The 54,692-nt window shown below is 61.6% G+C and carries 64 protein-coding genes and 4 tRNA genes (1 of these 68 running past the window's edge); 57 read left to right on the top strand and 11 right to left on the bottom strand.

What is annotated here, in order from left to right; translation table 11 throughout:
- Together rapA and RS027_RS08610 are read right to left on the bottom strand one after the other, a co-directional pair.
- On the bottom strand, window positions 1-2,615 hold the 5' portion of the coding sequence (gene rapA, locus RS027_RS08615; RefSeq protein WP_311956118.1) for an RNA polymerase-associated protein RapA. The gene continues 334 nt to the left of window position 1, outside the view; 2,615 of the gene's 2,949 nt are visible here — the first part of the coding sequence; the start codon lies at window positions 2,613-2,615; its stop codon lies beyond the left edge, outside the window.
- A gap of 136 nt (window positions 2,616-2,751) precedes the next feature.
- Window positions 2,752-3,405 carry a TlpA family protein disulfide reductase gene (locus RS027_RS08610; protein WP_311956115.1) on the bottom strand — a complete coding sequence of 218 codons (654 nt, stop codon included), beginning with the start codon at window positions 3,403-3,405 and terminating at the stop codon, window positions 2,752-2,754.
- Window positions 3,406-3,485: 80 nt separating this feature from the next.
- On the opposite strand from RS027_RS08610, the gene RS027_RS08605 reads away from it, so the two are divergent.
- Window positions 3,486-3,716 carry a hypothetical protein gene (locus RS027_RS08605; RefSeq protein ID WP_311956112.1) on the top strand — a complete coding sequence of 77 codons (231 nt, stop codon included), beginning with the start codon at window positions 3,486-3,488 and terminating at the stop codon, window positions 3,714-3,716.
- A gap of 63 nt (window positions 3,717-3,779) precedes the next feature.
- Here the strand turns inward: RS027_RS08605 and typA are convergent, their stop codons facing one another.
- Window positions 3,780-5,609 carry a translational GTPase TypA gene (gene typA, locus RS027_RS08600; protein WP_311956109.1) on the bottom strand — a complete coding sequence of 610 codons (1,830 nt, stop codon included), beginning with the start codon at window positions 5,607-5,609 and terminating at the stop codon, window positions 3,780-3,782.
- Between the two features lie 176 nt (window positions 5,610-5,785).
- Between typA and RS027_RS08595 the strand changes: the two genes are divergently transcribed.
- The 49 genes from RS027_RS08595 (at window position 5,786) to RS027_RS08355 (ending at window position 42,931) form a co-directional block, all read left to right on the top strand.
- On the top strand, window positions 5,786-6,769 hold the full coding sequence (locus tag RS027_RS08595) for a biotin--[acetyl-CoA-carboxylase] ligase (protein WP_311956107.1): 984 nt from the start codon (window positions 5,786-5,788) through the stop codon (window positions 6,767-6,769).
- Entirely contained in the window at window positions 6,766-7,605 is an 840-nt protein-coding gene (locus tag RS027_RS08590; RefSeq protein ID WP_311956105.1) for a type III pantothenate kinase, read from the top strand. Before RS027_RS08595 ends, RS027_RS08590 begins: the two co-directional genes overlap by 4 nt.
- Window positions 7,606-7,715: 110 nt before the next feature.
- Window positions 7,716-7,799, top strand: a tRNA-Tyr gene (locus tag RS027_RS08585).
- 89 nt (window positions 7,800-7,888) lie between these two features.
- Window positions 7,889-7,962, top strand: a tRNA-Gly gene (locus tag RS027_RS08580).
- 15 nt (window positions 7,963-7,977) lie between these two features.
- Window positions 7,978-8,052, top strand: a tRNA-Thr gene (locus tag RS027_RS08575).
- 159 nt (window positions 8,053-8,211) lie between these two features.
- Window positions 8,212-8,287: transfer RNA gene (locus RS027_RS08570), tRNA-Trp, on the top strand.
- A 72-nt stretch (window positions 8,288-8,359) separates the two neighbouring features.
- Window positions 8,360-8,743, top strand: a complete 384-nt coding sequence (gene secE / locus RS027_RS08565; protein ID WP_311956102.1) for a preprotein translocase subunit SecE — start codon at window positions 8,360-8,362, stop codon at window positions 8,741-8,743.
- 8 nt (window positions 8,744-8,751) lie between these two features.
- Window positions 8,752-9,285, top strand: coding sequence for a transcription termination/antitermination protein NusG (nusG, locus tag RS027_RS08560; RefSeq protein WP_311956099.1), 534 nt, complete (start codon window positions 8,752-8,754; stop codon window positions 9,283-9,285).
- Window positions 9,286-9,402: 117 nt separating this feature from the next.
- Window positions 9,403-9,834, top strand: a complete 432-nt coding sequence (gene rplK, locus RS027_RS08555; protein WP_311956096.1) for a 50S ribosomal protein L11 — start codon at window positions 9,403-9,405, stop codon at window positions 9,832-9,834.
- 2 nt (window positions 9,835-9,836) lie between these two features.
- Window positions 9,837-10,529 (top strand): 50S ribosomal protein L1, encoded by a 693-nt coding sequence (gene rplA, locus RS027_RS08550; protein ID WP_311956093.1) that lies wholly within the window; start codon window positions 9,837-9,839, stop codon window positions 10,527-10,529.
- A gap of 333 nt (window positions 10,530-10,862) precedes the next feature.
- Window positions 10,863-11,366 (top strand): 50S ribosomal protein L10, encoded by a 504-nt coding sequence (gene rplJ / locus RS027_RS08545; protein WP_311956091.1) that lies wholly within the window; start codon window positions 10,863-10,865, stop codon window positions 11,364-11,366.
- A 105-nt stretch (window positions 11,367-11,471) separates the two neighbouring features.
- Window positions 11,472-11,843 carry a 50S ribosomal protein L7/L12 gene (gene rplL, locus RS027_RS08540; protein ID WP_311956088.1) on the top strand — a complete coding sequence of 124 codons (372 nt, stop codon included), beginning with the start codon at window positions 11,472-11,474 and terminating at the stop codon, window positions 11,841-11,843.
- A gap of 328 nt (window positions 11,844-12,171) precedes the next feature.
- Window positions 12,172-16,251: a DNA-directed RNA polymerase subunit beta gene (gene rpoB, locus RS027_RS08535; RefSeq protein WP_311956086.1), complete on the top strand. Its 4,080-nt coding sequence runs from the start codon at window positions 12,172-12,174 to the stop codon at window positions 16,249-16,251.
- Window positions 16,252-16,260: 9 nt separating this feature from the next.
- Entirely contained in the window at window positions 16,261-20,475 is a 4,215-nt protein-coding gene (gene rpoC, locus RS027_RS08530) for a DNA-directed RNA polymerase subunit beta' (RefSeq protein WP_311956083.1), read from the top strand.
- A 156-nt stretch (window positions 20,476-20,631) separates the two neighbouring features.
- Entirely contained in the window at window positions 20,632-21,006 is a 375-nt protein-coding gene (gene rpsL / locus RS027_RS08525) for a 30S ribosomal protein S12 (RefSeq protein WP_311956080.1), read from the top strand.
- A 162-nt stretch (window positions 21,007-21,168) separates the two neighbouring features.
- On the top strand, window positions 21,169-21,639 hold the full coding sequence (rpsG, locus tag RS027_RS08520) for a 30S ribosomal protein S7 (RefSeq protein ID WP_311884218.1): 471 nt from the start codon (window positions 21,169-21,171) through the stop codon (window positions 21,637-21,639).
- Between the two features lie 135 nt (window positions 21,640-21,774).
- Window positions 21,775-23,898, top strand: a complete 2,124-nt coding sequence (gene fusA / locus RS027_RS08515; protein ID WP_311956077.1) for an elongation factor G — start codon at window positions 21,775-21,777, stop codon at window positions 23,896-23,898.
- Window positions 23,899-23,927: 29 nt separating this feature from the next.
- Window positions 23,928-25,121 carry an elongation factor Tu gene (gene tuf / locus RS027_RS08510; protein WP_311956074.1) on the top strand — a complete coding sequence of 398 codons (1,194 nt, stop codon included), beginning with the start codon at window positions 23,928-23,930 and terminating at the stop codon, window positions 25,119-25,121.
- 157 nt (window positions 25,122-25,278) lie between these two features.
- Window positions 25,279-25,590, top strand: coding sequence for a 30S ribosomal protein S10 (rpsJ, locus tag RS027_RS08505; protein ID WP_311884221.1), 312 nt, complete (start codon window positions 25,279-25,281; stop codon window positions 25,588-25,590).
- Between the two features lie 159 nt (window positions 25,591-25,749).
- A complete protein-coding gene (gene rplC, locus RS027_RS08500) occupies window positions 25,750-26,388 on the top strand; it encodes a 50S ribosomal protein L3 (RefSeq protein WP_311956070.1) in 639 nt (212 codons plus the stop codon).
- 14 nt (window positions 26,389-26,402) lie between these two features.
- Window positions 26,403-27,008: a 50S ribosomal protein L4 gene (gene rplD, locus RS027_RS08495; protein ID WP_311956067.1), complete on the top strand. Its 606-nt coding sequence runs from the start codon at window positions 26,403-26,405 to the stop codon at window positions 27,006-27,008.
- The gene (rplW, locus tag RS027_RS08490; RefSeq protein WP_311956065.1) at window positions 27,005-27,301 is read left to right on the top strand and encodes a 50S ribosomal protein L23; all 297 of its coding nucleotides are present in this window, start codon (window positions 27,005-27,007) and stop codon (window positions 27,299-27,301) included. The genes rplD and rplW overlap by 4 nt, the downstream gene beginning before the upstream one ends.
- A 17-nt stretch (window positions 27,302-27,318) precedes the next feature.
- Window positions 27,319-28,146, top strand: a complete 828-nt coding sequence (gene rplB, locus RS027_RS08485; protein WP_311956062.1) for a 50S ribosomal protein L2 — start codon at window positions 27,319-27,321, stop codon at window positions 28,144-28,146.
- Window positions 28,147-28,168: 22 nt separating this feature from the next.
- Window positions 28,169-28,444, top strand: coding sequence for a 30S ribosomal protein S19 (rpsS, locus tag RS027_RS08480; RefSeq protein ID WP_079552756.1), 276 nt, complete (start codon window positions 28,169-28,171; stop codon window positions 28,442-28,444).
- Window positions 28,445-28,461: 17 nt separating this feature from the next.
- Window positions 28,462-28,794, top strand: coding sequence for a 50S ribosomal protein L22 (gene rplV / locus RS027_RS08475; protein ID WP_311956058.1), 333 nt, complete (start codon window positions 28,462-28,464; stop codon window positions 28,792-28,794).
- An 11-nt stretch (window positions 28,795-28,805) separates the two neighbouring features.
- Complete coding sequence (gene rpsC, locus RS027_RS08470; protein ID WP_311956055.1) at window positions 28,806-29,504, top strand: 30S ribosomal protein S3; 699 nt, start codon at window positions 28,806-28,808, stop codon at window positions 29,502-29,504.
- 15 nt (window positions 29,505-29,519) lie between these two features.
- Window positions 29,520-29,933: a 50S ribosomal protein L16 gene (gene rplP / locus RS027_RS08465; protein WP_311956053.1), complete on the top strand. Its 414-nt coding sequence runs from the start codon at window positions 29,520-29,522 to the stop codon at window positions 29,931-29,933.
- Window positions 29,933-30,124, top strand: a complete 192-nt coding sequence (gene rpmC, locus RS027_RS08460) for a 50S ribosomal protein L29 (RefSeq protein WP_311884236.1) — start codon at window positions 29,933-29,935, stop codon at window positions 30,122-30,124. Before rplP ends, rpmC begins: the two co-directional genes overlap by 1 nt.
- Before the next feature lies 1 nt (window position 30,125).
- Window positions 30,126-30,386, top strand: coding sequence for a 30S ribosomal protein S17 (rpsQ, locus tag RS027_RS08455; RefSeq protein ID WP_311956123.1), 261 nt, complete (start codon window positions 30,126-30,128; stop codon window positions 30,384-30,386).
- Between the two features lie 50 nt (window positions 30,387-30,436).
- The gene (rplN, locus tag RS027_RS08450; protein WP_311956049.1) at window positions 30,437-30,808 is read left to right on the top strand and encodes a 50S ribosomal protein L14; all 372 of its coding nucleotides are present in this window, start codon (window positions 30,437-30,439) and stop codon (window positions 30,806-30,808) included.
- Between the two features lie 14 nt (window positions 30,809-30,822).
- Window positions 30,823-31,137, top strand: coding sequence for a 50S ribosomal protein L24 (gene rplX / locus RS027_RS08445; RefSeq protein ID WP_311956045.1), 315 nt, complete (start codon window positions 30,823-30,825; stop codon window positions 31,135-31,137).
- Between the two features lie 18 nt (window positions 31,138-31,155).
- Window positions 31,156-31,695, top strand: a complete 540-nt coding sequence (rplE, locus tag RS027_RS08440) for a 50S ribosomal protein L5 (RefSeq protein WP_311956043.1) — start codon at window positions 31,156-31,158, stop codon at window positions 31,693-31,695.
- Window positions 31,696-31,705: 10 nt separating this feature from the next.
- Window positions 31,706-32,011, top strand: a complete 306-nt coding sequence (gene rpsN / locus RS027_RS08435) for a 30S ribosomal protein S14 (protein WP_311956040.1) — start codon at window positions 31,706-31,708, stop codon at window positions 32,009-32,011.
- A gap of 33 nt (window positions 32,012-32,044) precedes the next feature.
- A complete protein-coding gene (gene rpsH / locus RS027_RS08430; RefSeq protein WP_311956037.1) occupies window positions 32,045-32,437 on the top strand; it encodes a 30S ribosomal protein S8 in 393 nt (130 codons plus the stop codon).
- A 9-nt stretch (window positions 32,438-32,446) separates the two neighbouring features.
- Window positions 32,447-32,977, top strand: a complete 531-nt coding sequence (gene rplF, locus RS027_RS08425; RefSeq protein ID WP_311956035.1) for a 50S ribosomal protein L6 — start codon at window positions 32,447-32,449, stop codon at window positions 32,975-32,977.
- Window positions 32,978-32,986: 9 nt separating this feature from the next.
- Entirely contained in the window at window positions 32,987-33,337 is a 351-nt protein-coding gene (rplR, locus tag RS027_RS08420) for a 50S ribosomal protein L18 (RefSeq protein ID WP_311956032.1), read from the top strand.
- An 11-nt stretch (window positions 33,338-33,348) separates the two neighbouring features.
- Window positions 33,349-33,849 carry a 30S ribosomal protein S5 gene (gene rpsE / locus RS027_RS08415; protein ID WP_311956028.1) on the top strand — a complete coding sequence of 167 codons (501 nt, stop codon included), beginning with the start codon at window positions 33,349-33,351 and terminating at the stop codon, window positions 33,847-33,849.
- 6 nt (window positions 33,850-33,855) lie between these two features.
- A complete protein-coding gene (gene rpmD, locus RS027_RS08410; RefSeq protein ID WP_311956026.1) occupies window positions 33,856-34,038 on the top strand; it encodes a 50S ribosomal protein L30 in 183 nt (60 codons plus the stop codon).
- Between the two features lie 3 nt (window positions 34,039-34,041).
- On the top strand, window positions 34,042-34,476 hold the full coding sequence (gene rplO, locus RS027_RS08405) for a 50S ribosomal protein L15 (protein ID WP_311956022.1): 435 nt from the start codon (window positions 34,042-34,044) through the stop codon (window positions 34,474-34,476).
- Window positions 34,477-35,808: a preprotein translocase subunit SecY gene (secY, locus tag RS027_RS08400; protein WP_311956016.1), complete on the top strand. Its 1,332-nt coding sequence runs from the start codon at window positions 34,477-34,479 to the stop codon at window positions 35,806-35,808. It abuts the gene before it with no gap.
- Between the two features lie 31 nt (window positions 35,809-35,839).
- Entirely contained in the window at window positions 35,840-35,953 is a 114-nt protein-coding gene (rpmJ, locus tag RS027_RS08395; protein WP_008959154.1) for a 50S ribosomal protein L36, read from the top strand.
- A gap of 134 nt (window positions 35,954-36,087) precedes the next feature.
- Window positions 36,088-36,444, top strand: a complete 357-nt coding sequence (gene rpsM / locus RS027_RS08390; RefSeq protein ID WP_311956013.1) for a 30S ribosomal protein S13 — start codon at window positions 36,088-36,090, stop codon at window positions 36,442-36,444.
- Window positions 36,445-36,483: 39 nt separating this feature from the next.
- Complete coding sequence (rpsK, locus tag RS027_RS08385; protein WP_311884263.1) at window positions 36,484-36,870, top strand: 30S ribosomal protein S11; 387 nt, start codon at window positions 36,484-36,486, stop codon at window positions 36,868-36,870.
- Window positions 36,871-36,882: 12 nt separating this feature from the next.
- Complete coding sequence (gene rpsD / locus RS027_RS08380; protein WP_311956011.1) at window positions 36,883-37,503, top strand: 30S ribosomal protein S4; 621 nt, start codon at window positions 36,883-36,885, stop codon at window positions 37,501-37,503.
- Between the two features lie 106 nt (window positions 37,504-37,609).
- A complete protein-coding gene (locus tag RS027_RS08375; RefSeq protein ID WP_311956008.1) occupies window positions 37,610-38,605 on the top strand; it encodes a DNA-directed RNA polymerase subunit alpha in 996 nt (331 codons plus the stop codon).
- 39 nt (window positions 38,606-38,644) lie between these two features.
- Entirely contained in the window at window positions 38,645-39,028 is a 384-nt protein-coding gene (rplQ, locus tag RS027_RS08370; protein WP_311956005.1) for a 50S ribosomal protein L17, read from the top strand.
- Between the two features lie 235 nt (window positions 39,029-39,263).
- Window positions 39,264-40,439 (top strand): RNA-guided endonuclease InsQ/TnpB family protein, encoded by a 1,176-nt coding sequence (locus tag RS027_RS08365; protein WP_311956002.1) that lies wholly within the window; start codon window positions 39,264-39,266, stop codon window positions 40,437-40,439.
- Window positions 40,440-40,692: 253 nt separating this feature from the next.
- Entirely contained in the window at window positions 40,693-42,009 is a 1,317-nt protein-coding gene (locus RS027_RS08360; protein WP_311955999.1) for a serine hydrolase, read from the top strand.
- A 49-nt stretch (window positions 42,010-42,058) separates the two neighbouring features.
- A complete protein-coding gene (locus RS027_RS08355) occupies window positions 42,059-42,931 on the top strand; it encodes a DMT family transporter (protein ID WP_311955996.1) in 873 nt (290 codons plus the stop codon).
- On the opposite strand, the gene thiE is transcribed toward RS027_RS08355, so the two are convergent.
- From thiE to RS027_RS08340, 3 genes are all read right to left on the bottom strand, one after another.
- On the bottom strand, window positions 42,928-43,584 hold the full coding sequence (gene thiE / locus RS027_RS08350; protein ID WP_311955993.1) for a thiamine phosphate synthase: 657 nt from the start codon (window positions 43,582-43,584) through the stop codon (window positions 42,928-42,930). The genes RS027_RS08355 and thiE overlap by 4 nt on opposite strands.
- Window positions 43,574-44,392 (bottom strand): hydroxyethylthiazole kinase, encoded by an 819-nt coding sequence (gene thiM / locus RS027_RS08345; protein WP_311955990.1) that lies wholly within the window; start codon window positions 44,390-44,392, stop codon window positions 43,574-43,576. The genes thiE and thiM overlap by 11 nt, the downstream gene beginning before the upstream one ends.
- Window positions 44,393-44,532: 140 nt before the next feature.
- Window positions 44,533-44,808 carry a hypothetical protein gene (locus RS027_RS08340; RefSeq protein ID WP_311955988.1) on the bottom strand — a complete coding sequence of 92 codons (276 nt, stop codon included), beginning with the start codon at window positions 44,806-44,808 and terminating at the stop codon, window positions 44,533-44,535.
- A gap of 177 nt (window positions 44,809-44,985) precedes the next feature.
- Here RS027_RS08340 and RS027_RS08335 point away from each other — a divergent pair, with 177 nt between their 5' ends.
- Genes RS027_RS08335 through RS027_RS08325 form a run of 3 tightly spaced genes read left to right on the top strand, consistent with a single transcriptional unit; the run spans window position 44,986 to window position 46,471 of the window.
- Window positions 44,986-45,510: a hypothetical protein gene (locus RS027_RS08335; protein ID WP_311955987.1), complete on the top strand. Its 525-nt coding sequence runs from the start codon at window positions 44,986-44,988 to the stop codon at window positions 45,508-45,510.
- Between the two features lie 53 nt (window positions 45,511-45,563).
- On the top strand, window positions 45,564-46,097 hold the full coding sequence (gloA, locus tag RS027_RS08330; RefSeq protein WP_311955986.1) for a lactoylglutathione lyase: 534 nt from the start codon (window positions 45,564-45,566) through the stop codon (window positions 46,095-46,097).
- 2 nt (window positions 46,098-46,099) lie between these two features.
- Window positions 46,100-46,471 carry a DUF6164 family protein gene (locus RS027_RS08325; RefSeq protein WP_311955985.1) on the top strand — a complete coding sequence of 124 codons (372 nt, stop codon included), beginning with the start codon at window positions 46,100-46,102 and terminating at the stop codon, window positions 46,469-46,471.
- Between the two features lie 18 nt (window positions 46,472-46,489).
- Here the strand turns inward: RS027_RS08325 and RS027_RS08320 are convergent, their stop codons facing one another.
- From RS027_RS08320 to RS027_RS08305, 4 genes are read right to left on the bottom strand one after another with little or no spacing between them, the layout of a single operon-like run.
- Window positions 46,490-47,437: a metal ABC transporter substrate-binding protein gene (locus tag RS027_RS08320; protein WP_311955982.1), complete on the bottom strand. Its 948-nt coding sequence runs from the start codon at window positions 47,435-47,437 to the stop codon at window positions 46,490-46,492.
- A 31-nt stretch (window positions 47,438-47,468) separates the two neighbouring features.
- Window positions 47,469-48,356 carry a metal ABC transporter permease gene (locus tag RS027_RS08315; protein ID WP_311955978.1) on the bottom strand — a complete coding sequence of 296 codons (888 nt, stop codon included), beginning with the start codon at window positions 48,354-48,356 and terminating at the stop codon, window positions 47,469-47,471.
- Entirely contained in the window at window positions 48,349-49,059 is a 711-nt protein-coding gene (locus RS027_RS08310; RefSeq protein ID WP_311955973.1) for a metal ABC transporter ATP-binding protein, read from the bottom strand. The genes RS027_RS08315 and RS027_RS08310 overlap by 8 nt, the downstream gene beginning before the upstream one ends.
- Window positions 49,059-49,226, bottom strand: coding sequence for a hypothetical protein (locus tag RS027_RS08305; RefSeq protein ID WP_311955969.1), 168 nt, complete (start codon window positions 49,224-49,226; stop codon window positions 49,059-49,061). The genes RS027_RS08310 and RS027_RS08305 overlap by 1 nt, the downstream gene beginning before the upstream one ends.
- Before the next feature lie 250 nt (window positions 49,227-49,476).
- Between RS027_RS08305 and RS027_RS08300 the strand changes: the two genes are divergently transcribed.
- Entirely contained in the window at window positions 49,477-49,863 is a 387-nt protein-coding gene (locus RS027_RS08300; RefSeq protein WP_311955967.1) for a CRISPR-associated endonuclease Cas3'', read from the top strand.
- Here RS027_RS08300 and RS027_RS08295 read toward each other — a convergent pair.
- A protein-coding gene (locus RS027_RS08295) for an IS630 family transposase (RefSeq protein WP_311955963.1) occupies window positions 49,819-50,836 on the bottom strand; the annotation gives its coding sequence in 2 pieces (ribosomal slippage) (window positions 49,819-50,445 and window positions 50,447-50,836; 1,017 coding nt in all). The two genes, RS027_RS08300 and RS027_RS08295, sit on opposite strands and share 45 nt — an antisense overlap.
- 80 nt (window positions 50,837-50,916) lie before the next feature.
- On the opposite strand from RS027_RS08295, the gene cas3 reads away from it, so the two are divergent.
- The 3 genes from cas3 to cas8c are packed head-to-tail and all read left to right on the top strand — an operon-like array spanning window position 50,917 to window position 54,642.
- Window positions 50,917-52,818, top strand: coding sequence for a CRISPR-associated helicase Cas3' (gene cas3 / locus RS027_RS08290; protein ID WP_311955960.1), 1,902 nt, complete (start codon window positions 50,917-50,919; stop codon window positions 52,816-52,818).
- A 34-nt stretch (window positions 52,819-52,852) separates the two neighbouring features.
- Window positions 52,853-53,521, top strand: coding sequence for a type I-C CRISPR-associated protein Cas5c (cas5c, locus tag RS027_RS08285; protein WP_311955958.1), 669 nt, complete (start codon window positions 52,853-52,855; stop codon window positions 53,519-53,521).
- Window positions 53,518-54,642, top strand: a complete 1,125-nt coding sequence (gene cas8c, locus RS027_RS08280) for a type I-C CRISPR-associated protein Cas8c/Csd1 (protein ID WP_376717589.1) — start codon at window positions 53,518-53,520, stop codon at window positions 54,640-54,642. The genes cas5c and cas8c overlap by 4 nt, the downstream gene beginning before the upstream one ends.
- The last annotated feature ends 50 nt before the right edge of the window (window positions 54,643-54,692 follow it).

The raw sequence follows: 54,692 nt of genomic DNA, 5'->3' as shown, positions 1-54,692 counted from the left end.
CCGGTGAAGGATATCCTGTCGCTGAGGTTAGCGCCGGATTCGTCGAGCAGCACGCGCACCGCGGTGGGCGGCAGAAAGCGGTTCAGGTGCAGGCGCCTGGGCGCCGGGCAGTGGGTACGAAAGACCAGCTCGGTCATTAGCCGCCCGCCGGGAATGGACGGGTGGCCGAGCAGCGCCAGAGCGGTGTTGCCCATGGTGCCGTCGACGATGCGGCCCATCATTTCGCGCAGCAGCGGGTGCTCCCAGGAAAGCCGCTGGACGTCGTCCCGGGCAAGCGCCCGGTCGCGCCGGTAGGTGGCGGTAAAGCCGTCCTCGCCCTTGGCCAGCCCCGGCAGGCCGTCGAGCATCTGGGGGCCGGGTTTGAGGTGCATCAGGCCGTTGCCCAGGTCTTTGCTGTCGACGCCGAAGATATCCAGCGCGCGGTCCACATAGCGCGGCAGGGCCTTGTCGTCGTCGAGTTCGCGCACACCCTCGATGATGCGTTCGGCGCGTGCCGGGCGGCAGGCGTTGAGCTCCAGCAGGCGGTTGCGCCCGGCGTCGCGCTCGGCGAGCTTGGCGGTAAACGTCGCCCGGGTGTCGGCGATGATCTCGTCGAGGGCGTCGTCGTCGAGAAGGGCGTCGGCTAGCGCATCGCCGAAGGCCTCGAACAGTTCGCTGCCCACGCCGTGGGGAGCGCTGAAGGCGTCCATGCCCTCGTCGTACCAGCGCATCAGCCGGACGCCGGGGCTGTCCTCGAACAGCGGGACGTGCAGCTCGATGGCGTGCTGCTGGCCGATGCGGTCGAGCCGGCCGATGCGCTGCTCCAGCTGGTCCGGATGCTGGGGCATGTCGAACATCACCAGATGACGGCAGAATTGGAAGTTGCGCCCCTCGGAGCCGATTTCCGAGCACACCAGCACCTGGCAGCCGTCTTCCTCGTCGGCGAAGGCCGCGGCGGCGCGGTCGCGCTCGATCAGCGACAGGTCTTCGTGAAACACCGGGGCGTGGTAGCCGCCGAGGCTGCGCAGGCCTTCGGCCAGGCCCTCGGCGGTTTCTCGGTGGTGGGCGATGACCAGCACTTTCTCGCCGGCAAAGCCGTCCTCGCCGTCGTCGCTCAGGTGCTCCAGAAGCCAGTTGACCCGGGGGTCGATGTGCCACCAGTCCTCGGCGTTGAGCGGGTCGCTTGAAAGCTCCCGGTACATGGCGTCGGGGTAGATCAGCACGTCCGGGTGATCCAGTCCGGTCTCGATCAGCAGCTCGTCGAGGTAGTCCTCGTCCCGGGCCAGGCGGCGCAGCACCCGGCGGTAGGCCGAAGGCAGCGCCAGGGTGGCGGTGTGCAGGCGGCGCTCGGGGAAGCCGCCGACGTGGCGCCGGCTGTTGCGGAACATCACCCGGCCGGTGCCGTGGCGGTCCAGAAGCGCCTCGCGCAGCTGGGCCCGGGCGCTTTCCCGCTGGTCCTGACCGGCTTCGGGGTTGGCCAGCATCGCGAGCAGCGCGCGGCTTTCGGCGTCGTCGATCACCGCTTCCACCCGGGCTTTGGCGTCGCCGTTGGCGCCCACGGCGTCCAGCGCTTCGATGGCGGCGGCCACCTCGGCGTAGTGCTGCTCTTCTTCGCGGAAGCGTTCCAGGTCGTGATAGCGCTCGGGGTCGAGCAGGCGCAGCCGGGCAAAGTGGCTGGCGAGCCCCATCTGCTCCGGCGTGGCGGTGAGCAGCAGCAGGGCATCGATCTCGGCGGCCAGCGCCTCCACGCACCGGTAGCCCGGGCCGCTGGCGCCTTCTTCGCTCCAGTCCAGGTGGTGGGCCTCGTCGACGATCAGTAGATCAAAGTGCGCGCTCTGCGCCTGCTGCTGGCGAGCGGGGTTGGCGAACAGCCAGTCCTGGCTTGCGAGTATGATCTGGCCGCTGTCGAAGGGGTTGCCCTCACCAAGAGCCTCGCTCTGGCTTTCGTCGAGCAGGGTGACGTCGAGGGCGAAGCGGCGCAGAAGCTCCACCAGCCACTGGTGAGAAAGGCTGTCGGGCACCAGGATCAGCGCGCGTTCGACCCGCCCGGCCAGCAGCAGGCGGTGGAGAATCAGCCCCGCTTCGATGGTCTTGCCCAGCCCCACTTCGTCGGCCAGCAGCACCCGGGGGGCGTGGCGGCGGGCGACTTCGTCGGCGATATAGAGCTGGTGTGGGATCAGGTCGATGCGCGGGCCGGCAAAGCCCAGCGCCGGGTGCTGTTCGGTGCGCTGGTAGTGGTGCAGGGTGCGAAAGCGCAGATCGAACCAGTCGTTGCGGTCTACCTGGCCGGTGAGCACCCGGTCCCGGGCCTGGTCGAACCGCATGGCGTCGGCGAGCTTGGTTTCGGGCAGTTCGCAGGGCTCGCCGTCGGCGTCCTTGCCCTGGTAGATAATCAGCCCCTGGTGCTCGCGGCTGGCGTCCACGGTCATCTGCCAGCCGTCGGCGGCGGTGACAAGGTCGCCGGCGCCGAACGCGACCCGGGTCAGCGGCGCCTGGCGGGTATTGTAGGTGCGGGTTTCCTGGCTGGCGCTGAACAGGACGGTGACGCTTCGGGCATCGCCGTTGAGTACGGTGCCAAGCCCGAGCTCGGCTTCGCCGTCGCTGATCCAGCGCTGGCCGGGGGAAAAATCGCTCATGGTGCCTCGGAGGATGCGGTCAATCGGGACAACGCTGCCGGCGGGGAAGGCGGCAGCGTCTCAAAGGCGAGGGATTCTAACGCAAAGCGCCGGGCGGATTAAGGTGCCGCACGGTTTATGCGTTGGTGCACGCCGATCAGCGACCCAGCCAGCGGGCGAGGGTGGCCTGGTTGAGCTCGCCGGCGCGGCGCTTCTGCACCCGGCCGCGGGCGTCGAGCAGCAGGGTAAGCGGCAGCCGCGTGGCGTCAAAGGCGGCCATCAGCCGCTGCTGCGGGTCGCGCAGGACGATATCGAACGCCGGCGCGCCCGGCGTTGTGTTATCCAGGTAGCGCACCGCGGGGAGCAGGTCTTCGCCCTGATTGATACTTGCCACGCGTACGTCGCGGCGCCCGCCGAGCTCAGCCAGCAGCGCCATGTCTCGGCGGCACGGCGGGCAGCCGGTGGCCCAGAGGTGGACGATGATCGGCGTGTCGCGCTCGGGGCCGGCGGCCCCGGGCAGCTCGGCAAGCGCTACGGCATTGCCGTCGAGGTCTTCCAGGGTAATGTCGGGCAGCGTCGTCGGCCCGCTATGGGTAGCGGGCGGCAGCAGGGCGGCAAACACCAGGCCCAGCCCGCCGGCGCTCAGCGTCAGCAGCGCCGTGTGCGCGAGCCCCTGCCATCGGCCGCCAGGCTTCGCCTCGGCGCAGCGCAGCGCGTAGCCCAGCACGCCGGCGAGCAGCGCCAGGGCGGCGGCGAGCGCGTAGAGGCATGGCAGCGGCATCAGTATGGGCCCCAAAGCGACGGCGTTCATGCGGCGTTGTCCGTAAAGTGCCCGGCAAGCGGGTACAATGGGCTGACTGTACCACGGGATAGCGACAATCGGAGGCGCTAATGGCACGGCCAACCTATGACCCCTTGCGGGCGCTGGCGATCGGCACCCAGGCGGCGGGGCTCATTGCCATCATCACGCTGGAGACCGTGCTCGGCGACGGCGCAAGGCCGTGGCAGGGGGTGACGCTTTTGCTGATGCTGGCCGCGGCGCTGAGCATTGCCGCGGTGCGGCTTTACCGGCACAAGCGGGCCCAGCGCGAGCGGGATCGGCGCCGGATGACGGATGAGTAAAAAAACGGCCCGCCGAAAAGGCGGGCCGGTTCATGCGCAGCGGGTGGCTCGTCGAGCGGTGCCTTACTTGCCCTTGTTGGCGCGCTTGCGCTCGTTCTCGGTGAGGTGCTTCTTGCGCAGGCGTAGATGGTTGGGCGTGATTTCCACCAGCTCGTCGTCGTCGAGGAACTCGATGGCCTGTTCCAGGGTAAAGCGCACCGGCGTTACCAGATCGAGGCTTTCGTCGGCGCCCGAGGAGCGCATGTTGTCGAGCTTCTTGGCCTTGGTGGGGTTGACGGTCATGTCGTCGGCGCGGTTGTTGATGCCGACCAGCATGCCTTCGTAAACCTCGGTGCCGTGCTCGACGATCAGCTTGCCGCGGTCCTGGAGGGCATAGAGCGCGTAGGCCAGCGCCTTGCCGGTGGCCATGGAGACCAGCACGCCGTTGCGCCGCTCGATGGCCGCGTCCGGGCGCAGCGGGCCGTAGTGGTCAAAGCGGCTGGTCAGAATGCCGGTGCCCGAGGTCAGGGTCATGAACTGGCCGCGAAAGCCGATCAGCCCGCGCGCGGGGATGGTGAAGTCCACCCGCACGCGGCCCTTGCCGTCGGGGTGCATGTTGGTCATCTCGCCCTTGCGGTAGCCGAGCTCCTCCATGATGGCGCCCTGGTGCTGCTCTTCGCAGTCGATGATGACTTCTTCGTAGGGCTCCTGCTGCTCGCCGTCGAACTCGCGGATGATGACTTCCGGGCGGCCCACGGCCACCTCGAAGCCTTCCCGGCGCATGGCTTCCAGCAGCACCGACAGGTGCAGCTCGCCGCGGCCGGAGACGGTGAATTTCTCCGGGGTTTCGCCTTCTTCCACGCGCAGGGCGACGTTGTGGATCAGCTCCTGCTCGAGGCGATCCTTGATGTTGCGGCTGGTGACGTACTTGCCGTCTTTGCCGGCAAACGGCGAGTCGTTGACCTGGAAGGTCATCGATACCGTGGGCTCGTCCACGGACAGCGCCGGCAGCGCCTCGGCGGCGGCCGGATCGCACAGCGTATCGGAAATGGCCAGGTTCTCGATGCCGGTGATGCAGATGATGTCGCCGGCGGTGGCTTCCTCGGTCTGTACCCGCTCAAGGCCCATGTGGGTCATGACCTGGCCGACCTTGCCCCGGCGCTCCTTGCCTTCCTTGCTGATCACGGTGATCTGCTGGTTGGGCTTGACGCTGCCGCGCACGATGCGCCCCAGGCCGATGACGCCGACGTAGCTTGAGTAGTCCAGCGCCGAGATCTGCATCTGGAAGGGGCCGTCGGTTTCTACCTTGGGCGGCTCGACGATATCGACGATGGACTGGAACATCGGCGTCATGTCATCGGCCAGCTCGTCGGGGTCGGGACCGGCAATGCCGTTGAGCGCCGAGCAGTAGATGATGGGGAAATCGAGCTGCTCCTCGCTGGCGCCGAGGTTGTCGAACAGATCAAATATCTGGTCGATGACCCAGTCCGGCCGCGCGCCGGGGCGGTCGATCTTGTTGACCACCACAATGGGCTTGAGCCCCTGGTCAAACGCCTTCTGGGTGACAAAGCGAGTCTGCGGCATGGGGCCGTCCACGGCGTCGACCAGCAGCAGCACCGAGTCCACCATGGACATGACCCGCTCGACCTCGCCGCCGAAGTCGGCGTGGCCGGGGGTGTCGACGATATTGATGTGGTAGTCGGTGCCGGCTCCATTCTGCCACTGGATGGCAGTGTTCTTGGCCAGAATGGTGATGCCGCGCTCTTTTTCCTGGTCGTTGGAATCCATTACCCGCTCCTGGCCTTCGGCCTTGCGGTCGAGAGTGCCGGACTGGCTCAGGAGTTTGTCGACCAGGGTGGTTTTGCCGTGGTCAACGTGGGCGATGATGGCGATATTGCGAAGATTCTCGATCACGAAGCGATCCTGCTTAAAAATATAGGCCGGTATTATACGGGCTGGGGGCGCATGGCGGCCAGCGTTGTATTCGACGACCGTATTTGCCGGCGCCGATGGCACGGGCCCGGGCGGGGAGCTTTTCGCCGCTGCACGGCATCCGGTAAGATAGCCGTTTTCCCCGGCAGGGCAGGGTCATGACCATCGGCAATCTGATGCGTTTGTTAAGCGACGGCGAGGTGCATTCCGGCGAACAGCTGGGCAAGGCTCTGGGGATTTCCCGGGCGGCCGTGTGGAAGCAGCTGAAAAAGCTCGAGACCGCCGGCGTCGAGGTGAGCGCGGTCAAGGGGCGCGGGTATCAGCTGGCCCAGCCGCTGACGCCGCTGGACGGCGCGCGCATTGTCGCGCACCTGCCGGCCGACGCCCGGCGCCGGCTCGCTCGGCTATTTGTCGAAGACACGCTGCCGTCGAGCAACGAGTACCTGCGCCGACGCTTTTCCCAGGGCGCCGGCCACGGCGAGGTATGCCTGGTAGAGCAGCAGTCCGCCGGTCGCGGCCGGCGCGGGCGCGCCTGGCTGACGCCCTGGGGGCAGAGCCTGATGCTCTCGGTGGGCTGGCGCTTTGACAGCGGCGTGGCCGCCCTGGAAGGGCTCAGTCTGGCGATCGGCGTCGTCGTTGCCGAGGTGCTCGAGCGCTACGGCGCCCGGCCGCAGCTCAAGTGGCCCAACGATATTCTGCTGGCAACGCCCGATGGTTCCCTTGCCAAGCTGGCCGGCATCCTGGTCGAGGTGACCGGCGACGCCGCCGGGCCCTGCGACGTGGTGCTCGGCGTGGGCATGAATCTGGCCCTGCCCGAGACCCTGCGCAAGGCCATCGGCCAGCCGGTGGCGGTGCTTGCCGACGCTTGCCCCGATATTGATCGCAACGCCCTGGCCGCCGACGTAGTGGCCGGGCTGCTGGCCATGCTGGCGACGTTTGAAAGCGAGGGCTTCGGCGCCTGGCGGGGTGAATGGAACCGGCGCCATGCCTACGCCGGTCACTCGGTCGACGTGCTGGTAGGCAATGCTCAAAGCGTTGCGGTGGCCGGGGAGGTAGATAGTGCCGGCAACCTCTGGGTGAGCGAGGGCGGCACGGAGCGGGCGCTTGCCGGCGGTGAAATCAGCGTGCGCGGCCGGCCATGATTCTCGATCTGGATATCGGCAACACGCTGTCCAAGTGGCGGCTAAAGGATACCGAAAGCAGCGAGATCCGCTCCCGCGGGGCGGTGTGGACCCGGGAAGAGTGGCGCCCGGGGGCCGACATTCCCGACCTCGACGTGGTGGAGGCGGTGCGCATCTCAAGCGTCGCCCGCCGGGAGGTGCTCAACGACACCGTGGCGCTGCTGCGCACCCGGGTGCCCCGCGTCTATGTCGGGCGCTCCACCCGGGAAGCGCTGGGCGTGACCAACGGCTACGACGAGCCCTGGCGGCTGGGCGTGGACCGTTGGCTGGGTGCGCTTGCCGGCTACCAGCTGGCCGGCGGCTGCTGCGCGGTGGACTGCGGCAGCGCTATTACCGTGGACTTCGTGCTGCCCGGCGGCGCCCACGCCGGCGGCTATATCGTCCCCGGGCTGCGGCTGATGAAGGAGAGCTTGAGGCTCGGCACCCGCAACGTCGCCATTGACTCCGAGGGCGAGGCCGATACCCTGCTGACGCCGGGGCGCTCCACCGTGGATGCGGTCAATCACGGCATCTATATGGCGGCCACCAGCGCGGTGCAGCGCATTTACAGCGAAGTGTGCGATCAGCACGGCGTGGCGCTGCCGATGCTGCTTACCGGCGGCGATGCCCGGGTGGTTTCCCGCGGGGTGCCCGTGCCCCATGCGGTATGGCCGGACATGGTCTACGGCGGGCTCGAGGCCTGTTTCCCGCTGACGCTTGCCGAGCGTGCCGGGCGGATGTCCGGGGCGCCCGGCGTGCCGGCAAGCCCGGCGCTGGAAAAAATCCGCGCAGGCCTTGCATTCTCCATGCTGCTTTGACAGAATGCAGCGCGTTCCAGGGCGGAAGGGTGTCGCCAAACGGCGCTGCTACCGAGCAGCAGCATGGCTTGACACGGCCTTGGAAGGCGGTAGAATGCGCCGCCAGTGATGGAGGGATACCCAAGTGGCCAAAGGGAGCAGACTGTAAATCTGCCGCGAAAGCTTCGAAGGTTCGAATCCTTCTCCCTCCACCAGCTTTGCATGACTGGCAGCCACAAGTTGCCAAGCGGGCAGCAGAAAGATGCCGCAGTGACGCAAGTGATTGAAGCGGGCGTAGTGCCAAGCGGGCATAGTTCAATGGTAGAACCTCAGCCTTCCAAGCTGATGATGCGGGTTCGATCCCCGCTGCCCGCTCCAGTTCATGTAACGTTTGCTCATGTAGCTCAGGGGTAGAGCACACCCTTGGTAAGGGTGAGGTCGACGGTTCAATTCCGTCCATGAGCTCCACATTGCAAAAAGGCGAGCCAGGCTCGCTTTTTTTGTCTCCGCCGCCGAGAGAGTGCTTGGCGGTGTGAGGGCGCAAGGGTTGTCAGGCGGAGGTTTCTTCGCTAACATGACGGCCGCTGTTGCATGGCATCGCAATGATCGCCTCAGCAGCGACGATACAGGCCAGTGGCTCAATTGGCAGAGCAGCGGTCTCCAAAACCGCAGGTTGGGGGTTCGAGTCCCTCCTGGCCTGCCAGCTTTCCCCAAGTTGGCGTGCCTTTCCCGATTTCCTTTATCGTTTGCCGCACTCCCGAGGAGTTTCGTTTTTATGAAGCCTAAGTCTGTAAAGCATGGCGCCGAGGTGCAGCAGTCGCGTCATGACGGGCTCAAATGGGCGGCGGTAGTCGCGCTGTTGGCAGTAGCGGTAGTGGCCAACACCTATTTTGCCGGCATCGGTCTTTTGTACCGCGTGCTGGGCGTTGTGGTTTTGTGCCTGCTTGCCGGCGCCGTGGCACTGACCACGACCAAAGGGCGCAGCCTGCTCACTCTGGCGCGCGAGTCCAAGAAAGAAATACAGCGCGTTGTCTGGCCCACACGGCCGGAGACCGTGCAGACAACCGCAATCGTGCTGGTCGCCGTCATGGTGGTCGGCCTGTTGCTGTGGTTAATTGACACGCTTCTCAGCTGGGCGATGTCCGGCGTGATCGGTTAGGAGTTTTCATGTCCAAGCGTTGGTACGTCGTTCACGCGTATTCCGGTTTTGAAAAGCATGTCCTGCGCTCGCTTGCCGAGCGCGTGAAGCTTTATCAGGTCGAGGATCTTTTTGGCGAGATCCTCGTGCCTACCGAAGAAGTCGTCGAGATGCGTGACGGCAAGCGCCGCAAAAGCGAGCGCAAGTTCTATCCCGGCTATGTGCTGGTCGAGATGGAAATGACCGACGATACCTGGCATTTGGTCAACGAAACGCCCCGCGTCATGGGCTTTATCGGCGGCACCAAGGAAAAGCCCGCGCCGATCACCACCAGCGAAGCCGAGGCGATTCTTCGCCGGGTAAAAGACGGCACCGACAAGCCGCGGCCCAAGACCATGTTCGAGCCCGGCCAGTCGGTGCGCGTTACCGACGGCCCCTTCGCCGATTTCAACGGCGTGGTCGAAGAGGTCAACTACGAGAAGAGCCGCCTGCAGGTCAGCGTGCTGATCTTTGGCCGCGCCACGCCGGTCGAGCTCGAGTTCGCTCAGGTCGAGAAAGAGTAGGTCGGGCAGAAAAGGCCGGGAAAGCCGGCCGGAAAACGATTTTCATGCGGGCCGCCTGTGTTGCGGCCCGTTGTTACCGGGGAGCCGCAAGGCGCTATCACCCAACTGGAGTAGAAAATGGCCAAGAAAGTACAGGCTTACATCAAACTGCAGGTTGCTGCAGGTAAAGCCAACCCGAGTCCGCCGGTGGGCCCCGCGCTGGGTCAGCACGGCGTCAATATCATGGAGTTCTGCAAGGCGTTCAACGCCGAGACCCAGGATATCGAGCCCGGTCTGCCCACGCCCGTGGTCATTACCGTGTACTCCGACCGCAGCTTTACGTTCGTCACCAAAACCGCGCCTGCCGCCGTGCTGCTGAAGAAAGCCGCCGGCGTTCAGTCAGGTTCCGGCGAGCCGAACAAGGCCAAGGTTGGCAGCGTTACCCGCGAGCAGCTCGAAGAGATTGCCCAGACCAAGGAGCCGGACCTGACGGCTGCCGATCTCGACGCCGCCGTGCGCACCATTGCCGGTAGCGCCCGCAGCATGGGCCTCAACGTGGAGGGTCTGTAATCATGGCGAAGCTAACCAAGCGCGCGCAGCAGATTCGCGAAAAAGTTGACTCCAACAAGACGTATTCTCTTGAGGAGGCGGTTGCGCTGCTCGCCGAGCTGTCCACCGTCAACTTCAAGGAATCCCTCGACGTTGCCGTTAACCTGGGCGTTGACCCGCGTAAATCCGACCAGGTCGTGCGCGGCGCCACCGTCATGCCCAATGGCACCGGAAAGGACGTGCGCGTTGCCGTCTTTACCCAGGGCGCCAACGAGCAGGCGGCGAAGGACGCCGGTGCCGACATCGTCGGCATGGACGACCTGGCTGCCCAGGTCAAGGACGGCCAGCTCGACTTTGACGTGGTGATCGCCTCGCCGGACGCCATGCGCGTCGTCGGCCAGCTGGGCCAGATCCTCGGTCCGCGCGGCCTGATGCCCAACCCCAAGGTCGGCACGGTAACGCCTGACGTCGCCACCGCGGTCAAGAACGCCAAGGCGGGCCAGGTGCGCTTCCGTACCGACAAGAACGGCATCATCCACACGACGCTTGGCAAGGCGGACTTTGAGGCCGATGCGATCAAGGGCAACCTCGACGCGCTGATCTCGGACCTGAAAAAGCTCAAGCCGAGCACGTCCAAGGGTATCTATTTCAAGAAGATGACGCTATCCACTACCATGGGCCCGGGCCTGACCGTCGACCATACGTCGCTGGTTTAACTCCCGTCAGAGCGAATTTTCAGCAAGACTTTGCGGTCTCCGTGCCAGGCGCGGTGCACCGTCAAAGACCGCAGGTGCCGCGGCCTGCCCTAGCAGGATAAGCGGCTTAATGGCAAAGGCCTGCGTAGATGGTGTTGCCGCCAGTCAGTAAAACGTCAAGCGATTGTTGTGGAAACCTTGTTGTGGAAACCTTGTTGTGAAAAACAGGTTTTGAAAAACAAGGAGTCGCGTTGCGCTTTCTGGTGAGCACCATCCCAAGGCTTCCCGCCCCCGGGTGGGAAGAGATGGTAACTCGGAAGCCCCCGGGGTTTCCGGCACGAAGGAGTGATCACTGTGCCACTAGCACTTGAAGGCAAGAAAGCGATTGTTGCCGAAGTCAGTGAAGCGGCCAAGGACGCACTCTCCGTCGTTGTTGCCGATTCTCGCGGCGTCCCGGTCAGCAAGATGACCGACCTGCGCAAGCAGGCGCGCGAGAATGGCGTCCAGATCCGTGTTGTGCGCAACACCCTGGCACGCCGCGCCCTGACAGGCACTCAGTGGGAGTGCCTGAACGAGGCTTTTGTAGGTCCGACCCTGCTGGCGTTTTCCAACGAACACCCCGGCGCCGCTGCGCGTCTGTTCAAGGATTTCATCAGGACGGCCCCGGACTTCGAAGTCAAGGCGCTGGCCTACGAAGGTGAGTACATCCCGGCCGCCGAGATTGACCGCCTGGCAAGCCTGCCGACCTACGACGAGGCTATCGCCAAGTTGATGTCGGTGATGAAAGAAGCCTCCGCCGGCAAGCTGGTTCGTACGCTGGATGCCCTGCGCGCCCAGAAGGATGAAGAGGCGGCGTAAGCCCCTTTTCGCCGCGGTACCGGGATAAACCCCGGGCGGCACGAACCCGGAAAAACTTTTGGGTTTCGCCTGCGCGAGACTCCCGCAACGTTTAGGAATGAAACAATGGCACTGAGCAAAGACGATATCATCAACGCCGTCGCCGACATGTCCGTCATGGAAGTCGCCGAGCTGATCGAAGCGATGGAAGAGAAGTTCGGCGTGACCGCGGCGGCGGCCGTCGTCGCAGGCCCGGGCGGCGGTGAAGCCGAAGCCGAAGAAGAGCAGACTGAATTTGACCTGGTGCTGACCGGCGCCGGCGACAAGAAGGTCAACGTGATCAAGGCCGTTCGCGAGATCACAGGCCTCGGCCTGAAGGAAGCCAAGGGTGCCGTTGACGGCGCACCGGCGACCATCAAGGAAGCGATGTCCAAGGAAGACGCTGAAGAAGCGAAGACCAAGCTGGAAGACGCTGGCGCTGCTGTCGAGCTCAAGTAATCTTGATGCCGGCGGCTTTGCGCGCTGCGTAAGCTTCCGCGGCTGGCGGCGGGATATTCCCGCTGCCGGCCTTTTTCTGTTGCTGACATGCTGCCATAATAGGACGTTTCGCTGCTGATTGGCTTGGCCTGTACCGCTATCGGTCCCGCGCCTGCGGCGTAAACGGCACTGACGGCAAAAAACAGCAGCAGATGCGTTAAAAACGCGACGACATGAAGATTTTTGACGGCGAGCTACCCGACCAGGAGCTTGCTGTCTGCGTCTGAAACGCCCGCGGGGCAGATGACCACGCATCGGCCACCCATGGTGAACAAGCTGGGGAATACAGATGGCTTACTCATACACTGAGAAAAAACGCATCCGCAAGGATTTCGGCAAACTGCCCCAAGTGATGGATGTGCCCTACTTGCTGGCCATCCAGCTTGATTCCTACTACGACTTTCTCCAGCAAGATCGTTCGCCCGACGAGCGTCACGAAGTCGGCTTGCACGCGGCTTTCAAGTCCGTGTTTCCGATCGAGAGCTTCTCCGGTAACGCGGCACTTGAGTATGTCAGCTACCGTTTCGGCACGCCGGCGTTCGATGTCAAGGAGTGTCAGCTGCGCGGCGTGACCTATTCCGCCCCGCTGCGCGTCAAGGTTCGCTTGATCATCTATGATCGCGATTCCTCGAACAAGGCAATCAAGGATATCAAGGAGCAGGAAGTCTACATGGGGGAAATCCCCCTGATGACCGAAAACGGTACCTTTGTGATCAACGGTACCGAGCGCGTCATCGTCTCCCAGCTCCACCGCTCCCCGGGCGTGTTCTTCGACCACGACAAGGGCAAGAGCCACTCCTCGGGCAAGCTTTTGTACTCCGCCCGGGTGATTCCGTACCGCGGCTCCTGGCTCGACTTCGAGTTCGATCCCAAGGACAACGTCTTTGTGCGCATCGACCGCCGTCGCAAGCTGCCGGCGTCCGTGCTGATGCGTGCATTGGGCATGAGCGCCGAGGAGATCCTCGAGGAGTTCTTTGCCACCAGCGTGTTCCACGTCGAGAAAAACGGTTTCTCGGTGGAGCTGGTGCCCGCGCGCCTGCGCGGTGAAACCGCCACCTTCGATATCAAGGACGGCGACGGCAACGTCATCGTTGACGAGGGTCGCCGGGTCACCCAGAAGCACATCCGCCAGCTGGAAAAAGCCGGGATGGAGCGTCTGGAAGTGCCCATGGAGTACCTGTTCGGCAAGGTGCTGGCCAAGGATCAGATCGACGCCAAGACCGGCGAGCTGATCTGCCCGTGCAACACCGAAATCACCCCGGAGCTGCTGGAACAGATCGGCCAGGGCGGCATTACCCGCATCGAGACGCTTTACACCAACGATCTCGACTGCGGCTCGTTCATCTCCGATACCCTGCGCCTGGATACCACCGGTTCGCGCCTCGAGGCGCTGGTGGAAATCTACCGCATGATGCGCCCCGGCGAGCCGCCCACCAAGGAAGCCGCCGAGACGCTTTTCCACAACCTGTTCTTCTCGGAAGACCGCTACGACCTCTCGGGCGTCGGCCGCATGAAGTTCAACCGCCGTCTGCGCCGCGAGGCTGATACCGGCTCCGGCGTACTCGATCGCGACGACATTCTTGGCGTACTGCGCGAGCTGATCAGTATCCGTAACGGCTTTGGTGACGTCGACGACATCGACCACCTGGGCAACCGCCGCATTCGCTGCGTGGGCGAGATGGCCGAAAACCAGTTCCGCGTGGGTCTGGTGCGGGTCGAGCGCGCGGTGCGCGAGCGCCTGTCCATGGCCGAAAGCGAAGGCCTGATGCCCCAGGACCTGATCAACGCCAAGCCGGTCGCGGCGGCGGTGAAGGAGTTCTTTGGCTCGAGTCAGCTTTCGCAGTTCATGGACCAGAACAACCCGCTGTCCGAGGTCACGCACAAGCGCCGGGTTTCCGCGCTTGGGCCGGGCGGGCTGACACGGGAACGCGCTGGCTTCGAGGTGCGCGACGTCCACGCCACCCACTACGGCCGTCTGTGCCCGATCGAGACGCCGGAAGGCCCCAACATCGGCCTGATCAACTCGCTGGCGACCTATAGCCACACCAACAATTACGGCTTCCTCGAGACGCCGTACCGCAAGGTGGTGGACAGCCAGGTCACCGACGAGGTGGTCCACCTCTCCGCCATCGAGGAGGGCGACTACGTGATCGCCCAGGCCTCGGCCGCAGTGGACGAGAACGGCCGGCTGAACGACGACCTGGTCCAGGCGCGCCACCGGGGGGAAACCACCTTCATGCGCCCGGAGCAGGTGACGCTGATGGACGTGTCGCCGCGCCAGGTGGTGTCGGTTGCTGCCGCGCTGATCCCGTTCCTCGAGCATGACGATGCCAACCGCGCGCTGATGGGCGCCAACATGCAGCGTCAGGCGGTGCCGACCCTGCGCGCCGACAAGCCGCTGGTGGGCACCGGCATGGAGCGCTTTGTCGCCCGTGACTCCGGCGTCTGCGAAGTGGCGCGCCGCGGCGGCATCATCGACTCCGTCGACGCCCGCCGAGTGGTCGTCCGGGTCAACGAAGATGAAATCGTCGGCGGCGAAGCCGGCGTGGACATCTACAACCTGACCAAGTACGTGCGTTCGAATCAGAACACCTGCATGAACCAGCGCCCCATCGTGCAAACCGGCGACCGCGTCGCCGTGGGTGACATCCTCGCCGACGGCCCGTCCGTGGATATGGGCGATCTGGCGCTGGGTCAGAACATGCGCATGGCGTTCATGCCGTGGAACGGCTACAACTTCGAGGATTCCATCCTTATTTCCGAGCGGGTGGCCCAGGAAGACCGCTTTACCACCATTCACATCCAGGAGCTGACCTGTGTGTCGCGCGACACCAAGCTGGGGCCGGAGGAGATTACTTCGGACATTCCCAACGTCGGCGAGTCGGCGCTGTCCAAGCTGGATGAGGCCGGTGTGGTCTACATCGGGGCCGAAGTCGATCCGGGCGATATCCTGGTGGGCAAGGTAACGCCCAAGGGCGAAACCCAGCTGACGCCGGAAGAGAAGCTTCTGCGCGCCATCTTCGGCGAGAAGGCAAGCGACGTGAAGGACACTTCGCTGCGCGCGCCCACGGGCATGAACGGTACGGTCATCGACGTTCAGGTCTTCACCCGCGACGGCGTGGAGAAGGATTCCCGGGCGCTTGCCATCGAGGAAATGCAGCTCGACGAAGTGCGTCGCGACCTCCAGGAAACCTACCGCATCGCCGAGGAAGCCACTTACGAGCGCCTCAAGCGCACGCTGAGCGGGCAAACGGTCAACGGCGGCCCGAAGCTGTCCAAGGGCGACGTGCTGGATGACGCCTACCTCGACGCGCTGCCGCGTCAGGACTGGTTCAAGCTGCGCATGCAGGATGAAACCCACAATGAGCTGTTGGCCCAGGCCGACGAGCAGCTGGAAACCCGTCGCCGGGAAATGGACGAGCGCTTTGAAGACAAGAAGCGCAAGCTCACCCAGGGCGACGACCTGGCGCCGGGCGTACTCAAGATCGTCAAGATCTACATGGCGGTGAAGCGTCGCATTCAGCCGGGCGACAAGATGGCCGGCCGTCACGGCAACAAGGGTGTCATCTCGGCGATTATGCCGGTGGAAGACATGCCGTTTGACGAGCAGGGCGAGCCGGTGGACGTGGTGTTGAACCCGCTGGGCGTGCCTTCGCGGATGAACGTGGGCCAGATTCTGGAAACCCACCTGGGCATGGCGGCTCGCGGGCTCGGGGTCAAGATCGACCACATGCTGCGCGACGCCCGGGAGACCCAGGTAGCGGAAATCCGCGACTTCCTGGGCCAGGTGTATAACACTGAAAGTACGCTGAAGGTCGAGGATCTGTCGCAGCTGTCCGATGACGAAGTCATCGCGCTGGCGAAGAACCTCAAGGACGGCGTTCCCATGGCAACGGCGGTGTTTGACGGGGCCGAAGAGCCCGAGATCAAGCACCTGCTGCGCCTGGCCGACGTGCCGGAATCCGGTCAGCTGACGCTTTATGACGGGCGTACCGGTGAGCAGTTTGATCGTCCGGTCACCGTTGGCTACATGTACATCCTCAAGCTCAACCACCTGGTTGACGACAAGATGCACGCGCGCTCTACCGGCTCCTACTCGCTGGTGACCCAGCAGCCGCTGGGCGGCAAGGCGCAGTTCGGTGGTCAGCGCTTCGGCGAGATGGAAGTGTGGGCCCTTGAGGCCTACGGCGCGGCCTACACGCTGCAGGAGATGCTCACCGTCAAGTCGGATGACGTCGAAGGGCGCACCAAGATGTACAAAAACATCGTCGACGGCGACCACGCCATGCAGGCAGGCATGCCGGAATCCTTCAACGTGCTGGTGAAGGAAATCCGCTCGCTGGGCATCGATATCGAGTTAGAGAGCTAGGAGCCCCCAATGAAAGATTTGGTGAAAGTCCTCAAATCGCAATCACAGTCCGAAGAGTTCGACGCCATCAGGATTACCCTGGCGTCGCCGGACATGATTCGCTCCTGGTCCTTCGGTGAGGTGAAAAAGCCCGAGACCATCAACTACCGCACCTTCAAGCCGGAGCGGGATGGTCTGTTCTGTGCCAAGATTTTCGGCCCGGTGAAGGATTACGAGTGCCTGTGCGGCAAGTACAAGCGCATGAAGCACCGCGGCATCATCTGCGAAAAATGCGGCGTGGAAGTGACCAAGGCCGCCGTGCGCCGGGAGCGCATGGGCCATATCGAGCTTGCCTCGCCGGTGGCGCACATCTGGTTTCTGAAGTCGCTGCCTTCGCGCATCGGTATGTTCCTCGACATGACCCTGCGCGATATCGAGCGGGTGCTGTACTTCGAGTCCTTCGTGGTGATCGACCCGGGCATGACCACGCTCGAGCGCGGCCAGCTGCTCAACGATGAGCAGTACTTCGAGGCGCTCGAGGAGTTCGGCGACGACTTTGACGCCCGCATGGGCGCCGAGGCCGTCCAGGAGCTGCTCAAGGACATCGATCTGGAAGAGGAGATCAACCAGCTGCGCGAAGAGATTCCGCAGACCAACTCCGAAACCAAGATCAAGAAGCTGTCCAAGCGCCTGAAGCTGTTGGAAGCCTTTTACTACTCCGGCAACGCGCCGGCGTGGATGGTCATGGAAGTGCTGCCGGTGCTGCCGCCGGACCTGCGCCCGCTGGTGCCGCTGGACGGCGGCCGCTTTGCGACCTCGGACCTGAACGACCTGTATCGCCGGGTGATCAACCGCAACAACCGCCTGAAGCGGCTGTTGGATCTCAGCGCGCCGGACATCATCGTGCGCAACGAAAAGCGCATGCTCCAGGAAGCGGTGGATGCGCTTTTGGACAACGGCCGCCGCGGCCGGGCGATCACCGGCTCCAACAAGCGCCCGCTGAAGTCGCTCGCCGATATGATCAAGGGCAAGCAGGGGCGTTTCCGCCAGAACCTGCTGGGCAAGCGCGTGGACTACTCCGGCCGCTCGGTGATCACCGTGGGCCCGACCCTGCGCCTGCACCAGTGCGGCCTGCCCAAGAAGATGGCGCTGGAGCTGTTCAAGCCGTTCATCTATTCCAAGCTGCAGTCGCTGGGCTACGCCTCGACGATCAAGGCGGCGAAGAAGATGGTCGAGCGCGAGACGGCGGAAGTGTGGGATATCCTCGCCGACGTCATTCGCGAGCACCCGGTGCTGCTCAACCGCGCGCCGACCCTGCACCGTCTGGGTATCCAGGCGTTCGAGCCGCTGCTCATCGAAGGCAAGGCCATCCAGCTGCACCCGCTGGTGTGTGCCGCCTACAACGCCGACTTTGACGGCGACCAGATGGCCGTTCACGTGCCGCTGACGCTGGAAGCCCAGCTGGAAGCCCGGGCGCTGATGATGGCCACCAACAACGTGCTCTCACCGGCCAACGGCGAGCCGATCATCGTGCCGTCCCAGGACGTGGTGCTGGGGCTTTACTACATGACTCGGGAGCGCATCAACGACCGCGGCGAAGGCATGATCTTCTCCGACCTCAACGAGGTCGAGCGCGCCTTTGGCACCCAGTCGGTGTCGCTCCACGCGCGCATCAAGGTGCGCCTGGACGAAGTCGACGTTGACGAAGAGACCGGCGAGAAATCCACCCATCGGCGCATCGAAGACACCACGGTGGGCCGGGCGCTGCTGTTCCGCATCCTGCCCGAAGGCGTGCCCTTCGAGCTGATCGATCAGCCGATGAAGAAGAAGGCCATCTCCGCGCTGATCAACGAGGTGTATCGCCGTTCGGGCCTCAAGCCCACGGTGATCTTTGCCGACCAGCTGATGTACACCGGCTTTCGCATGGCGACCTGGTCCGGCGCCTCCATCGGCGTCAACGACTTCGTCATCCCCGATGCCAAGGCAGAAATCGTTGCCGGCGCCGAGGACGAGGTCAAGGAGATCGAGGACCAGTTCTCCTCGGGCCTGGTCACCGCCGGCGAGAAGTACAACAAGGTCATCGACATCTGGGCCCGGGCCAACGACCAGGTGGCCAAGGCGATGATGACCGGTATTTCGAAAGAGAACGTCATCGACCGCGAGGGCAACGAGGTCGAGCAGGACTCGTTCAACAGCGTCTTCATCATGGCCGACTCCGGCGCTCGGGGCAGTGCCGCCCAGATCCGCCAGCTGGCGGGCATGCGCGGCCTGATGGCCAAGCCGGACGGCTCGATCATCGAAACGCCGATCATCGCCAACTTCCGTGAAGGTCTGAACGTACTGCAGTACTTCATCTCGACCCACGGCGCGCGTAAAGGTCTTGCCGATACCGCGCTGAAGACCGCCAACTCGGGCTACCTGACCCGTCGTCTGGTGGACGTCGCCCAGGATCTGGTGATCACCGAGGCCGACTGCGACACCGAAAACGGCATGACCCTGCACCCGATCATCGAGGGCGGTGACATTATCGTGCCGCTGTCCCAGCGCGTGCTGGGCCGCGTGGTGGCGCGCGACGTAGTAGATCCGCGCACCGAAGAGGTGCTGATCCCGCGCAACACCCTGCTCGATGAAGCCTGGTGTGCCGCGCTTGAAACCATGGGCGTGGATGAAGTCATCGTGCGCTCGACCATCACCTGCGACACCAACCACGGCGTGTGCTCGGCGTGCTACGGTCGCGATCTGGCCCGGGGCCATCAGGTCAACGTCGGCGAGTCGGTCGGCGTCATCGCCGCGCAGTCCATCGGCGAGCCGGGTACCCAGCTGACCATGCGGACCTTCCACATCGGCGGCGCGGCCTCAAGGGCCTCGGCCATCGATAGCGTCCAGGTCAAGCACGGCGGCAGCGTGCGGCTGCACAACATCAAGCACGTGGAGCGCGCTGACGGCAAGCTGGTAGTCGTATCGCGCTCCAGCGCCCTGGCCGTCGCCGACGATCACGGCCGCGAGCGCGAGTACTACAAGCTGCCTTACGGTGCGGTGCTCGACGTGCGCGACGGCGATGAAGTCGCGCCCGGTCAGGCGGTGGCCAAGTGGGACCCGCACACCCACCCGATCGTCGCCGAAATGGAAGGCCAGGCGCAGTTCGTCGACCTCGACGAAGGCGTCACCATGCATCGCACGGTGGACGAGATGACCGGCCTGTCCTCCATCGAGGTCATCGAGTCGGCGTCGCGCCCCATGTCCGGCCGCGACAAGCGTCCGATGATCATGCTCAAGGACGAAGCCGGCGAGTACGTCGCCATTGCCGGTTCCAACACGCCGGTACAGTACCCGCTGCCGGGCAAGGCGGTTATCTCCGCCGATGACGGCGCGCATATCGGCGTTGGCGAGGTGGTCGCGCGTATTCCGGTGGAGGCGTCGGGCAACAAGGACATCACCGGCGGTCTGCCCCGGGTGGCCGACCTGTTCGAGGCGCGCAAGCCCAAGGAATCGGCGATTCTCGCCGAGATCAGCGGCATGGTCAGCTTCGGCAAGGAAACCAAGGGCAAGCGCCGCCTGGCGATCACCCCGGAAGACGGCGATCCGTTCGAGATGCTGATCCACAAGTGGCGCCAGATCGCGGTGTTCGAGGGCGAAACCGTCCAGAAGGGCGAGGTGATTTCCGACGGTCCAAGCAACCCCCACGACATCCTGCGGCTGCTGGGCGTGGCGGAGCTGGCCAAGTACATCACCGCCGAGGTGCAGGACGTCTACCGCCTCCAGGGCGTGGGCATCAACGACAAGCACATCGAAGTGATCGTGCGTCAGATGCTGCGCAAGGTGGAGATTACCGACGCCGGCGACTCGGACTTCATCACCGGCGACCAGGCCGAACTGGTGCGCGTGTTGGAACAAAACGCCCGTCTTGAGCAGGAAGGCAAGTTCCCGGCCAAGTACCAGCGCCTGCTGCTGGGTATTACCAAGGCGAGCCTTGCCACCGAGTCGTTCATCTCGGCGGCGTCGTTCCAGGAAACGACCCGCGTGCTGACCGAAGCGGCGGTAACCGGCAAGCGCGACTACCTGCGCGGCCTGAAGGAAAACGTGGTGGTGGGCCGCTTGATCCCCGCCGGTACCGGGCTTACCCACCACGCCGAGCGCCGTCGCCAGCGCGACAGCGACGAGCGGTTGGCCAAGCCCTCGGCAACGGATGTCGAGCAGGAGCTTGGCGCCCAGCTGACCGCGCTGGACGACGACGAAGAGCTCTAGCAAGACGCCGGGCCGGCGCGGCGCCGGCGGGCAAAAAGCCCGCAGCGCTTGACGCCGCGCCGGCCCGGCCATTAGAATGCGCAGCCTTTAACAGTGGGGCGGGTACGTCCGAATCCGCTGTTAAAGCCAGGCAACCATTGGAGTCAGCTACTTACTATGGCAACGATTAATCAGCTAGTGCGCAAGCCGCGCAAGCGCCCCGTCACCAAAAATGACGTGCCGGCGCTGCAGGCCTGCCCGCAAAAGCGTGGCGTATGCACCCGCGTCTACACCACCACCCCGAAAAAGCCCAACTCGGCCCTGCGTAAGGTATGCCGCGTGCGCCTGACCAACGGCTTCGAAGTGGCGTCCTACATCGGCGGTGAAGGTCACAACCTCCAGGAACACTCCGTGGTTCTGATCCGCGGCGGCCGCGTCAAGGACCTGCCGGGTGTGCGTTACCACACCGTACGCGGCGCGCTTGACACCTCCGGCGTGCAGAACCGTCGTCAGGGCCGTTCCAAGTACGGCACCAAGCGTCCGAAGTCCTGATCGTTTTGGACTCGGTCGTTGGGCAGCGGCGCTAGCGTTAGCGCACGCGCTGCCAGATAACACATATTCAGAAACGGTCTGATAAGAGTAAGGTCGGGCGGTGCCGGCAGTCGCGGCGCGAGTCCCGGGTTTACCTGAAGGATCCTTGATAGAGGGCTTATCATGCCTAGAAGGAAGATTGTAGCGAAGCGCGAGATCCTGCCGGATCCGAAGTTCAAGAGTGAACGTCTGGCAAAGTTCATGAACCACCTGATGATCAGCGGCAAAAAGTCCGTAGCTGAGCGTATCGTCTATGGTGCGTTGGACAAGGTTGCCGATCGTAATAAGGAAGAGCCGCTGGAGACCTTCGAGAAGGCGCTGGAAGCCATCCAGCCCATGGTCGAGGTCAAGTCGCGCCGCGTTGGCGGTGCGACCTATCAGGTGCCGGTAGAGGTTCGCCCGTCACGCCGTAGCGCGCTGGCCATGCGTTGGCTGGCCGACGCGGCGCGTCGTCGCGGTGAGAAAACCATGGTTCAGCGTCTGGCCGGCGAGATCCTGGACGCCTCCGAGGGCAAGGGCTCCGCCGTGAAGAAGCGGGAAGACGTACATCGCATGGCAGAAGCCAACAAGGCTTTCTCTCACTTCCGCTTCTGATAGCGGCGCTGAGCGGAACATGCCGGTTTCGCGTTTTGAGGGCCCGCGCCGCTGCCTTTCCGGCAGCGGCGATAAGTGCCTTTAGGCGTCGCTAGCTGGATCAACGAGCATTGCCAACAAACGGGAGTTACCACCGTGGCACGCAAGACTCCACTAAATCGCTACCGCAATCTTGGTATCGTCGCCCACGTCGATGCCGGTAAAACCACCACCACCGAGCGCGTGCTGTTTTACACCGGTATCAACCACAAGCTGGGTGAAACACACGAAGGCGCGTCGACGACTGACTGGATGTCCCAGGAGCAGGAGCGGGGTATCACCATTACCTCCGCTGCCGTGACGACATTCTGGAAGGGCATGAGCCACCAGTTCGACGAGCACCGCGTCAACATCATCGACACCCCGGGGCACGTCGACTTCACCATCGAAGTTGAGCGTTCCCTGCGCGTGCTGGACTGCGCGGTCGTCGTGCTGTGCGGCAGCTCCGGCGTTCAGCCGCAGACGGAAACCGTCTGGCGTCAGGCCGACAAGTACGAAGTGCCGCGGCTGGTGTTCGTCAACAAGATGGACCGCACCGGCGCCGACTTCTTCAACGTGGTCGATCAGCTGGGCGATCGCCTGGGCGCCCACGCCGTGCCGATCCAGATCAACTGGGGCACCGAGGAAGACTTCAAGGGCGTCATTGATCTCATCGAGATGAAGGCCATTCTCTGGAGTCAGGACGATTTCGGCGCCTCCTACGAGCTGCTGGACATTCCCGCCGAGCTCCAGGAAGCCGCCGACAAGTACCGCGAGCAGATGGTAGAAGCCGCCGCCGAAGCCTCTGAAGAGCTGATGGACAAGTACCTCGAAGAGGGCGAGCTGTCCAACGCCGAAATCAAGGCCGGCCTGCGCCGTCGTACTCTCGACAACGAGATCGTGCTGGTCACCTGCGGCTCGGCGTTCAAGAACAAGGGCGTTCAGGCCGTGCTCGACGCGGTGATCGAATACCTGCCGTCGCCCACCGAGGTCAAGGCCATCGAAGGTGAGCTTGACGACAAGAACGGCACCATCGACACGCGTGAGGCCGACGACAAGGCACCGTTCTCGGCGCTGGCGTTCAAGATTGCCACCGACCCCTTCGTCGGAACGCTGACGTTCATTCGCGTCTACTCCGGCGTGCTCAATTCCGGCGACAGCGTGTACAACTCGGTTCGCGAGAAGAAAGAGCGTATCGGCCGTCTGGTGCAGATGCACGCCAACTCCCGCGAGGAGATCAAGGAGATCCGCGCCGGTGATATCGCCGCCTGTATCGGCCTTAAGGACGTGACGACCGGTGATACGCTGTGCGATATCAACAACAAGATCATCCTTGAGCGCATGGAGTTCCCTGACCCGGTTATCTCGGTCGCCGTGGAGCCCAAGACCAAGACTGACCAGGAGAAAATGGGCACTGCCCTTGGCAAGCTGGCCCAGGAAGACCCGTCCTTCCAGGTAAAAACCGACGAAGAGACCGGCCAGACCATCATCTCCGGCATGGGTGAGCTGCACCTGGATATCATCGTTGACCGCCTGCGTCGCGAGTTCAAGGTCGATGCCAACATCGGCAAGCCCCAGGTTGCCTACCGCGAAACCATTCGCGGCAGCGTCGAGCAGGAAGGCAAGTTCGTTCGCCAGTCAGGCGGCCGCGGCCAGTACGGCCACGTGGTCATGCGTATCGAGCCCTTGACTTACGAAGAGAAGGGCGAAGGCGACGACGAAATATTTTTCAAGTTCAACTCCGAAATCGTTGGCGGCGTGGTTCCCAAGGAATACGTGCCTGCCGTCGAGAAAGGGGCCTATGAGCAGCTGCAAAACGGCGTTATCGCGGGCTACCCGATGATTGACGTCAAGGTCACGCTGTTTGATGGTTCCTACCACGACGTGGACTCTAACGAGACCGCGTTCAAGATTGCCTCTTCCATGGCAGTCAAAGAAGGTGCCAGAAAGGCCAAGGCCGTGCTGCTGGAACCGGTGATGAAGGTCGAGGTCGTGACCCCCGAGGAATTCATGGGTGACGTCATGGGCGACCTGAACCGTCGTCGCGGTCTGGTGCAGGGCATGGATGACACATCCGCTGGTAAAGTCATCCGCGCCACGGTGCCGCTGGGCGAGATGTTCGGTTACGCAACCGACCTGCGCTCTCAAACCCAGGGCCGTGCAAGCTACTCCATGGAGTTTGCGCAGTACGACGAGGCGCCCTCCAGCATCGTAGAAGCCGTCATCAACCAAAACGGTTAACCGTTAGCTAACGTAAAGAGGTTATAGCAGTGGCTAAGGAAAAATTCGAACGTTCCAAACCGCATATCAACGTCGGTACCATCGGTCACGTCGACCACGGTAAAACCACGCTGACAGCCGCCCTGACTCGCGTTTCCGCCGAAGTATTCGGCGGCGACTGGAGCGAGTTCGCGGCCATCGACAACGCGCCCGAAGAGCGCGAGCGCGGCATCACCATCGCCACGTCGCACGTCGAGTACCAGTCAGAAGACCGTCACTACGCGCACGTTGACTGCCCTGGGCACGCCGACTACGTCAAGAACATGATCACCGGCGCGGCTCAGATGGACGGCGCGATCCTGGTCTGCTCTGCCGCTGACGGCCCCATGCCGCAGACTCGCGAGCACATCCTGCTGTCTCGCCAGGTTGGCGTTCCGTACATCGTTGTGTTCCTCAACAAGGCCGACATGGTCGACGACGAGGAGCTCCTCGAGCTTGTCGAGATGGAAGTTCGCGAGCTGCTCAGCGAGTACGACTTCCCGGGCGACGACACCCCGATCATCACCGGTTCTGCGCTGATGGCGCTGGAAGGCAAGGACGACAACGGCATGGGTACCACCGCCGTTGCCGACCTGATCAAGGCGATGGATGCCTACATCCCCGAGCCCGAGCGCGCCATCGACCAGCCGTTCCTGATGCCGATCGAAGACGTGTTCTCCATCTCCGGTCGCGGCACCGTAGTGACTGGTCGCGTCGAGAGCGGCATCGTCAAGGCCGGTGAAGACGTGGAAATCGTGGGCATCCGCGATACCGCCAAGACCACCGTTACCGGCGTGGAAATGTTCCGCAAGCTGCTCGACGAAGGTCGTGCCGGCGAGAACATCGGCGCGCTGCTGCGCGGCACCAAGCGTGACGATGTCGAGCGCGGCCAGGTACTGGCCAAGACCGGCACCATCAAGCCGCACACCGAGTTTGAAGCCGAAGTCTACGTGCTGTCCAAGGAAGAAGGCGGTCGTCACACGCCGTTCTTCAAGGGCTATCGTCCGCAGTTCTACTTCCGTACCACCGACATCACCGGTACCTGTGAACTGCCGGAAGGCGTCGAAATGGTCATGCCGGGCGACAACGTCAAGATGGTTGTCAGCCTGATTGCCCCGGTTGCCATGGACGACGGTCTGCGCTTTGCGATCCGCGAAGGCGGCCGCACCGTGGGTGCCGGCGTCGTCGCCAAGATCCTCAAGTAAGCAGACCCTTCGCGGGTTCAAGGGGGCTCGCCGAGCCCCCTTTCTTCGCACTGGCGAGAAGTGTTTGACACCTCCCGTCTGCGTGCCTACAATGCGCATCCTTTGAATGCGTGGGTAGACGGCTCGCGCCGTCGACATCCATTGGAGTTTAGGGCAAATGCAGAACCAGAAGATTCGCATTCGGTTGAAAGCGTTCGACCATCGCCTGATTGACCAGTCCACCGCGGAAATCGTTGATACCGCCAAGCGCACTGGTGCTCAGGTTCGCGGTCCCATCCCGCTGCCGACCAATCGCGAGCGCTATACCGTGCTGACCTCGCCGCACGTCAACAAGGACGCGCGCGATCAGCTCGAGATCCGTACGCACAAGCGTGTGCTTGACATTGTCGAGCCGACTGAAAAAACAGTCGATGCGTTGATGAAGCTCGACCTCGCCGCCGGCGTTGACGTGCAGATCAAGCTCGACTAACCACACTAGTCACACGCGGCCCAGCGTTCACCCGGTACTTTTTTTGTGGGGTGATCAGCAGCCGCCGCGCCGTGAGGCGCCATACAATGTGCTAGTGGAATGCTCTGGAAAGGGCAGCCATAGCGGGTGATAGCCCCGTACACTATAGGAGAACTGAGAATGACTATCGGTTTGGTCGGTAAGAAGGCCGGGATGACCCGCGTCTTCACCGAAAGCGGCGCCTCAGTGCCCGTAACCGTTATTGAGGTTGAGCCTAATCGCATCACGCGCGTCAAATCCGTCGAATCCGACGGCTACGCGGCGATTCAGGTCACAACCGGCTCCCGCAAAGCCAAACACCTCACCCGTGCGCAAGCTGGTCAGTTTGCCAAGGCAGGTGTCGAGGCTGGTCGTTCGCTGATGGAGTTTCGCCTGGCAGAAGGCGAGGAAGCTCCGGAAGTCGGCGGCGAACTCACCGTATCCCTCTTCGAAGCTGGTCAGATGATCGACGTGACCGGCACCTCCAAGGGTAAAGGTTTCCAGGGCGGCGTTAAGCGCTGGAACTTCAACACCCAGGACGCCACCCACGGCAACTCGCTGGCTCACCGCGCGCCGGGTTCCATCGGCATGTGCCAGACGCCGGGTCGCGTATTCAAGGGCAAAAAGATGGCCGGTCAGATGGGTAACGCCCGCTGCACCGTACAGAGCCTTGAAGTCGTCCGCATCGATGCCGAGCGCAACCTGCTGCTAATCAAGGGCGCCGTTCCGGGAGCAACCGGCAGCGACGTGATCGTACGCAGTGCCGTGAAAGCTGGCTGAAGAGGATAATACCCATGAATCTGAATCTTGCTGCAGGCGCGGGTACTGTTGAAGTCGCCGACGCCACCTTTGGCAAAGAATTCAACGAAGCGCTGGTTCACCAGGTCGTTACGGCATATCTTGCCGGCGGTCGCCAGGGCACTCGTGCACAGAAGAACCGCTCTGACGTGCGCGGCGGCGGCAAGAAGCCGTGGCGCCAGAAGGGCACCGGTCGCGCTCGCGCCGGTACCATCCGCTCGCCGATCTGGCGTGCCGGCGGCGTCACCTTTGCAGCGCGTCCCCAGGACCACTCGCAGAAGGTCAACCGCAAGATGTACCGCGCGGCGATGCGTTCGATCCTGTCTGAGCTCGTGCGTCAGGAACGTCTGGTCGTGGTGGAAGAGTTCGCCGTGGATGCGCCGAAGACCAAGCAGGTCGCTGCCAAGCTCAAGGAGCTTGAGCTGGACAAGGCGCTGATCGTCACCGAAGAGGTTGATGAAAAGCTCTATCTGGCCGCGCGCAATCTGCCTCACGTTGACGTGGTGGACGTTACCGCCGCTGACCCGGTGAGCCTGGTTGCCTTCGACAAGGTGCTGGTCACCGTCTCCGCCCTGCGTAAATTCGAGGAGAAGCTGGCATGAACCAGGAACGCGTATTCAAGGTTCTGCTCGGACCGCACGTGACCGAAAAGGCCGCGATGGCAGCAGAGCGCAATCAGTACGTTTTCAAGGTGGCGAGCGACGCTACCAAGCCCGAGATCAAAAAAGCCGTCGAAGCGCTGTTCGAAAAGAAAGTGGACGGTGTTCAAGTGCTGAACGTCAAGGGCAAAACCAAGCGTACGGCACACGGCATGGGGCTGCGTAAAGGGTACCGCAAGGCGTATGTAACCCTGGCTGCGGGCGAAACGCTCGAAGACTTCGCTGGCGCCGAATAAGGGCAGGAGTACGGACAATGGCAATCGTCAAGACCAAACCCACATCCTCCGGTCGTCGTCACGTCATCAAGGTCGTGAGCGCCGAGCTGCACAAGGGCCGCGCCTACGCGCCGCTTCTGGAAAAGCAGTCCAAGACCGGCGGTCGTAACAACAACGGTCGTATCACCAGCCGTCACATTGGTGGTGGCCATCGCCATCACTACCGGCTGATCGACTTCAAGCGCACCAAGGATGGCGTTCCCGCCACCGTCGAGCGCATTGAGTACGACCCGAACCGCAGTGCGCACATTGCGCTGCTCAAGTACGCCGATGGTGAGCGTCGCTACATCCTGGCACCGCGCGGCGTCAAAGCCGGCGACGTGCTGGAATCCGGTGTCAACGCCCCCATCCGCAAGGGCAACGCCTTGCCGCTGCGCAACATCCCGCTGGGTTCCACCGTTCACGGTGTCGAGCTCAAGCCGGGCAAGGGCGCGCAGATGGCTCGCAGTGCCGGTACCAGCGCTCAGCTGGTCGCTCGTGAAGGCAACTACGCCACCCTGCGTCTGCGCTCCGGCGAGACGCGCAAGGTGCTGGCCGAGTGCCGCGCTACTCTGGGTCAGGTGAGCAACTCCGAGCACAGCCTGCGTCAACTTGGCAAGGCCGGTGCGAAGCGCTGGAGAGGCAGGCGTTCGGCCGTTCGCGGTGTCGCCATGAACCCGATCGACCACCCGCACGGCGGTGGTGAAGGTCGCTCGAGCGGCGGTCGTCACCCGGTCACTCCGTGGGGCGTGCCGACCAAGGGTTACAAGACCCGCAAGAACAAGCGCACCGACGCACTCATCGTTCGTCGCCGCAAGGCCAAGTAACAGACATTAAGGGGTAACGGCTGTGCCACGTTCACTAAAGAAAGGTCCCTTCATTGACCTTCATCTGTTGAAGAAGGTCGAGACTGCAGCGGAAAAGAACGACCGCAAACCGATCAAGACCTGGTCGCGTCGTTCGATGGTTCTGCCCAACATGGTAGGCCTGACCATTGCAGTTCATAACGGTCGCCAACACGTCCCGGTGCACGTCTCCGAGGAAATGGTCGGCCATAAACTGGGCGAATTTGCTGCCACCCGCCTTTATCGCGGGCACGTGGCGGACAAGAAAGCCAAACGGTAAGCCAGAGAGGATTAGAGATGGAAGTCACAGCTAAGCTGCGTGGCGCTCGGTTATCCGCCCAGAAGGCCCGTTTGGTGGCTGATCAGGTGCGGAACAAACCGGTCGCCGAGGCGCTCGACCTGCTGGCCTTCTCGCCGAAGAAGGCAGCCACGCTGGTCAACAAGGTGCTGCAGTCCGCCATTGCAAACGCGGAAGAAAATAACGGCATGGATATCGACGAGCTGCGTGTCTCGACCATCTGCGTCGATGAGGGCATGACGCTCAAGCGTATCAAGCCGCGTGCCAAGGGCCGCGCGGACCGTATCTTGAAGCGCACCTGCCACATCACCGTCAAGGTAGCCGAGAAGTAGGAGTCGACCAGATGGGTCAGAAAGTCAATCCAATAGGTATGCGGCTGGGCATCGTCAAAGACCATGCTTCTGTCTGGTATGCCGAGCGCGGCGCCTATGCCGATAAGCTCAACAACGATCTCGAAGTGCGCAGCTTCCTGGATGAGCGTTTGAAAAACGCCTCCGTGAGCCACGTGCACATCGAGCGTCCGGCGAACAACGCCCGTATCACCATTCACACGGCCCGCCCGGGCATCGTGATCGGCAAGAAGGGCGAGGACGTTGACCGTCTGCGCCGGGATCTTGCCGAGCTGATGGGCGTACCGGTCCATGTGAACATCGAAGAAGTTCGCAAGCCGGAGCTGGACGCCAAGCTGGTCGCGGCCAACGTCGCCGGTCAGCTCGAGCGCCGGGTGATGTTCCGTCGCGCCATGAAGCGCGCGGTACAGAACTCCATGCGCCTGGGCGCTGGCGGTATCCGCATCCAGCTGTCAGGTCGTCTGGGCGGTGCTGAAATCGCCCGGACCGAATGGTACCGCGAAGGTCGCGTTCCGCTGCACACGCTGCGTGCGGACATCGACTTCGCCACTTACGAAGCTCATACCACCTACGGCATCATCGGTGTCAAAGTGTGGATCTTCAAGGGCGAAATCCTCGGCGGTATCGAGGAAGTGCGTGCCAAGGCCAAGCAGTCGGCCGGCAACGCGCCCAAGAAGAAAGGTTCCAGGTAAGGGGAGAGCGAGTCGATGTTACAACCCAAGCGTTTAAAATTCCGTAAGGTGCAGAAAGGCCGTAACCGTGGTCTGGCGCATCGCGGCAGCCGGATCAGCTTCGGGGAATACGGTTTGAAGTCCACCGGTCGTGGCCGCGTTACCGCGCGCCAGATCGAGGCCGGCCGTCGTGCGATCACGCGTCACGTCAAGCGTGGCGGCAAGATATGGATCCGCGTATTCCCGGACAAGCCGGTTTCCAAAAAGCCGCTCGAAGTTCGTATGGGTAAGGGTAAGGGCTCTGTCGAGTACTGGGTTGCCCAGATCCAGCCGGGTCGGGTGCTCTACGAGATTGAAGGCGTTTCTGAAGAGCTTGCGCGCGAAGCGTTTGAGCTTGCCGCCCAGAAAATGCCCGTATCCACCACCTTTGCGAAACGGACGGTGATGTGATGAAAGTCCAGGAAATCCGTGAAAAATCCGTCGGAGAACTTAAGGACCAGCTTCTTGAGCTCCTCCGCGAGCAGTTTAACCTGCGCATGCAGAAGGCCACCGGCCAGCTGAGCCAGACTCATCTGCTCAAGCAGGTCCGTCGGGATATTGCCCGCGTGAAGACTGTGCTCAACGAGAAGGCAGGTGACTGAGATGGCCGAAGAAAAGAAAACCCGCACGCTTACCGGTACGGTAGTGAGCGACAAGATGGACAAGTCCATCGTTGTGATGATCGAGCGCCGTGAGCGTCACCCGCTTTACGGAAAATACGTCAAGCGCTCCACTAAACTGCACGCCCACGACGAGGCGAACCAGGCCAAGGCCGGCGACACGGTTTCCATCAAGGAATGCCGTCCGCTGTCCAGGAAGAAGTCCTGGGCGCTGATCGAAGTGGTCGAGCAGGCCAAAGGGTAATCCCTGCGGCTGTTCAATCAGTGCAGTCAGATTAGGTTTGGAGAAAACCGATGATTCAGACTCAGACAATGCTGGATGTCGCTGACAACAGCGGAGCGCGCCGGGTGCAGTGCATCAAGGTGCTGGGCGGCTCGCATCGCCGCTACGCCCGCGTTGGTGACATCATCAAGATCTCAGTACGCGAAGCGATTCCGCGCGGCAAGGTCAAGAAAGGCCAGGTCATGAAGGCCGTTGTCGTGCGTACCAAAAGCGGCGTCCGTCGTCCCGACGGTTCGCTGATCCGTTTCGATGGAAATGCGGCGGTTCTGTTGCAAAACGTTAACGAACAGCCGGTCGGCACGCGTATTTTCGGGCCGGTCACTCGTGAGCTGCGTAACGAAAAGTTCATGAAGATCATTTCCTTAGCGCCTGAAGTGCTGTAAGGAGCGAGGCGGATATGCAAAAGATCAAACGTGACGATGAAGTCATCGTCCTCGCCGGAAAGGACAAGGGCAAGCGCGGCACGGTGAAGCGGGTACTCGAAAACCGTTTCGTAGTGTCCGGTGTGAACATGATCAAGCGTCACACCAAGCCAAATCCCATGGCGGGAAATCAGGGCGGTATCGTCGAGCGCGAGGCTCCGATTCACGCGTCCAACGTAGCCATCTTCAATTCGGAGACCGGTAAGGCGGATCGCGTCGGCTTCCAGGTAAAGGAAGACGGTACCAAGGTACGTATCTACAAGTCGACGCAAGCGCAGATCGACGCCTAACGTGAGTCGGGTAGCAAAATGGCGAACTTGAAAGAACGTTATCAAAACGAGGTGGTGGGTCAACTCCAGGAGGAGTTTAGCTACGCCAACGTAATGCAGGTGCCCCGGATCACGAAAGTGACCCTGAACATGGGCATCGGCGACGCGGTCAGCGACAAGAAGCTGATCGACAATGCCATCGGCGACCTGGAAAAGCTTTCCGGGCAAAAGCCGCTGGTAACCAAGGCACGCAAGTCCGTTGCAGGCTTCAAAGTGCGCGAAGGCTGGCCGATCGGTATCAAGGTCACGCTGCGCGCCGAGCGCATGTGGGACTTTCTGGACCGTCTGGTGAACATCGCGATTCCGCGCGTGCGTGATTTCCGTGGTCTCAACCCGAAGTCGTTCGACGGTCGTGGCAACTACTCCATGGGGGTGCGTGAGCAGATCATCTTCCCGGAGATCGAGTATGATAAAATCGATCGCATCCGGGGGATGGACGTCACCATCACCACTACTGCCAACACCGACGAGGAAGGCCGTGCGCTGCTGCGCGCGATGCGCTTCCCGTTCAAGAAATAAGGTTGGGAACATGGCAAAGAAAAGCATGGTAGAGCGCGAGCTCAAGCGCGCCAAGCTGGTCGAAAAGTACGCGGCCAGGCGTGCCGAGCTCAAGGCGATCACCGTTGATGTGAACGCTTCTGACGAAGAGCGCTTCGAGGCGCAGCTCAAGCTGCAGCAACTGCCGCGCGATTCAAGCCCGGTACGCCAGCGTAACCGCTGCCGCGTCACGGGTCGTCCGCACGGTGTTTACCAAAAGTTCGGCCTCGGCCGTAATAAGCTGCGTGAAGCCGCCATGAGTGGCTACGTCCCGGGACTCAAGAAGTCCAGCTGGTAAGGGCCACGTAGAATCATCAGGAGCGCACATTAAATGAGCATGCAAGACACTCTGGCGGATATGTTTACCCGTATCCGCAATGCGCAGATGGCCACCCTGGAGACGGTAAATCTGCCGTCCTCCAAGCTCAAAGTGGAAGTGGCCCGCGTGCTGAAAGAAGAGGGCTACATCGCCGATTACGCGGTGGCTGGCGACAGCAAGCCCGAACTGACCGTTTCCCTCAAGTACTTTGAGGGCAAGCCGGTTATCGACCACATCCAGCGGGCTTCCAAGCCGTCCCTGCGCAGCTACAAGGGCAAGCACAACATGCCCAAGGTGGCCGACGGTCTGGGTATCGCGATCGTCACTACCTCAAGCGGGGTGATGACCGATCGCGCCGCGCGCCAGGCGGGTGTCGGTGGTGAAGTCATCTGCACCGTATTCTAGGAGGCTGGAATGTCCCGCATAGCGAAATATCCGGTTACACTGCCCACCGGCGTCGAGGTTGATATCGACGCCGACCAGCTGACCGCCAAGGGCAGTCTGGGCACGCTTTCCATGGTGGTTCACCCTGACGTGGTGATCGGCCAGGAAGACGGCAAGCTGACCTTCGCTCCGTGCGAGTCGGCTAAAAGCTGGGCGCTGGCCGGCACCACCCGTGCCCTGGTACAAAACCTGGTCACGGGCGTATCCGAGGGCTTTACCAAGACCCTCGAAATTGTTGGCGTCGGTTATCGTGCCCAAGTAAAGGGCCAGACGCTCAATCTTTCACTGGGCTTCTCGCACCCGGTCGACTATGAACTGCCTGAAGGTGTCACGGCGGAAGCGCCCAAGAACACCGTGATCGTGCTGAAAAGCGCGGACAAGCAGAAGCTCGGCCACGCCGCTGCGGAGATCCGCGCCTTCCGTCCGCCCGAGCCGTACAAAGGCAAGGGTGTCCGGTACGCCGACGAGCAGGTGCGTCGCAAAGAAGCCAAGAAGAAGTAAGGCAGGGTTATGAACGCGAAGAAAGAATCCCGTCTCCGTCGTGCCCGCCGCGCTCGTGCCAAGATCCGCGAGCTAGGCGCGTTCCGCCTGTGCGTCAACCGTACTCCGCGCCACATCTATGCGCAGGTTATCTCGCCGGATGGTGGCAAAGTGCTGGCCAGTGCATCTACGCTGGACAAGGCGCTGAGCGAGGGTGCGACCGGCAACGTCGAGGCCGCCACGAAAGTCGGCGCCCTGATTGCCGAGCGCGCAAAGGAAGCAGGCATCACCCAGGTAGCCTTCGATCGTGCCGGTTTCAAGTTTCACGGTCGCGTCAAGGCTTTGGCCGACGCCGCTCGTGAAGGCGGCCTGGAATTCTAAAGGGTTTTACGATGGCGAAGAACGAACAGCAAAACGGTGATCTGCAGGAAAAACTGGTGCAGGTCAACCGTGTCGCCAAGGTGGTCAAGGGGGGCCGTGTGTTCGGCTTTACCGCCCTGACCGTCGTCGGCGATGGCAACGGCCGTATCGGTTTTGGTCGCGGCAAGGCGCGTGAAGTGCCGGTCGCGATCCAGAAAGCGATGGATCAGGCGCGCCGCAACATGGTCAAGGTCCGCCTCGCTGGCCAGACGCTGCAGTACCCGGTGAAAGCCCGTCACGGTGCTTCCAAGGTGTACATGCAGCCGGCCACCGAAGGTACCGGCATCATCGCCGGCGGCGCCATGCGCTCCGTGCTTGAACTTGCCGGCGTCCACGACGTCCTGGCCAAGTGCTACGGCTCCACCAATCCGATCAACGTAGTGCGCGCAACGGTCAACGGCCTTGCGTCCATGCACGCGCCGGAAGACGTGGCGGCCAAGCGCGGCCTGCCAGTCGAAGCGATCACGGGGTAATTCAACATGGCAGCTTTGATTAAAGTTACCCAGGTCCGTAGCACCATCGGCGTGCTGACCAAGCACAAGGCCACGGTTAACGGTCTGGGTCTGCGTCGCATCGGTCACACGGTTGAGCTGGAAGACACCCCCGCCGTTCGCGGCATGATCCACAAGGTCAACTACCTTGTGCGTGTAGAGGGAGAGTAATCCATGAAACTTAACAGCCTGAGCCCCGCAGCGGGTTCCAAGCACGCCGAAAAGCGCGTGGGGCGTGGTATCGGCTCCGGGTTGGGCAAAACCGGCGGCCGCGGCCACAAAGGCCTCAAGTCGCGCAGCGGCGGCAGCGTAACGCCGGGCTTCGAGGGCGGTCAGATGCCCTTGCAGCGCCGTCTGCCGAAGTTCGGCTTTACCTCGGCCAAGTCGCTTGCCTCTGAAGAAGTGCGCCTGACCGAGGTTGGCCGGGTCGCCGGTGACGACGTCACCCTGGAGACCTTAAAGCAGGCCAACGTGCTGAAGAATGCCACGCGCTACGCGAAGATCATTCTTTCCGGCGAACTGAACAAGGCGGTTACCGTCCGCGGACTCAAGGTCACCAAGGGTGCCCGGGCCGCGATCGAAGCCGCCGGCGGCAAGGTAGAGGACTAAATGGCCAAGTCAGGAAACATGCCGGCGATGGGTAGCGGACTGAGTGAACTCTGGGCGCGCTTGCGCTTCGTGCTTCTCGCCATCGTGGTGTACCGTATCGGTGCCCATATCCCCATTCCCGGTATCAATCCTGACCAGCTTGCTGCCTTGTTCAAGGAGCAGCAGGGTACCATCCTTGGCATGTTCAACATGTTTTCGGGTGGTGCGCTGGAGCGCATGAGTGTTCTCGCCCTGGGCATCATGCCCTACATTTCGGCGTCGATCATCATGCAGCTGATGACTGCGGTTTCACCTCACCTTGAGCAGCTCAAGAAGGAAGGTGAAGCCGGCCGCCGCAAGATCAGTCAGTACACCCGCTACGGCACGGTGTTACTGGCCTTCGTCCAGGCCATCGGCATGTCGGTGGGTCTGGCGAGTCAAGGCATTGCCTATAGCGCTGATATCAGCTTTTATTTCACTGCGGTTATCACCTTTGTGGCCGGCGCGACATTCATGATGTGGCTGGGCGAACAGATCACCGAAAAGGGCATCGGCAACGGCATTTCGCTGCTGATTTTCTCGGGGATCGTCGCCGGGCTGCCAAGCGCCGTGGGGCAGGCATTCGAGCTTGCCCGCAACGAAGGGGCATGGAACGTGCTGCCGCTGTTGGCGCTGTCGGCGCTAGGCATTGCCACCGTGGCGTTTGTGGTGTTCATCGAGCGCGGTCAACGCCGCCTCAAGGTGAACTACCCGCGTCGCCAGGTCGGCAACAAGATGTATGCAGGCCAGAGCAGCTACCTGCCGCTGAAAGTGAACATGGCTGGCGTTATCCCGGCGATCTTTGCGTCAAGCATTCTGCTTTTCCCGGCGTCCATCGGCCAGTGGGTCGGTGCCGGCGAGGGCATGGAATGGCTGCAGCGCGCGTCCCAGGCGCTAGGCCCGGGCCAGCCGCTTTACATCTTGCTTTTTGGCCTCGCGGTGGTATTCTTCTGCTTCTTTTACACAGCGCTGGTCTTCAACCCCAAGGACGTGGCTGACAATCTGAAAAAGTCAGGCGCTTTCCTGCCGGGTATTCGCCCCGGCGAGCAGACGGCTCGCTATATCGACAAGGTCATGACGCGTCTGACCCTGTTCGGTGCTTTATATATTACCGCCGTTTCCCTGATGCCCCAGTTCCTCATCGTGGCGTGGAACGTGCCGTTTTTCTTCGGCGGTACCTCGCTTCTGATCGTGGTCGTGGTGATCATGGACTTCATGGCCCAGGTGCAGTCGCACCTCATGTCGCATCAGTATGACTCGGTAATGAAGAAGTCCAACCTGAAAGGCTACGGTAGCGGCGGCATCATGCGCTGAGGCGCGTCGCAGCCGGTTTGGAGAAAGAACGATGAAAGTTCGAGCTTCCGTAAAAAAGATGTGCCGTAACTGCAAGATCATTCGTCGCAACGGCGCCGTGCGCGTCATTTGCAGCGAACCGCGGCACAAGCAGCGCCAGGGGTAATCCCTAGGCTGCATCAAGTGGGTGCCGGCATACCCCTATACGCGTGCCATTGCACGGACGCGTTCAAAGGGGTATGCTGTTGCGCCTTTTAAAGATGAACAACGAGCAAGCCGCTCACATTTCGGAGTAAGCTGATGGCCCGTATTGCAGGCGTCAATATCCCGGACAACAAGCATGCGGCGATCTCGCTGACCTATATCTTCGGGATCGGCCGGACTCGCGCGCAGGACATCTGTACCTCCGCGGGTATCGCGCCGACTGCCAGGATCCAGGAGCTGTCTTCTGAAGAAGTCGACACCCTGCGGTCTGAAGTTGGCAAGTACACCGTAGAAGGCGACCTTCGCCGTGACGTTACGCTTAACATCAAGCGTCTCATGGACCTGGGTTGCTATCGTGGTCTGCGTCATCGTCGCAGTCTTCCGCTGCGTGGTCAGCGGACCAAGACTAACGCGCGTACCCGCAAGGGCCCGCGTAAGCCGATCCGCAAATAATACGCACGTTATGGCGTAAAGACAGGAAGAAACATCAACATGGCTAACCCGCGTACTAATCGCAAGAAGGTTAAAAAGCAGGTAGTGGATGCCGTTGCGCATATCCACGCCTCTTTTAACAACACGATCGTGACGATCACAGACCGCCAGGGCAACGCCCTTTCCTGGGCGACCGCCGGTGGTTCGGGTTTTCGTGGTTCTCGCAAGAGCACCCCGTTCGCTGCTCAAGTAGCAAGTGAACGTGCAGCTAATGCTGCAGCCGAGTATGGTGTGAAAAACGTCGACGTGCTGGTCAAGGGCCCAGGACCCGGCCGTGAATCCGCCGTGCGCGCACTGAATGCCGCCGGCTTCCGCGTGCAAAGCATCACCGACGCGACGCCCATCCCCCACAATGGCTGCCGTCCGCCGAAGAAACGCCGCGTTTAAGGAGACAGATTCATGGCTCGTTATATTGGACCCAAGTGTAAACTGTCTCGTCGTGAGGGTACCGACCTCTTTCTCAAGAGTGGCGTCACCCCCTTCGAGAAGAAGTGTAAATCCGAGCAGATCCCGGGTGTGCACGGCCAGCGCCGTCAGCGTCTTTCCGACTATGGCTTGCAGCTTCGCGAGAAGCAAAAAGTACGTCGCATTTACGGCGTACTCGAAAAGCAGTTCCGCAACTACTACAAGCACGCGGCTCGCCTCAAGGGCGCGACCGGCGAGGTGCTGTTGCAGTTGCTGGAAGCCCGACTGGACAACGTCGTCTACCGCATGGGCTTTGGCTCCACGCGCTCTGAAGCGCGTCAGCTGGTGAGCCACAAGGCGATCGCCGTGAACGGCAAGACCGTCAACATTGCTTCCTACCAGGTGAAGTCTGGCGACGTGGTTTCCGTTCGCGAAAAGGCGAAGAACCAGGCGCGCATCCAGAACGCGCTGGCCATTTCGGCCAACCGCGGCGATGTGGAGTGGATCGAAACCGACGCCAAGAAGATGGAAGGCACTTTCAAGGCTCTGCCTGAACGCGGTGACCTGTCTGCCGACATCAACGAAAACCTGATCGTCGAGCTGTACTCGAAGTAAGCGCGGTGCCTTATTGCACGCGTTCGTTGCCCGGGCCAGCGCCTTGTGCGCTCTGCCCGGGCAGTCGAGTACCACGTAACCGTTTGGCAGCCTGAAAGGTGTTCTTATGCAGCGTTCAGTGACAGAGTTTCTCCGTCCCCGCGATATCAAGGTCGAAGAAATCAACGCACATCACGCCAAGATCGTGCTCGAGCCGTTTGAGCGCGGATTTGGCCACACCCTGGGGAACGCGCTGCGCCGCATCCTGCTCTCGTCCATGCCCGGCGCTGCCGTGGTAGAGGCCGAGATCAAGGGCGTCGAGCACGAATACAGTGCGCTTGAAGGGGTGCAGGAAGATGTCATCGAGATCCTCCTGAATCTGAAAGATGTCGCGATCAAGATGCACAGCCGGGATGAGGCGGTGCTCTCGCTGAACAAGCAGGGCCCGGCCGTCGTCACCGCTGGCGACATTGCGCTTGATCATAGCGTCGACATCGTCAACCCGGATCACATCATTGCCCACGTCAACGAAGGGGCGGAGCTGGATATTCAGCTCAAGGTGGCGATGGGGCGTGGCTACGAGCCGGCCGACGTGCGCGACTCCGACGAAGAGACCCGCGCCATTGGCCGCCTGCAGCTGGATGCTACCTTCAGCCCGGTGCGTCGCGTTTCCTACGCGGTCGAGGCCGCCCGTGTCGAGCAGCGTACTGACCTTGACAAGCTGATCATCGACCTGGAAACCGACGGCACTCTGGATCCGGAAGAGGCTATCCGCCGCAGCGCGACCATTCTGCAGGAGCAGCTGGCCGCCTTCGTCGATCTGGAAGCCGATAAAGAGCAGGAAGTCGAGGAAGAAGAGGATCAGGTGGATCCGACTCTTCTGCGCCCCGTAGACGATCTTGAGCTGACCGTCCGCAGCGCCAACTGCTTGAAAGCCGAAAACATCTACTACATCGGTGATCTGATTCAGCGCACCGAAGTGGAACTGTTGAAAACACCCAACCTCGGCAAAAAGTCCTTGAACGAAATCAAGGATGTTCTAGCAGCGCGCGGCTTGTCGCTGGGCATGCGGCTGGAAAACTGGCCGCCCGCTAGCCTGAAGGACGACAAGACCTCCGCGTGAGCGTCGCCTTAAGTCCCAGTTTGGTAAGGAATCACAACCATGCGTCATCGTAAGAGTGGTCGTCATTTAAACCGCACCAGCTCGCACCGCAAGGCCATGTTCAAGAACATGTCAGCCTCGCTCGTCGAGCATGAAATCATCAAGACAACCCTGCCCAAGGCCAAGGAACTGCGTCGCGTCATCGAGCCGCTGATCACCCTGGCCAAGCAGGACAGCGTCGCCAATCGCCGTCTGGCGTTTGCCCGCACTCGGTCAAAAGACACCGTGGGCAAGCTGTTTGGCGAACTGGGGCCGCGCTACGCCGAGCGTCCAGGCGGCTACGTCCGTATCCTCAAGTGCGGCTACCGCGCTGGCGACAACGCGCCCATGGCGTACGTCGAGCTTGTCGACCGTCCCGCAGTAGAGGCCGCCGCAGACGAATAACGTGCTGCGTTTGGCCTGCCACAAGCGAAAACCGGCCGGACTTCCTCCTGTAAATTGATCAGGGTGGATTGTCCAGCCGGTTTTTTTGCGTTTAGCGAACATCCGCGTAGACCCTCGCCCAGTGCGGGCGGGGATACAAGCGGGAACCGCAGCGCGGTTCGTGTCTTGCTTGGCTGTTGCTTCAAGGCAAAGCTGGCGTATAGTGGATAAAATTACACTAGGCTGTGCAATACCCATGCTGAAAGCCACAAAAGTACGCATTTACCCCACTGTTGAACAGGCGGATATTTTGAATCGCCAGTTCGGCAGCGTGCGTTTTTGCTACAACGCTGGCCTTCGCATTATGTCGCACCGCTATCGGCGCCACGGTCAGTCGCTGAGTGCCAAGCACGATATTAAAAAGCTGCTCCCCGTCGCCAAGAAGTCACGTAAGTATGGCTGGCTAAAAGAAGCGGATTCCATAGCCCTCCAGCAGTCATGCATCAATCTTGACCAGGCGTTCCAGCGCTTCTTTGACCCCAGGAAGAAAGCCGGCTATCCGCGCTTCAAAAGCAAACGCGGCAAGCAGTCCAGCTATCACTGCGTTGGGGTCAAGGCCGGCGATAGCTGGGTCAAGGTGCCCAAGCTCGGCCCCATCAAGGCCCGCATCCACCGGCCCATCGAGGGCAAGCTGAAAAGCATCACCCTGTCGCGCACCGTCACCGGCAAACACTACGCGGCGCTGCTGTTTGAAACCGCACAAGACGCCCCGGAGCCGCTGAAGGACGTTGCCGCGAATAAAGTTGTCGGCCTCGACATGGGCTTGTCGCACCTCGCCATCGACTCCACCGGCCGCAAGGTTGCCAATCCGCGCTTTCTGAAGCAGGCGCAGAAGAACCTCAAGCGAAAGCAGCAGGCGCTGTCGCGTAAGCAAAAAGGCAGCGCCGGCCGGGCCAAGGCGCGGCGGCTCGTCGCCAAGGCTCACGAACGGGTGGCCAACGCCCGCAATGACTTCCAGCACAAGCTCTCTCGACAGATCGTTGACGACAACCAAGCGGTGATCGTCGAGACGCTGAAGGTCGAGAACATGATGAAAAACGGCAAGCTCGCCAGACATATCGGCGATGCGTCGTGGCATGCCTTGGTCACCAAATTGACCTACAAGACCAAAGAGCAGGGCAAACATCTGGTCAAGATTGATCCCTGGTTTGCCAGCACCAAAACCTGCCATGCTTGCCAGCACAAAGTGGATGCCATGCCGCTAACTATCCGATCGTGGGAATGCCCCGCCTGCCACGCGCACCACGACCGCGATATCAATGCGGCACAGAACATCAAGCATCAAGGCATCATCCGATTGAAGGCGGAAGGGCTGTCCGTCTCTGCCCATGGAGGCTCGCGTAAGTCCGGTGCGTCGCCGGCTGCTGCCTAAGAAGTGGGAAGCTCCGCCCGTGGCGCGTCAGCGCTTAGGGAGGAGAGCAGTCACATACAGTATCTGCTTGGTTATTGCACCGTTTGCACTACTATCTAACGTTTACGCCTAGCTATCGTTTACGCTGGCTTGCTTCTGGATCAACACCGTCTGCGCCAACATTGGGGGAACTTCCATGCCATACGCGCCGCTTTCTGCTTCGTCTGCCCGCTGCTGCCGATCTCCTGGACGCAGGGCCCTGGCCGTCGTCGTTATGTTCGCGGCGCTGTGTGCCGCCACCCTGATGACGGAGGCCAGGGCAGCCAACCCGCGCTACGCGGGCATCGTGGTCGATATGGACAACGGCGAGGTGCTGTACGCGGAAAACGCCGACGCCCGCCGCTATCCCGCTTCGCTGACCAAGATGATGACCCTTTACCTGACGTTTGAAGCGCTGGTGGACAACGACCTCTCGCTGGAGCAGCCGCTCAAGGTATCCGGCGCGGCCGCCGCCATGCCGGCCTCCAAGCTGTGGCTGGCCAAGGGCAGTACCATCACCGTGGACAAGGCCATCCGCGCGCTGACGGTAAAATCCGCCAACGACGTGGCGGTGGTGCTGGCCGAAGCGGTGGGCGGCAGCGAGGAGCGCTTTGCCCGCAAGATGACGCAAAAGGCGCGTGAGCTTGGCATGCACGACACCACCTTCCGCAACGCCTCGGGCCTGCCCGACAGCCAGCAGGCCACTACCGCTCGGGACCTGCTCACCCTGGCGGTCCACGTCATGCAGGATTTTCCCCAGTACTATCATTACTTCGGTCTGCAGACCTTTGCCTACCGCGGCAAGACCCACTCCAGCCACAATCGACTGGTGAAAAATTACCCCGGTGCCGACGGCCTCAAGACCGGCTTTATTCGTGCCTCGGGCTTTAACGTCGCGACCACCGCCGTGCACGACGGCCGGCGCATGGTCGGGGTCGTCATGGGCGGGTTTAGCTCCAAGTCCCGGGATACCCACATGACGGATCTGCTCGACCGCAGTTTCGCCCGCTCGACGCTGCGCGACCGGGGAACCTGGCTTGCCGATACGCGTTTTTCTCAGGAGTTCATGGCCTTTGGCGGGCTGGTCTCGCCCGACAAGCCGACCCAAACCGATCCGCGGTCGCTGCGGCCGATGCTCGCCGCCGTGGATACGGTAGAGGCCTCCGCTCCGCCGGCCGCGTCCCGTCCGAAGGCCCGATCGACGTTTGAGCCCGAGCGCCGCCCCGCCCCCCGAGAAGCGACGGCTGACAACGACGATCCGCTCGAGCCGCTGATGGCCGATGCCACCCCCGCCGTTGGCGACGCCGCCGGCGGCTGGGGCATTCAGGTAGGCGCGTTCAGCGAACAGGCCAGCGCCCGCCGGCTGGCCAATCAGGCTGCTAATCAGCTATCCGGGGGCGCCAGTGGCAAGGTTTCGATTGACGCCCTCGACGGCCCCGAGCAGGTGTTTCGCGCGCGGCTGGTAGCGCTGGGTGAATCTCAGGCGCGCCAGGCCTGCCAGCGGCTGAAAGCCAACGGCATGGACTGCATGGTGGTTAACGCCAGCCTGTAGCGGCAGGTTTTGTCAAAGGCACAAGCGGGTCAACCACAAGGAGGGCATTATGTCAGCCTCGCTCAGGGGCATCGGCTATATGTGCACTGGCGTCTTGTTTCTGGCGCTTGGCGATGCCGTATCCAAATGGCTGGGCGAGGTGCATTCGCCGCTTGAGATCGTTTTCTTCCGCAATCTGGTCGCCGTGCCGCTGATTGCTATGCTTGCCTACTTTGGCGGCGGGCTGCGCAACCTGGGCACGCGGCGACCCGGCGTGCATCTGCTGCGCGGGCTGATCTATACCGGCACCATGGGCTTTTTTGTGCTGGGGCTGACGCTTCTGCCGCTGGCCGAGGCTACCGCCATTGCCTTTGTCGCCCCGCTGTTTGTCACGCTGCTGTCGGTACCGCTTTTGGGCGAGCGGATCGCCCCGCCGGTGATGGCCGCCTCGCTGCTGGGTTTTGTCGGCGTGATGATCGTGGTGCGTCCGGGAGGAGACGCCTTCAACGCCGGCGCGCTTTCCATGGTGGCCGCGGCGGCTTGCTATGCGCTGACGATGATCACCGCTCGCCGTTACGGCGGACGAGAGAACTTCTGGGCGCTAGTGCTATATATTGCGCTGGTGCCGGCGCTGATCACCGCGGCCACGCTACCCTGGGTCTGGATAACGCCGCAGCCGTGGCACTGGCTCGGCTTTCTGGCATCAGGAATATTCAGCGTGGGCGCCGCGGCTTTTATTACTCTGGCGTTTCGCTATACACCTGCGGCCATCGCCGCGCCGTTTGACTACACCGCGCTGCTTTGGGCGGTGCTGCTGGGCTGGCTGTTCTGGGGGGAGCTACCGGATGTCTGGGTGCTGGTCGGCAGCGTGCTGATCATCTCAAGCGGCCTGGCGATCGCCTACCACGACCGCCGCACCAGCCTGAGCCGCCGCCCCACCTAGGGCGCTTCCGGCGCCGCCTGCCACCTTTTGGCAAGCGCTCTGGCCGCTTCTCGGGGGGAGGGCTGGCCGCAAATGGCCGATACCACCGCCATGCCCTCGGCGCCGCTTTGTTTGATGGCCTCGGCGTGCTCCGCCTTGACCCCGCCAATGGCAACGCCCGGCATCGGGCAGGCCCTGACCAGCGCGGCCAGGCCGTCAAAGCCGATGGGGGCCGAGTGATCGGCCTTGCTCTGGGTGGCAAACACCGGGCCAAATCCGACGTAGTCGAGTAGCTCAAGCGGCGCGTCTGCCAGCTGTTCGGCGTTGGTGATCGAAAGCCCGATGATGGCTTCTTCGCCCATGGCCTTGCGGGCATCGTGCACGGCGGTGTCGCTCTGGCCCACGTGCAGGCCGTCGGCGCCGCTTTCCAGGGCTACGTTAAGGCGGTCGTTGATGATCAGCGGCACGTACCGGCCGGTCAGCTCACTATGATCGTCCAGGGCCTCTTTCAGGCGCCGGGCAAGCTCGATCATGGCCTCGTCGGAGGCGAGCTTGTCGCGCAGCTGTACCATGCTCACGCCGCCCTGTATCGCCTCTTCCACAGTGTGTTCCACGCCGGCCTCATGGCACAGGTTGGTATCGGTCACTAAATAAACGGATAAGTCAAAATCCATGGCGGATCTCCAGCGAAAGGTGGTGGTCAAGGTCTTCGGCTTGCAGGTGGTAAAGCGCATCCAGAAACGCCGGGGTAAAGCTGCCGGGGCCGTCTGCCCCGGCGGCGGCGCGCTCCCCGGCGAGGGAAAAGCTGCCAAAGGCCGTGGTGGCGGCGGCGAAGCAGCTTTCGGGAGTCGCGTCGGCCACGCCCAGAAACGCCGCCGCCGTGGCGGAAAGTCCGCAGCCCAGGGTGGTAATGCGCGGCATCAGCGCGTGCCCGCCGTAGACGCTTGTGATGCGCTCGCCGTCGGTGATCAGGTCCACTTCGCCGCTGACGCCGACAAGGCAGCCCTGGCGGCGGGCCAGCTCGACGGCGGCGTCGCGCGCCTCAGCGGTACTGGCGGTGCTGTCCGCGCCGCGCCCGGGGTTGGCCATGCCGTTCAGGCATAAAATTTCCGAGGCGTTGCCGCGAATCAGCGTGGGCGAGCGCTCCATCAGCTCGGCGCACAGCCGCCGGCGGTAGGCGGTGGCGCCCACGGCTACCGGGTCGAGCACCCAGGGCGTGCCGTTGTCGCAGGCGACACGGGTGGTCGCGCGCATGCCGTCGGCAAAGTCGGGGCTGACCGTGCCGATGTTGATCGACAGCGCATCGGCCAGGGCGGTAAATTCGCCGGCTTCCTCCCGGGCGTGGAGCATTGCCGGGGAGGCGCCCAGGGCAAGCAGGATATTGGCGCTTGAGTTCATCGCCACAAAGTTGGTAATGCAGTGCACCAGCGGCGTGTGCGCCTGCAGGGTCTGCAGGTAGCCTCCGGAGGTGAGTAACGCCATGTCATTCTCCCGTCAGGGTGGCTGTCAGGGAAGGATACCTGATGGGCGCGACGGGCATCGACGAACAGCATGCCACGAAGGAGCGTGGCATGCTGTTTGGCAGGCAGCGTAATGGCTACCTGTGGGGGCAGTTAGCTTGCTCAAGTCTTCTTGTCGCCTGCCAGATTCAAGCGCAATGCTATCGCGGTGGACTGGGAAAGGTTGGCCACTTCCAGCGCATGCATCGTCATTTCGGTTTCCAGATGCTCAAAAGCGGCCGGGTCTTCCTGGCGCAGCTTGTACAGCGTGTTCTCGGTATACTCTTTCTCGCCCAGGTGATCCTTTGCCGCCTTGCGCAGCGCGGTTCCCTGCTCCCCGGCTGCCAGATCATGGAAGGCATCGTCTTCCAGGCCGTTGTTCAGGATGGTAATTTCCATTCCTTGTCCTCCTTTCTAGTAGACTCGGGCGCCATCAAGGCCCGTTCAGGACTCCGGCTCCACTTAACCGTATTGGATTCTTGACTTATATACCAGGAAGAGGCCGGTCGGCAAACCCCTCTTTTTTGGCTATGTTAGGGCTACATCAGCGCAAACTACATGACCGGAGGTGTCCGTATGGCGAATCAAGACGCAGTGCTGGGTGAAGAGTATCCCCACAAGGTAACGGCGGAATACGATAATCAGTCAGACGCAGACCGGGCGGTCAAGGCGCTGGCGGATCAGGCGGGGGTACCGCCCGCCCAGGTAAGGATCGTGCAGCCCCACGGCAGCGCCGACATGGCGCGCAAGATGGAGCCGGAGTCGCGGGGAATAAGGCAGTCACTGGTCAAGTCGCACCTGCGGCTTGGGCTGGCGGGGCTGATCCTAGGGGTGGCGCTTGCCGGCGTGCTGGTCGTCTTCGGACCGACGGCCACCCAATCAAGCCCGCTCATGACGTTTATTGCCCTGGGATTCTTGTGTACGGTGCTGGCGCTGCTGCTGGCCGGCGCGATCTCGATGCGCCCCGACCATGATCGCGTGCTGCACAAAACGCGGACGGCGACAGAGGCAGGCCAGTGGACGGTGGTGGTGCACTGTGCCGATAACGAGCAGAGAGACCGGGTAAAAGATACCATAGGCCATAGCGCGCAAACGCTGTAAAGCCATACCTTCAATCCGCCTGTTTTCCCGTACGACGGTAAAGGAGAAAACGCATGTCGTTTCACGGTGAGTCGCAACCCGGCGCTGTCCCCACGCCGCCCGAGACCGAAGGATTTCGCTTCAACCACTCCATGCTACGCGTCAAGGATCCCGAGCGCGCGCTGGCGTTTTATTCCGGCGTGCTTGGCATGCAGGTGATGCGCCGGCTGGATTTCGAAGAGATGAACTTCTCGCTGTATTTCCTCGCCCACGTGGACGAGGCGCGCAGCGTGCCCGAAGACGTGGAGGCGCGCACCGCCTGGACCTTCAGCCAGACCGGCATTCTCGAGCTTACCCACAACTGGGGCACCGAAGACGAGGAAGACTTCGCCTACCACGACGGCAACGCCGAGCCCCAGGGCTTTGGCCACATCTGCATTAGCGTGCCCAACCTCGAAGTCGCCCAGGCTTGGTTTGACTCCCACGACGTTACCTTCGTCAAGCGCGCCGATCAGGGCAAGATGAAAGACGTTATCTTCATCAAGGACCCGGACGGCTACTGGATCGAGATTGTCCAGGCCGACCGCATGGCCGCCAAGGACGACTGAGCGTGGCGCGACTGCTGTTTCACCTGCGCCACGTCACCGACGAGGAAGCCCGCGAAGTGCGCCAGCTGTTGGGCGATCGCGGTTTCGACACCTACGAGACCCAGGCGGGCATTTTCCGTATGGGCGTGGATGCCATCTGGCTGCGTAACGAGCACCAGCTTGAGGCGGCCAAAGAAGCGCTGGCTGACTACCAGCGCGAGCGCCTGGCACGGGCCAGGCAGGAATATGCCGACGCGGTGCAGCGCGGCGAGCAGCCGACGCAATGGCGCCGGTTTCTGGCGCATCCGCTGCAGGTCACGCTGGTGATCGTGGCAGTAATATTGATCGTGCTTATCACCCTGGCGCCGTTTGTCAGCGGCATCAATCCTGCCTGAATCGGCCCGGGCCGCCGCTTAGTCGTCGGCCGGGCCTTTATCGGCTCTACCGGCCAGCGCCTCATGCAGCACCCGGGCGTTGTGGCGCATCATGCCGATGTAGCTTGCCGCCTCGCCCTCGCTTGTCAGGGCGTCGGCGTATAGCGTGCCGGCGATAGAGAGGCCGCTCTCTTCGGCGAGCTGGTCGATCGTATTAGGGCTTGCCATGTTTTCGTAGAACAGCGCGCGCACGTTTTGCGCCTCGATTACGTCGATCAGCTCCGCCATGCGCGCGGCGCTGGGGGCGGAGCTGGTGGCAAGCCCCTCCGGCGCCAGAAAGCGCAACCCGTAGGCGTCGGCAAAATAGCCAAAGGAGGCGTGGCCGGTAATCACGGCGGTATCTTCGTCAATGGCCTCGAGCCGCTGGCGTATGTCGGCGTCGGCCTCGTCCATCCGGGCCAGGTAGTCGTCGGCGTTGGCGCGGTAGTCGGCGACGTTATCGCCGTCGGCGCTCACCAGCCCGTCGCGGATGTTGGCCACGTAGGTTTTTGCCCGGTTCATGTCCTGCCAGGCGTGGGGGTCGGCGCTGTCCCGGTCGTGGCCATCGTTGTGGCCGGCGTGCTCCAGCGGTTCAATCCCCTCGGTGGCGACGACTTTCCTGCCCCGATAGTCGCTGGTTTTCAGCAGCCGCTCCATCCAGCCCTCAAAGTTCAGGCCGTTAAACACCACGACGTCCGCCTGGGAGAGGGTGCGCACATCGCCGGGGCTCGGCGAATAGCTGTGAGCGTCGCTGTCCGTGCCAATCAGCGGCGTCACCTCGACGTGCTCGCCTCCCACCTGCTTGACCATGTCCGCAAGGATGGAAAAGCTCGCCACGACCCTCACCTCGGTGGCCGCCGCCGCGGGCGGGAGAAGGGCGAGCGTAGCGAACAGCGTAGCCGATAGCGCCAGCGCGTAGGCACTGCGCCAAGCAGCCGATAAACGCATGGGTGATCTCTTCACAGACGGTATCCTCACATCAGTCCCGCACAAGCGGCGCGGCCCGGCGGCGAAAGCGTGCGGCCAGGCTGTGGTAGCGGCCAAACAGCGCCGAGAAAAAGTATCCCGCCCCGGCAAGCAGAATAATGCTCGGCCCGGACGGCAAATCCAGATGAAACGAGAGCAAAAGCCCCCCGGTGCTCGCAAGCATGGCCAGCACCACGGCGATGCCCATCAGCCCCTCCAGCCTTTTGCTCCAGAAGCGCGCCGAGGTGGCCGGCAGCATCATCAGGCCTACCGCCATCAGCGTGCCGAGCGTCTGAAAGCCCGCCGTGAGGTTAAGCACCAAAAGCCCCAGAAACACGCTGTGTACCCAGCCGCTGCGCCCGCGCCGGCTCTGGCCACGCAGGAACAGCGGGTCAAGGCACTCCACCACCAGCGCGCGAAAAATCACCGCCAGCGTTAACACAATGACGCTGCTGATCCCGGCGATCAGCAAAAGCGCGGTCGAGTTGATCGCCAGCACCGAGCCGAACAGCACGTGGGTCAGGTCCACGCTGCTGCCGCCGAGCGAAATCAGCATGACGCCGGCGGCCAGCGAAATGATAAAAAAGCTCGCCATGGCCGCGTCTTCGCGCTGCCCGCCCATCCGCGATACCGCCCCGGCCAGCAGCGCCATGGCCAGGCCGAACAATACGCCGCCCAGGCTCATCATCGGCAGCGAAAACCCGGCGAGCAAAAAGCCCAGCGCCACCCCGGGCAGAATCGCATGGGCCATGGCATCGCCGATCAGACTCATGCCGCGCAGCACCAGAAAAACGCCCAGCGGCGGTGCGGCCAGCGACAGCGCCAACCCGCCGACCACCGCCCGGCGCATGAAGCCGTAGTCGAACGGCGCGATCAGCCAGGCGTGTAACAGATCAAGCATGGGACGCTCCCGCGCAGACATGGGCGGAGGCGGCCGGCGAGGCGATGGCGCCAGGCGATAGCCATTCGCCGCCGCCGGCGCGCAGCAGCAGGACGCTATCAGCCAGGCGCTTCAAGTGCTCCATGTCGTGAAGCACCACGATCACCGTGGCGCCGTCGTCGGCCATCTGGCGCACAATGGGGATCAGGATATCCACCGTTTCGCCGTCGACGTTGGCAAACGGCTCGTCGAGCAGCAAAAGCGCTGCCTCCTGCATCAGCGTCCGGCCGATCAGCGCGCGCTGGCGCTGGCCGCCGGAAAGCTCGCCCAGCGGCCGGTGGGCCAGGGCAGAAATCCCCAGCCGCGCCATGATCTCCCGGCCCCGGCGATAGTGCGCCGCGCAGTAGCCTTTAAGCGCCCCGTGGCTGGGCCAGGTGCCAGTCATCACCAGTTCCTCCACGCTCATGGGGAAGGTTAAATCCAGCGCCAGCTGCTGGGGTAGCCAGGCCCGCCACGCCCTGGGTACCGTGCAATGCACCTTACCGGCAAGCGGGCGCAGCTCGCCCATCAACGCCTTGATCAGGGTGCTTTTGCCCGCCCCGTTAACGCCAATGAGTGCGGTGACCGCGGCGGCGGGCACCTCGCCGTCAATGCCTTCCAAAACGCTGCGCTGGCCCTGGGCCAAATGCAGGTTTTCCAGCCGAAGCGCTGGCTCCTGGGCCATTACAGCCACCCCGCCGCCCAGGCCACCAGCGCCCACAGCGCCAAAAGCGGCAGCGCACACAGCAAAATCCGCCGCCCCGCCGACAGCGACATCAGAGAAAAGTGGCAGGGGCCCTCGCGGTTGTGCTGATGGGCGTGCTGTTGAGGGCTTGAGCGGTGCGCAGGCATGGCGCCTCCCGGCTGTGGCGCGTAAATAAAAGGCGGCGTGAAAAAAGACGATTGTTATAACATAACAAATCCTGAGGAGGGAATTGCCCCGCGCTTTTTTCTACCGCCTCGGATCAGAGGCTACCCGCGGCGAAAGCATGATTGACGTCATGGAATGGCTGAATGAACGTGGGCTATATAGTTTACAGTTTGTAAAGCTCAGGCTGGGGTGCTTAGCTGGGACAGATAAAAATTATATCGCAGGAACGCAATGTATTACGCACACTCAACAACGACTCTCAATGCCTCAAGTGAGCTCGATAAGTCTGACTGGCAAACGTTGGCAAACCATTTAACCGCCGTCGGACAAATGGCCGGTAAGCGCGCTGATCGATTTGGCGCTGAGCCTTGGGGGCAGGCAGCAGGCCTTCTGCATGACCTGGGGAAATATACAACACCGTTTCAGCGTCGTCTTGAAGGTGTTAGTGAGCGAGTCGATCACTCGACCGCCGGAGCGCATATAGCTATTGAACGCTATCCACAGCTTGGCTATCTGTTGGCTTATCTGATTGCCGGCCATCATGCGGGTCTTGCTAATGGACGCGATAAGTGGCTATTCAAAATTAATCGCGTGATCCACTCCATAACCTTCGAGTAGGCGATGAACCTCATCGCAGAGACGACCGAACGAGCGATAGGCGGTCAAGGGCAGCCAGGCATACTTCATCTGCCGCCACAAAATTTCGATCAGGTTCAACTCCGGCGAATAGGCAGATAGATAGACCAGGTGCACACGATGTGACATCCATTCCAGTATCTTCCGTCTGAAGGCCCTGGAGCGATGCATGCTGGCATTATCGAGCACCACGACAACAAAGGTGTCAGGGGCTTTCCGAGCCACCAACTGATCAAATGCCTCAATGACGGTCTCCGTCGTAACCGACTCGGTGGTGGTGTGGTAAACCAGCTTCCCGGCTCGGCTGAGGAACCCCAGTACGTTCAGCCTTCGGCTATGGGAATAGGCGCTCACCTCGCAGGGCTTACCAACGGGGCTCCACGCGTACGGCACCGACGATGACTGTGAAAAGCCCGATTCATCAAAGTAATAGAGCTCGTGTTCACCCCGGTCTTCCCGCTGCTGAAGCGCCTTGAGGAGGCCCTGTGTATTGCGGAAATCCGTTTCGTCACGTCGTGCCTTCAGTGAATGCCGAATGCGCTTGAAGCTATGGCGATTTTTTTTTCAACGCTCGGCGAAGTGTCACCGAGCTAACCGTCTTGCCGGTCTCTTCTTGCAGGCGAGCCTGCAAGGATCGAATTTGATGGGGATGCTCGGCGATCAACTCCTTCAATCGCTGGTGGTCGTGCTCGTCCAGAAGGGGCGGCCGACCACTCCGCGGCTTGTCGATGATGCCGTCGAGGCCCGACGCTTCCCACTGCTTGAGCCAGCGTGATACAGCATCTCGGCGTACCTGCAGTATCTCACTGATTTGATTGATCGTATGACCCTGGTCACTCAGCAGAATGGCGTGCGCACGCCGGCGTAGGGCTCGCTTGTCACCGTGGTGATAAGCCGAGGTCAATCTCTGCTGCTCAGGCTCGGTTAGAGGGGCAACGAAGCGACGCTTTGCCATGGGGTCATCCGTGTCAGTGATTCAAACCGCTACGTTACACGAAAATTTAAGGCCAAGCACTTAGTGGTGAGCGAACGCCATTGAAAAATCGTCTGGAAGCTGAATTGCCCTCGCTAGAATGTATCTGGCAGCAAGAGGTAGGCGAGCTGTTGCCGGATAGGCTGCTGCCTCCGGCTCATTTCCAATCGCGTCGCGATAGGGCGTTTTTCCAGTATGCTTTTTTAGCCAGGATGCTTTTTTCCTGCCTGGTTGATGCCGATTTTATCGATACGGAAGCGTTTTATGCTGTGCATGGGCATGGCGCAGCCCATATACGTGGCGGCGGGCCGTCGCTTTCGGTACTGCGTGACTCCCTGAATCAACATCTGGCTACGTTCAAGGTCGACACTGAAGTGAATCGTCAGCGTAGCCAGATCCTGACCCATGTGCGCGCTCAATCTGAGAAACAGCCTGGTAGGTTTACACTCACGGTGCCCACCGGCGGTGGCAAAACGCTAGCTTCCCTGGCCTTCGCGCTGGATCATGCCATTGCCCACGGCATGGACAGAGTTATTTACGTGATTCCGTTCACCAGCATCGTGGAGCAAAACGCCGCCGTATTTCGCCAAGCGCTGGGTGAATATGGCGAGGCGGCGGTACTGGAACACCACAGCTCCTTTGATGCCGGCAATCACCGTGATCGTGAAACGATCGATAAGCTGCGTCGCGATAGTGATAACTGGGATGCGCCGATTGTGGTTACCACGTCTGTGCAGTTCTTCGAAAGCTTGTTTGCCGCGAAAACATCGCGTTGCCGCAAACTGCATAATATTGCCAATAGCGTGGTGATTCTGGACGAAGCACAGACCATGCCGCTGCCGCTATTGCGCCCCAGCGTGACGGCGTTGGATGAGCTGGCACTGAATTATCGCACCAGCATTGTGTTGTGCACGGCAACCCAGCCGGCGCTGGTCGAAAGCGATGATTCCGAGCGTAGCTTTGAGGGTGGCTTGCGCAATATGCGCGAGCTGGCGCCGAATCCTGAAACACTTTATCGCGACCTCAAGCGCGTTACCGTGCGTCATATAGGCACTTTGGATGATGAAGCACTGCACGATGAGCTGCTGAGAACCCAGCAGGTACTATGCATTGTCAATAACCGCCGCCATGCGCGAGCGCTATTCGAATCTATTGCTGATGACCCCGGTTCTTATCATCTCACTACATCCATGTATGCGGTTCATCGACGCCGAGTATTGGCCGAGATACGGCAAGTGCTGAAAGACGGTAAGCCGTGCCGGGTGATATCCACATCGCTGATAGAGGCGGGGGTTGACGTTGACTTTCCGCGGGTATTGCGTGCCGAAGCAGGGCTGGACTCTATTGCCCAGGCAGCCGGACGCTGCAATAGGGAAGGCAAATATGAGGTGAGTGACAGCGAGGTGGCTATTTTTGCTACCGCCAACGACGACTGGGCTCCGCCTCCGGAATTAAAGCAGTTTGCCCAGGTAACCAGGGAAGTGCTGCGGCAACGCGGCGGTGACCCCCTGTCGCTATCGGCCATTGAGGCTTATTTCCAGCTTTTGTATTGGCAGCAAGGACCGCAGAAATTGGATCGTCATGGCCTGCTAACGTTGGTTGAGAATAGCCGTTTGGAAGGACTGCCGTTTGAAACCATCGAACAGAAATTTCGCATGATCGAGAATACCCAGCGTGCCATCATTATCGCCACCGATGAGGACGGCATTGCGCGTAAAGCTTTGGAAGACTTGTCATTTTCAGAAAGCGTCGGCGGTATCTCGCGAAAACTCCAGCCATATACGGTGCAGGTACCGCAACAAGGTTTCTCAGCGCTGGAGCAGGTGGGGGCCGTGGCGGCCCTTGAGCCTGATAAGTTCGGCGACCAGTTTATGCAGTTGATCAACGAAGATCTCTACGACGAGCGCATGGGACTGGACTGGAATAATCCAACGTTTCGTGCCGGTGAATCCAATATCTGGTAAGCAGGCCGTACGAATAAGAGAAAAGGAGAGGGGCATGACATACGGAGTTCGCTTACATATTTGGGGAGAACGGGCATGTTTTACGCGTCCCGAAATGAAAGTTGAGCGCGTTTCCTATGATGTGATCACACCTTCTGCCGCCCGTGGTATTTTGGAAGCCATCCATTGGAAGCCAGCGATCCGTTGGTGTGTGGATCGTATCCATGTTCTCAAACCGATTCGCTTTGAGTCGCTGAGGCGTAACGAGGTAGCAGGAAAGCTTCCTGCCTCAACGGTTAGCAAGGCAATGAAGACAGACCGCGTTGATGATGTCGCTTATTATGTTGATGAGCATCGCCAGCAGCGTGCCGCTACCATCCTGCGCGACGTGGGCTATGTGATTGAAGCACACTTCGAGTTCACTGAGCGAGCCGACAAGAGCGATACACCCGGTAAACATCTGGATATTTTCAACCGTCGTGCCCGCCAGGGACAGTGTTTTCACATGCCATGCATGGGCACGCGTGAATTTCCTGCCAACTTCTCGCTGATTGAAGACGATGCTGAAATGCCGACAGCTGATGATCAATTAAACGGTCAATTTGATTTGGGCTATATGCTGCACGATATTGATTTTGCCAACGGTAAGGTGCCGCACTTCTTTCGCGCGAGTATGCAGGATGGTGTCATTGAGGTACCGCCTTTTCAGGAGGCTTTGGCATGATTCTATCTGCGCTCAATGAGTACTATCAGCGGCTGGCAGAAGAAAAGAAGGTACCGCCACCGGGTTTCAGTAGTGAAAGAATCAGTTTCTGCCTGGTGTTCTCAGAGAAGGGGGTGCCACTTCAAATTGTAGATCTCCGCGATACTTCCGGTAAGAAGCCCAAGTCAGTGCCCTATCAGGTGCCTGTGGATAAACGTCGGACTTCGGGTATTCATGCCTACCCGCTGTGGGATAAAACTGCCTATGCTCTTGGCGCAACGGCAGGTGAAGGCAAGCGGCTTACCGATGAGCACGCGGCATTTAAAGATCGGCAGGCTGACCTTTTTAGTTCTAGCGATGACTTCGAGCTGCAAGCATTTTTAACGTTTTTAACGCAGTGGTCGCCCGAAAAGCTGACTAGGCTACCCGGGTATAGTGAAGACGTTCTAGATGCCAATATTGTTTTCCGCTTGGATGGCACGCACCACTATTTACACGATAATAAAAATGCACGCCAACTATGGAGCATCACGTTAGAAAATGATGATGAGACGATCGGCGAGTGCCTGGTTACGGGAAAAGAAGCACCGTTAGGTGTGGGCCACCCTGCCATTCGAGGAGTTAGAGGGTCTCAGTCGTCAGGTGCATCGTTGGTTTCATTTAACAGCGATGCATATGAATCCTATGGCCATAAAGGTCAAGCGAATGCAGCGATTTCCAAAGAGGCTATTTTTGGTTATTCAACGGCACTGAATTATTTACTACGCGGCGATGCAGAGAACCATCAACGTCTACAGCTCGGTGATACTACGACAGTATTCTGGGCCAAGTCACACGATAGCAAGCATGCGGAAGCTGCCGAGGGCTTTTTTGCTATGCTCAACGAACCGCCTAGCGATGAGCAAGAGTCGGCTAAGCTCGCAAGCTTGCTGTTGAAGGTTGCCCAGGGTCGACCACTGGCAGAGCTGGATCCGATGCTGGACGCTGACACGCAGTTTTTTGTGCTGGGGTTGGCACCCAACGCAGCGCGTCTTTCCGTGCGCTTCTGGTATGTCGATAAGTGCTTACGCATAATTAATCGTGTGTTCCGTCCCGTAACCTTTGAGCAGTCGATGGACTTCATCGCAGAGCCGATCAAATGATAGATAGGCATCGAGGGGCAGCCAGTGGTATTTGACCTGCCGCCAAAGGA

This window comes from Halomonas garicola (genome assembly GCF_031935715.1).
Taxonomy (GTDB): domain Bacteria; phylum Pseudomonadota; class Gammaproteobacteria; order Pseudomonadales; family Halomonadaceae; genus Vreelandella; species Vreelandella garicola.
Note: the sequence above shows the minus strand (reverse complement) of the source record. Positions and strands in the feature narration are given on the sequence as shown.

Coding starts and splice junctions, on each gene's coding strand:
- rplW (WP_311956065.1), top strand. CDS start 27,005: ATGAACCAGGAACGCGTATTCAAGGTTCTGCTCGGACCGCACGTGACC.
- rpsG (WP_311884218.1), top strand. CDS start 21,169: ATGCCTAGAAGGAAGATTGTAGCGAAGCGCGAGATCCTGCCGGATCCG.
- rpsH (WP_311956037.1), top strand. CDS start 32,045: ATGAGCATGCAAGACACTCTGGCGGATATGTTTACCCGTATCCGCAAT.
- RS027_RS08320 (WP_311955982.1), bottom strand. CDS start 47,437: ATGCGTTTATCGGCTGCTTGGCGCAGTGCCTACGCGCTGGCGCTATCG.
- rpsM (WP_311956013.1), top strand. CDS start 36,088: ATGGCCCGTATTGCAGGCGTCAATATCCCGGACAACAAGCATGCGGCG.
- rpoC (WP_311956083.1), top strand. CDS start 16,261: ATGAAAGATTTGGTGAAAGTCCTCAAATCGCAATCACAGTCCGAAGAG.
- rpsK (WP_311884263.1), top strand. CDS start 36,484: ATGGCTAACCCGCGTACTAATCGCAAGAAGGTTAAAAAGCAGGTAGTG.
- RS027_RS08610 (WP_311956115.1), bottom strand. CDS start 3,405: ATGAACGCCGTCGCTTTGGGGCCCATACTGATGCCGCTGCCATGCCTC.
- RS027_RS08595 (WP_311956107.1), top strand. CDS start 5,786: ATGACCATCGGCAATCTGATGCGTTTGTTAAGCGACGGCGAGGTGCAT.
- rpsE (WP_311956028.1), top strand. CDS start 33,349: ATGGCGAAGAACGAACAGCAAAACGGTGATCTGCAGGAAAAACTGGTG.
- cas8c (WP_376717589.1), top strand. CDS start 53,518: ATGATTCTATCTGCGCTCAATGAGTACTATCAGCGGCTGGCAGAAGAA.
- cas5c (WP_311955958.1), top strand. CDS start 52,853: ATGACATACGGAGTTCGCTTACATATTTGGGGAGAACGGGCATGTTTT.
- rplP (WP_311956053.1), top strand. CDS start 29,520: ATGTTACAACCCAAGCGTTTAAAATTCCGTAAGGTGCAGAAAGGCCGT.
- RS027_RS08360 (WP_311955999.1), top strand. CDS start 40,693: ATGTTCGCGGCGCTGTGTGCCGCCACCCTGATGACGGAGGCCAGGGCA.
- rplQ (WP_311956005.1), top strand. CDS start 38,645: ATGCGTCATCGTAAGAGTGGTCGTCATTTAAACCGCACCAGCTCGCAC.
- rplR (WP_311956032.1), top strand. CDS start 32,987: ATGAACGCGAAGAAAGAATCCCGTCTCCGTCGTGCCCGCCGCGCTCGT.
- rpsQ (WP_311956123.1), top strand. CDS start 30,126: ATGGCCGAAGAAAAGAAAACCCGCACGCTTACCGGTACGGTAGTGAGC.
- thiE (WP_311955993.1), bottom strand. CDS start 43,584: ATGGATTTTGACTTATCCGTTTATTTAGTGACCGATACCAACCTGTGC.
- rplV (WP_311956058.1), top strand. CDS start 28,462: ATGGAAGTCACAGCTAAGCTGCGTGGCGCTCGGTTATCCGCCCAGAAG.
- nusG (WP_311956099.1), top strand. CDS start 8,752: ATGTCCAAGCGTTGGTACGTCGTTCACGCGTATTCCGGTTTTGAAAAG.
- RS027_RS08590 (WP_311956105.1), top strand. CDS start 6,766: ATGATTCTCGATCTGGATATCGGCAACACGCTGTCCAAGTGGCGGCTA.
- RS027_RS08375 (WP_311956008.1), top strand. CDS start 37,610: ATGCAGCGTTCAGTGACAGAGTTTCTCCGTCCCCGCGATATCAAGGTC.
- rpsN (WP_311956040.1), top strand. CDS start 31,706: ATGGCAAAGAAAAGCATGGTAGAGCGCGAGCTCAAGCGCGCCAAGCTG.
- rpsJ (WP_311884221.1), top strand. CDS start 25,279: ATGCAGAACCAGAAGATTCGCATTCGGTTGAAAGCGTTCGACCATCGC.
- RS027_RS08365 (WP_311956002.1), top strand. CDS start 39,264: ATGCTGAAAGCCACAAAAGTACGCATTTACCCCACTGTTGAACAGGCG.
- rplB (WP_311956062.1), top strand. CDS start 27,319: ATGGCAATCGTCAAGACCAAACCCACATCCTCCGGTCGTCGTCACGTC.
- rpsD (WP_311956011.1), top strand. CDS start 36,883: ATGGCTCGTTATATTGGACCCAAGTGTAAACTGTCTCGTCGTGAGGGT.
- rplC (WP_311956070.1), top strand. CDS start 25,750: ATGACTATCGGTTTGGTCGGTAAGAAGGCCGGGATGACCCGCGTCTTC.
- rplE (WP_311956043.1), top strand. CDS start 31,156: ATGGCGAACTTGAAAGAACGTTATCAAAACGAGGTGGTGGGTCAACTC.
- rplK (WP_311956096.1), top strand. CDS start 9,403: ATGGCCAAGAAAGTACAGGCTTACATCAAACTGCAGGTTGCTGCAGGT.
- rplA (WP_311956093.1), top strand. CDS start 9,837: ATGGCGAAGCTAACCAAGCGCGCGCAGCAGATTCGCGAAAAAGTTGAC.
- rplX (WP_311956045.1), top strand. CDS start 30,823: ATGCAAAAGATCAAACGTGACGATGAAGTCATCGTCCTCGCCGGAAAG.
- gloA (WP_311955986.1), top strand. CDS start 45,564: ATGTCGTTTCACGGTGAGTCGCAACCCGGCGCTGTCCCCACGCCGCCC.
- rplF (WP_311956035.1), top strand. CDS start 32,447: ATGTCCCGCATAGCGAAATATCCGGTTACACTGCCCACCGGCGTCGAG.
- rpoB (WP_311956086.1), top strand. CDS start 12,172: ATGGCTTACTCATACACTGAGAAAAAACGCATCCGCAAGGATTTCGGC.
- rpsL (WP_311956080.1), top strand. CDS start 20,632: ATGGCAACGATTAATCAGCTAGTGCGCAAGCCGCGCAAGCGCCCCGTC.
- thiM (WP_311955990.1), bottom strand. CDS start 44,392: ATGGCGTTACTCACCTCCGGAGGCTACCTGCAGACCCTGCAGGCGCAC.
- RS027_RS08310 (WP_311955973.1), bottom strand. CDS start 49,059: ATGGCCCAGGAGCCAGCGCTTCGGCTGGAAAACCTGCATTTGGCCCAG.
- rplN (WP_311956049.1), top strand. CDS start 30,437: ATGATTCAGACTCAGACAATGCTGGATGTCGCTGACAACAGCGGAGCG.
- rplL (WP_311956088.1), top strand. CDS start 11,472: ATGGCACTGAGCAAAGACGATATCATCAACGCCGTCGCCGACATGTCC.
- RS027_RS08300 (WP_311955967.1), top strand. CDS start 49,477: ATGTATTACGCACACTCAACAACGACTCTCAATGCCTCAAGTGAGCTC.
- RS027_RS08605 (WP_311956112.1), top strand. CDS start 3,486: ATGGCACGGCCAACCTATGACCCCTTGCGGGCGCTGGCGATCGGCACC.
- RS027_RS08340 (WP_311955988.1), bottom strand. CDS start 44,808: ATGGAAATTACCATCCTGAACAACGGCCTGGAAGACGATGCCTTCCAT.
- RS027_RS08305 (WP_311955969.1), bottom strand. CDS start 49,226: ATGCCTGCGCACCGCTCAAGCCCTCAACAGCACGCCCATCAGCACAAC.
- rplD (WP_311956067.1), top strand. CDS start 26,403: ATGAATCTGAATCTTGCTGCAGGCGCGGGTACTGTTGAAGTCGCCGAC.
- rplO (WP_311956022.1), top strand. CDS start 34,042: ATGAAACTTAACAGCCTGAGCCCCGCAGCGGGTTCCAAGCACGCCGAA.
- rpmD (WP_311956026.1), top strand. CDS start 33,856: ATGGCAGCTTTGATTAAAGTTACCCAGGTCCGTAGCACCATCGGCGTG.
- rpmC (WP_311884236.1), top strand. CDS start 29,933: ATGAAAGTCCAGGAAATCCGTGAAAAATCCGTCGGAGAACTTAAGGAC.
- rpmJ (WP_008959154.1), top strand. CDS start 35,840: ATGAAAGTTCGAGCTTCCGTAAAAAAGATGTGCCGTAACTGCAAGATC.
- RS027_RS08355 (WP_311955996.1), top strand. CDS start 42,059: ATGTCAGCCTCGCTCAGGGGCATCGGCTATATGTGCACTGGCGTCTTG.
- secE (WP_311956102.1), top strand. CDS start 8,360: ATGAAGCCTAAGTCTGTAAAGCATGGCGCCGAGGTGCAGCAGTCGCGT.
- RS027_RS08315 (WP_311955978.1), bottom strand. CDS start 48,356: ATGCTTGATCTGTTACACGCCTGGCTGATCGCGCCGTTCGACTACGGC.
- RS027_RS08335 (WP_311955987.1), top strand. CDS start 44,986: ATGGCGAATCAAGACGCAGTGCTGGGTGAAGAGTATCCCCACAAGGTA.
- rpsC (WP_311956055.1), top strand. CDS start 28,806: ATGGGTCAGAAAGTCAATCCAATAGGTATGCGGCTGGGCATCGTCAAA.
- secY (WP_311956016.1), top strand. CDS start 34,477: ATGGCCAAGTCAGGAAACATGCCGGCGATGGGTAGCGGACTGAGTGAA.